The 57,671-nt window shown below is 57.7% G+C and carries 50 protein-coding genes and 1 pseudogene (1 of these 51 running past the window's edge); 7 read left to right on the plus strand and 44 right to left on the minus strand.

Annotation, left to right across the window (positions count from 1 at the left end):
• The 3 genes from ACR0IK_RS17985 to ACR0IK_RS17995 form a co-directional block, all read right to left on the minus strand.
• A partial coding sequence (locus ACR0IK_RS17985; RefSeq protein WP_480595140.1) for a sugar phosphate nucleotidyltransferase occupies window positions 1-91 on the minus strand: 91 nt, incomplete at its 3' end.
• 514 nt (window positions 92-605) lie between these two features.
• Entirely contained in the window at window positions 606-947 is a 342-nt protein-coding gene (locus ACR0IK_RS17990; RefSeq protein ID WP_480595128.1) for a Pepco domain-containing protein, read from the minus strand.
• 18 nt (window positions 948-965) lie between these two features.
• Window positions 966-4,157 (minus strand): CHAT domain-containing protein, encoded by a 3,192-nt coding sequence (locus ACR0IK_RS17995; RefSeq protein WP_480642575.1) that lies wholly within the window; start codon window positions 4,155-4,157, stop codon window positions 966-968.
• Window positions 4,158-4,484: 327 nt separating this feature from the next.
• On the opposite strand from ACR0IK_RS17995, the gene ACR0IK_RS18000 reads away from it, so the two are divergent.
• From ACR0IK_RS18000 to ACR0IK_RS18010, 3 genes are read left to right on the plus strand one after another with little or no spacing between them, the layout of a single operon-like run.
• On the plus strand, window positions 4,485-4,727 hold the full coding sequence (locus tag ACR0IK_RS18000; RefSeq protein ID WP_480642576.1) for a hypothetical protein: 243 nt from the start codon (window positions 4,485-4,487) through the stop codon (window positions 4,725-4,727).
• A gap of 45 nt (window positions 4,728-4,772) precedes the next feature.
• A complete protein-coding gene (locus ACR0IK_RS18005) occupies window positions 4,773-6,050 on the plus strand; it encodes a hypothetical protein (protein ID WP_480642577.1) in 1,278 nt (425 codons plus the stop codon).
• A gap of 35 nt (window positions 6,051-6,085) precedes the next feature.
• Window positions 6,086-6,301, plus strand: a complete 216-nt coding sequence (locus ACR0IK_RS18010; protein ID WP_480595116.1) for a hypothetical protein — start codon at window positions 6,086-6,088, stop codon at window positions 6,299-6,301.
• 186 nt (window positions 6,302-6,487) lie between these two features.
• On the opposite strand, the gene ACR0IK_RS18015 is transcribed toward ACR0IK_RS18010, so the two are convergent.
• From ACR0IK_RS18015 to ACR0IK_RS18170, 32 genes and pseudogenes are all read right to left on the minus strand, one after another.
• A complete protein-coding gene (locus tag ACR0IK_RS18015) occupies window positions 6,488-8,434 on the minus strand; it encodes a DUF6519 domain-containing protein (RefSeq protein ID WP_480642578.1) in 1,947 nt (648 codons plus the stop codon).
• Window positions 8,435-8,446: 12 nt separating this feature from the next.
• Window positions 8,447-11,023 carry a hypothetical protein gene (locus ACR0IK_RS18020; protein WP_480642579.1) on the minus strand — a complete coding sequence of 859 codons (2,577 nt, stop codon included), beginning with the start codon at window positions 11,021-11,023 and terminating at the stop codon, window positions 8,447-8,449.
• Window positions 11,020-14,430 (minus strand): putative baseplate assembly protein, encoded by a 3,411-nt coding sequence (locus ACR0IK_RS18025; RefSeq protein ID WP_480642580.1) that lies wholly within the window; start codon window positions 14,428-14,430, stop codon window positions 11,020-11,022. The genes ACR0IK_RS18020 and ACR0IK_RS18025 overlap by 4 nt, the downstream gene beginning before the upstream one ends.
• Window positions 14,427-17,060, minus strand: coding sequence for a putative baseplate assembly protein (locus tag ACR0IK_RS18030; RefSeq protein WP_480642581.1), 2,634 nt, complete (start codon window positions 17,058-17,060; stop codon window positions 14,427-14,429). The genes ACR0IK_RS18025 and ACR0IK_RS18030 overlap by 4 nt, the downstream gene beginning before the upstream one ends.
• Window positions 17,057-17,419 carry a GPW/gp25 family protein gene (locus ACR0IK_RS18035; RefSeq protein ID WP_480642582.1) on the minus strand — a complete coding sequence of 121 codons (363 nt, stop codon included), beginning with the start codon at window positions 17,417-17,419 and terminating at the stop codon, window positions 17,057-17,059. The genes ACR0IK_RS18030 and ACR0IK_RS18035 overlap by 4 nt, the downstream gene beginning before the upstream one ends.
• Entirely contained in the window at window positions 17,416-17,739 is a 324-nt protein-coding gene (locus ACR0IK_RS18040; RefSeq protein ID WP_480642583.1) for a hypothetical protein, read from the minus strand. Before ACR0IK_RS18040 ends, ACR0IK_RS18035 begins: the two co-directional genes overlap by 4 nt.
• Complete coding sequence (locus ACR0IK_RS18045; RefSeq protein WP_480595098.1) at window positions 17,739-18,236, minus strand: phage baseplate assembly protein V; 498 nt, start codon at window positions 18,234-18,236, stop codon at window positions 17,739-17,741. The genes ACR0IK_RS18040 and ACR0IK_RS18045 overlap by 1 nt, the downstream gene beginning before the upstream one ends.
• Entirely contained in the window at window positions 18,233-19,369 is a 1,137-nt protein-coding gene (locus ACR0IK_RS18050) for a hypothetical protein (protein WP_480642584.1), read from the minus strand. Before ACR0IK_RS18050 ends, ACR0IK_RS18045 begins: the two co-directional genes overlap by 4 nt.
• Window positions 19,366-19,665 carry a hypothetical protein gene (locus ACR0IK_RS18055; RefSeq protein WP_480595094.1) on the minus strand — a complete coding sequence of 100 codons (300 nt, stop codon included), beginning with the start codon at window positions 19,663-19,665 and terminating at the stop codon, window positions 19,366-19,368. Before ACR0IK_RS18055 ends, ACR0IK_RS18050 begins: the two co-directional genes overlap by 4 nt.
• Window positions 19,666-19,674: 9 nt before the next feature.
• Window positions 19,675-20,292, minus strand: coding sequence for a hypothetical protein (locus ACR0IK_RS18060; RefSeq protein WP_480595092.1), 618 nt, complete (start codon window positions 20,290-20,292; stop codon window positions 19,675-19,677).
• A 59-nt stretch (window positions 20,293-20,351) separates the two neighbouring features.
• Window positions 20,352-20,594, minus strand: a complete 243-nt coding sequence (locus ACR0IK_RS18065) for a hypothetical protein (protein ID WP_480642586.1) — start codon at window positions 20,592-20,594, stop codon at window positions 20,352-20,354.
• Window positions 20,584-22,230, minus strand: a complete 1,647-nt coding sequence (locus ACR0IK_RS18070; RefSeq protein ID WP_480642588.1) for an eCIS core domain-containing protein — start codon at window positions 22,228-22,230, stop codon at window positions 20,584-20,586. Before ACR0IK_RS18070 ends, ACR0IK_RS18065 begins: the two co-directional genes overlap by 11 nt.
• 217 nt (window positions 22,231-22,447) lie before the next feature.
• The gene (locus ACR0IK_RS18075; RefSeq protein ID WP_480642589.1) at window positions 22,448-24,556 is read right to left on the minus strand and encodes an ATP-binding protein; all 2,109 of its coding nucleotides are present in this window, start codon (window positions 24,554-24,556) and stop codon (window positions 22,448-22,450) included.
• Window positions 24,553-25,854, minus strand: coding sequence for a Pvc16 family protein (locus ACR0IK_RS18080; RefSeq protein WP_480642590.1), 1,302 nt, complete (start codon window positions 25,852-25,854; stop codon window positions 24,553-24,555). Before ACR0IK_RS18080 ends, ACR0IK_RS18075 begins: the two co-directional genes overlap by 4 nt.
• Window positions 25,851-26,903 (minus strand): hypothetical protein, encoded by a 1,053-nt coding sequence (locus ACR0IK_RS18085; protein ID WP_480595067.1) that lies wholly within the window; start codon window positions 26,901-26,903, stop codon window positions 25,851-25,853. Before ACR0IK_RS18085 ends, ACR0IK_RS18080 begins: the two co-directional genes overlap by 4 nt.
• Window positions 26,900-27,622, minus strand: a complete 723-nt coding sequence (locus ACR0IK_RS18090; RefSeq protein ID WP_480642591.1) for a T4 family baseplate hub assembly chaperone — start codon at window positions 27,620-27,622, stop codon at window positions 26,900-26,902. Before ACR0IK_RS18090 ends, ACR0IK_RS18085 begins: the two co-directional genes overlap by 4 nt.
• Before the next feature lie 6 nt (window positions 27,623-27,628).
• The gene (locus ACR0IK_RS18095) at window positions 27,629-28,156 is read right to left on the minus strand and encodes a phage tail protein (protein WP_480595058.1); all 528 of its coding nucleotides are present in this window, start codon (window positions 28,154-28,156) and stop codon (window positions 27,629-27,631) included.
• A 26-nt stretch (window positions 28,157-28,182) separates the two neighbouring features.
• Window positions 28,183-29,781, minus strand: coding sequence for a phage tail sheath family protein (locus tag ACR0IK_RS18100; RefSeq protein WP_480642592.1), 1,599 nt, complete (start codon window positions 29,779-29,781; stop codon window positions 28,183-28,185).
• A gap of 401 nt (window positions 29,782-30,182) precedes the next feature.
• Window positions 30,183-31,079: an AfsR/SARP family transcriptional regulator gene (locus tag ACR0IK_RS18105; protein ID WP_480642593.1), complete on the minus strand. Its 897-nt coding sequence runs from the start codon at window positions 31,077-31,079 to the stop codon at window positions 30,183-30,185.
• A gap of 1,332 nt (window positions 31,080-32,411) precedes the next feature.
• Window positions 32,412-33,962: a polyamine aminopropyltransferase gene (locus tag ACR0IK_RS18110; RefSeq protein WP_480642594.1), complete on the minus strand. Its 1,551-nt coding sequence runs from the start codon at window positions 33,960-33,962 to the stop codon at window positions 32,412-32,414.
• A gap of 433 nt (window positions 33,963-34,395) precedes the next feature.
• Window positions 34,396-34,626 (minus strand): hypothetical protein, encoded by a 231-nt coding sequence (locus ACR0IK_RS18115; protein ID WP_480642595.1) that lies wholly within the window; start codon window positions 34,624-34,626, stop codon window positions 34,396-34,398.
• Between the two features lie 18 nt (window positions 34,627-34,644).
• Entirely contained in the window at window positions 34,645-35,997 is a 1,353-nt protein-coding gene (locus ACR0IK_RS18120) for a rhomboid family intramembrane serine protease (RefSeq protein WP_480642596.1), read from the minus strand.
• Window positions 35,957-36,346: an adenosylmethionine decarboxylase gene (gene speD, locus ACR0IK_RS18125; RefSeq protein WP_480595026.1), complete on the minus strand. Its 390-nt coding sequence runs from the start codon at window positions 36,344-36,346 to the stop codon at window positions 35,957-35,959. Before speD ends, ACR0IK_RS18120 begins: the two co-directional genes overlap by 41 nt.
• A gap of 283 nt (window positions 36,347-36,629) precedes the next feature.
• Window positions 36,630-38,201: a GMC family oxidoreductase gene (locus ACR0IK_RS18130; RefSeq protein WP_480642598.1), complete on the minus strand. Its 1,572-nt coding sequence runs from the start codon at window positions 38,199-38,201 to the stop codon at window positions 36,630-36,632.
• 15 nt (window positions 38,202-38,216) lie between these two features.
• A pseudogene (locus tag ACR0IK_RS18135) lies at window positions 38,217-38,738 on the minus strand (Twin-arginine translocation pathway signal).
• A gap of 26 nt (window positions 38,739-38,764) precedes the next feature.
• A complete protein-coding gene (locus ACR0IK_RS18140; protein ID WP_480642600.1) occupies window positions 38,765-39,160 on the minus strand; it encodes a VOC family protein in 396 nt (131 codons plus the stop codon).
• A gap of 104 nt (window positions 39,161-39,264) precedes the next feature.
• The gene (locus ACR0IK_RS18145) at window positions 39,265-39,558 is read right to left on the minus strand and encodes a ribbon-helix-helix domain-containing protein (RefSeq protein WP_480642602.1); all 294 of its coding nucleotides are present in this window, start codon (window positions 39,556-39,558) and stop codon (window positions 39,265-39,267) included.
• A gap of 235 nt (window positions 39,559-39,793) precedes the next feature.
• Window positions 39,794-40,258 (minus strand): preQ(1) synthase, encoded by a 465-nt coding sequence (queF, locus tag ACR0IK_RS18150; RefSeq protein WP_480642604.1) that lies wholly within the window; start codon window positions 40,256-40,258, stop codon window positions 39,794-39,796.
• 15 nt (window positions 40,259-40,273) lie between these two features.
• Window positions 40,274-40,984 carry a 7-carboxy-7-deazaguanine synthase QueE gene (queE, locus tag ACR0IK_RS18155; RefSeq protein WP_480642606.1) on the minus strand — a complete coding sequence of 237 codons (711 nt, stop codon included), beginning with the start codon at window positions 40,982-40,984 and terminating at the stop codon, window positions 40,274-40,276.
• Window positions 40,981-41,334: a 6-carboxytetrahydropterin synthase QueD gene (queD, locus tag ACR0IK_RS18160; RefSeq protein ID WP_480642607.1), complete on the minus strand. Its 354-nt coding sequence runs from the start codon at window positions 41,332-41,334 to the stop codon at window positions 40,981-40,983. Before queD ends, queE begins: the two co-directional genes overlap by 4 nt.
• The gene (queC, locus tag ACR0IK_RS18165; protein ID WP_480642608.1) at window positions 41,334-42,035 is read right to left on the minus strand and encodes a 7-cyano-7-deazaguanine synthase QueC; all 702 of its coding nucleotides are present in this window, start codon (window positions 42,033-42,035) and stop codon (window positions 41,334-41,336) included. Before queC ends, queD begins: the two co-directional genes overlap by 1 nt.
• Before the next feature lie 696 nt (window positions 42,036-42,731).
• Complete coding sequence (locus ACR0IK_RS18170) at window positions 42,732-43,424, minus strand: winged helix-turn-helix transcriptional regulator (RefSeq protein WP_480642609.1); 693 nt, start codon at window positions 43,422-43,424, stop codon at window positions 42,732-42,734.
• 98 nt (window positions 43,425-43,522) lie between these two features.
• On the opposite strand from ACR0IK_RS18170, the gene ACR0IK_RS18175 reads away from it, so the two are divergent.
• Window positions 43,523-44,329 carry a class I SAM-dependent methyltransferase gene (locus tag ACR0IK_RS18175; protein WP_480642611.1) on the plus strand — a complete coding sequence of 269 codons (807 nt, stop codon included), beginning with the start codon at window positions 43,523-43,525 and terminating at the stop codon, window positions 44,327-44,329.
• A 79-nt stretch (window positions 44,330-44,408) separates the two neighbouring features.
• Here ACR0IK_RS18175 and ACR0IK_RS18180 read toward each other — a convergent pair whose 3' ends face one another.
• The gene (locus tag ACR0IK_RS18180) at window positions 44,409-45,113 is read right to left on the minus strand and encodes a DUF1868 domain-containing protein (RefSeq protein ID WP_480642612.1); all 705 of its coding nucleotides are present in this window, start codon (window positions 45,111-45,113) and stop codon (window positions 44,409-44,411) included.
• 347 nt (window positions 45,114-45,460) lie between these two features.
• On the opposite strand from ACR0IK_RS18180, the gene ACR0IK_RS18185 reads away from it, so the two are divergent.
• Together ACR0IK_RS18185 and ACR0IK_RS18190 are read left to right on the plus strand one after the other, a co-directional pair.
• Window positions 45,461-45,631 carry a hypothetical protein gene (locus ACR0IK_RS18185; RefSeq protein ID WP_480595000.1) on the plus strand — a complete coding sequence of 57 codons (171 nt, stop codon included), beginning with the start codon at window positions 45,461-45,463 and terminating at the stop codon, window positions 45,629-45,631.
• A complete protein-coding gene (locus ACR0IK_RS18190) occupies window positions 45,628-46,506 on the plus strand; it encodes a DMT family transporter (RefSeq protein WP_480642613.1) in 879 nt (292 codons plus the stop codon). The genes ACR0IK_RS18185 and ACR0IK_RS18190 overlap by 4 nt, the downstream gene beginning before the upstream one ends.
• Before the next feature lie 90 nt (window positions 46,507-46,596).
• Here the strand turns inward: ACR0IK_RS18190 and ACR0IK_RS18195 are convergent, their stop codons facing one another.
• Genes ACR0IK_RS18195 through ACR0IK_RS18215 form a run of 5 tightly spaced genes read right to left on the minus strand, consistent with a single transcriptional unit; the run spans window position 46,597 to window position 52,412 of the window.
• The gene (locus tag ACR0IK_RS18195; RefSeq protein WP_480642614.1) at window positions 46,597-47,607 is read right to left on the minus strand and encodes an Ldh family oxidoreductase; all 1,011 of its coding nucleotides are present in this window, start codon (window positions 47,605-47,607) and stop codon (window positions 46,597-46,599) included.
• 12 nt (window positions 47,608-47,619) lie between these two features.
• A complete protein-coding gene (locus ACR0IK_RS18200; RefSeq protein ID WP_480642615.1) occupies window positions 47,620-48,249 on the minus strand; it encodes a DUF3726 domain-containing protein in 630 nt (209 codons plus the stop codon).
• Window positions 48,246-49,934: a hypothetical protein gene (locus tag ACR0IK_RS18205; protein ID WP_480642616.1), complete on the minus strand. Its 1,689-nt coding sequence runs from the start codon at window positions 49,932-49,934 to the stop codon at window positions 48,246-48,248. Before ACR0IK_RS18205 ends, ACR0IK_RS18200 begins: the two co-directional genes overlap by 4 nt.
• A gap of 4 nt (window positions 49,935-49,938) precedes the next feature.
• Entirely contained in the window at window positions 49,939-50,913 is a 975-nt protein-coding gene (locus tag ACR0IK_RS18210; protein WP_480642690.1) for a membrane dipeptidase, read from the minus strand.
• The gene (locus ACR0IK_RS18215) at window positions 50,913-52,412 is read right to left on the minus strand and encodes an aldehyde dehydrogenase family protein (protein ID WP_480642617.1); all 1,500 of its coding nucleotides are present in this window, start codon (window positions 52,410-52,412) and stop codon (window positions 50,913-50,915) included. Before ACR0IK_RS18215 ends, ACR0IK_RS18210 begins: the two co-directional genes overlap by 1 nt.
• Before the next feature lie 45 nt (window positions 52,413-52,457).
• On the opposite strand from ACR0IK_RS18215, the gene ACR0IK_RS18220 reads away from it, so the two are divergent.
• Window positions 52,458-53,330, plus strand: coding sequence for a LysR family transcriptional regulator (locus tag ACR0IK_RS18220; protein WP_480642619.1), 873 nt, complete (start codon window positions 52,458-52,460; stop codon window positions 53,328-53,330).
• Between the two features lie 137 nt (window positions 53,331-53,467).
• Here ACR0IK_RS18220 and ACR0IK_RS18225 read toward each other — a convergent pair whose 3' ends face one another.
• From ACR0IK_RS18225 to ACR0IK_RS18235, 3 genes are all read right to left on the minus strand, one after another.
• Complete coding sequence (locus ACR0IK_RS18225; RefSeq protein ID WP_480642620.1) at window positions 53,468-54,466, minus strand: isopenicillin N synthase family dioxygenase; 999 nt, start codon at window positions 54,464-54,466, stop codon at window positions 53,468-53,470.
• A gap of 492 nt (window positions 54,467-54,958) precedes the next feature.
• A complete protein-coding gene (locus tag ACR0IK_RS18230; RefSeq protein ID WP_480642622.1) occupies window positions 54,959-56,773 on the minus strand; it encodes an ATP-binding protein in 1,815 nt (604 codons plus the stop codon).
• A 326-nt stretch (window positions 56,774-57,099) separates the two neighbouring features.
• Window positions 57,100-57,671 carry the 3' portion of a response regulator transcription factor gene (locus tag ACR0IK_RS18235; protein ID WP_480642624.1) on the minus strand. 136 nt of this gene lie beyond the right edge of the window, so the window shows 572 of its 708 coding nt (coding positions 137-708); the start codon falls outside the window, past its right edge; it ends in the stop codon at window positions 57,100-57,102.

The raw sequence follows: 57,671 nt of genomic DNA on the forward strand, positions 1-57,671 counted from the left end.
GAGACACAAATTGTTTAGGATAGCTCTTACGCGACAAGGGCCACAAACGGGTTCCAGAACCTCCGCAAAGGAGGATGGGCGTAATCAACATAACTGAACCATTCGATTAGAGGTAATTCGCGCTCGGTCCTAGAGAATGGCCATTCCTTTGACAAGCCTCGGGGCTTTTTTTTGATGGAGTTTTCGCAAAACTGCAAAAAATGGGGCGTAGCGTGCATTTTTGCCCGGAAAAACTCTTAACGGATTGGTCTATGGCTCCGGTGCAACTTCATCCAAGTGGTCCAGTTCGATTGCTCAGGCATGACTTGTCTTAGGTCCATCGCGACGACGGTTTCCGTGGCTGGCGGATGATAGCCCATAGCAGTATGCGGTCATTTAGTTTTGCAGTGTTCCTTCCATTTCCCGATCAGGATTTGTGTCTCACGCATGCTGCGGAAAAGCCCTTTTAGCTGGCGTCTTTTCAACTGGAAACGGTTGGTATGTCTGCGCCTTTATCCCAAAGATTGCCTGTCCGGTGAACCATAACGATCTCGGCTCGCGAACATTCAAGTCAGCGTCGGAGGCGATCGATCAGAACATCAATCGATCTCGTGGTGACCCGAATCCTAGTTTGCCCTGGTTCTTCTTTTGAACACGATTTTCATGCTGGAGGTTGCATTGGCGCCCAGGCCTATGCCCATGAACCCCACTTTTCCGTCTGTGCCGACCTGAACGGATATCTCAACGGTATCAAGGTTCACTTCGCCAACCACCGCTTTTTCAGCGGCATCGATCATCGTCGAGACACTTTCAACGAAAGATGTAACGTTCTGCTCCATCACATCCACACCAACTTCTACAGCGTTCGCCAGCTGTGTGCTCCGGGTTTCGCCACGCGCTGAGGTGGGCCGTCCCAGCGTTGAACTCTGCGGTTCAGGAGCGAATATAACAACTTTGTCGAATTTCATTGGTTTACTCCCTTTGTTTCAGGACAATGCAGGCGGAAAACCAAAATGCTGGAATCCAGCCCAGTAGAGCGGTGCGTCAAAGGGTTTCTCGGGCCCTGCAAAATTCTCCGTCAGCCACTGCTCCTGTTCTGTCAGAGCGTTAAGCACCGCATCAGTGTCACCAGAAGCGCCTGTCCCCGCCCCCGATTTTAGCCCGGAAAGACAATCAAGCGTTTCATGGACCGAGAGCTGTCTGAGCCAGTGGCTGGCCAATCCTACCGCACGCGCCTGAGCGCATCCGTTACCCAGCTCGTGCAGTATTCGTGACACCAACAGGCATGTTGCCAGGTCGTCTACGCGCCAGGTCGGCGCAATAACGCAGGAAACACCGGCGGCCTGAAGAATGCTTGGAAAACCGAACGGCTCGTCCGAATTGCTGGATTGCGACAGGCCCGCTTCGCAACATGATAGGATCATAAGACGGGTCGCCAGCCGACGTTCGGACACAAGATCGGACAGCGCCATACGACCATCTGAAAACGCTATTTGAGAGGACCACGGATCGTTCGGGCAGAATTCGCCATGTGCTGAAACCAATACACGCGCGTCTTCTGAAATGGCGTTCAAAAACTCTTGCCTTGTCGCCTGTTTACCCATTGCTACCCGTTCGGCAGGGACGTCGCATGCCTCGAGCCGCGCAAAGGGCAGATCGCCGCACGGATCAAGTATCAGACGTGGACCAACACCCGCTTTTGAACTGCGGGGATCGGTGTCGGTGTCGGTATTCAGGAACTCGGCAAGCGAATGCGCGACGGAAACCTCATCAAACAGTTGGGATAGAAACCTGCCATCCGGCAATCGTGCATTGCACAGCGGCATAGACCGAAGGACCCGATGAGGCACAATGACGAGCTGGCTGCCGCCATGTCTCAGCTGTGGCGCCAGTTCGTCGATCAGACTGCCAAGCTTATCCAGAACCATACCGCTCATGGATTCTGCAGCGTCCAAAAGCAGGTCCGGCGGGGCGCGTTGCGATGCAAGCGCCTGCTGAATCCGGCGATCGAGTGACCAATCTGTTACTTTCTGCCACGGAGAAAAAACATGATCGCGAAACTCGTCATAGATACAACCATCCATCCAGCGAAACGTAACGTCGGCCTCTGCGCCTTGAACAGTGAACAATGCCAGAACGTTGGTGCTGCAAAAGAACGAGAGAATCTGGCGTCCGGATTCCGCGCGAACCCAATCTCTGGCGGCCTCGACTGCGGGCATCATGCCTATAGGTGCTAGCAACTTCTTTTCGTCATCGCCCCCACCGCGGGCGAGCAGCCGCATGAGCCGACCCTTCGCCGCTTCGGCAAATCCCAATGTTTCGTCGGGCGGGCGTTCTGCTTTGACCTTTGTCAGCATCCCAAGCCCGTCAAATCTGCTCCATTCCTGAAGCATCGAGGTCCAAACGATGGGGTCTGCACCCCCATGCGTCAGGCGCTCGAACAATTGGTCGATTGCGTGTTCACATGTGTCGTGTGCTTTGGTGTATTCACCTTTCTGCAGCAGAACCTGTGTGCGCAGCCCGGCTGATCGAATTTTCTCATCACCGATTGGTGCATTTGCCGCCATCAGACGTGCGGCTTCGTCGATCTCATGTTCGGCTTCTTCTGGGCGCGATAGCTCCAGCAGAATGCGACCGCGGTTCGTATGAAGCATCGGCCCCAGTTGATCGATGTATTCTCCGGGGTCTGGTTTCACCGCGATCGCTTTGTCAATTGAAACAAGCGCCCGGTCAAACAGCTTTAATTCGCGTAGCGCGTTGGAAAATGAGTTCCAGAATATGCAGCGCGTCCGTGCATCGGTCATTTTTATCAGCGGCTCAAGGTCTTCGTGCAGCAGTAGCGCCTCCCGCTTTCTGCGTGCCTCGGAAAGCCGCATCGCTTTTTCCAGCAGAACATCGACGCGTCGTTCCCCTTCAAGATCGGGCAGCATCTCATCCAGCACCTTGAGGGCAAAATCCGGTTGCGCGATGGCGCTCAAAAGGTTGTTGTATTGAAGCCCGATCAGAAAAACCTGATCCTTGTCGCCAATTTCCCTTGCAGCAGTATATGAAGCTTCCAGCGCCGCCCGCGCTTCGCCCAGGCCCGAGATGCCAGTATCCGCCGCAATGCCAAGCTGTACTGCATAGTCGAGCATTCTCTTCAAGAGGTCGACTAACCTGTTTTCATCGACCGTGTTAGAAGCCGCGCGTTTGAGGCGGAGTGCGGTTGTATAGGCCGCAAATGTCTGGGCAACGTCCAGATTTCCGGGACGGCCGGTTCCTTGGCCAAGCGCCAGCCACAAATCCGCGTGAAGGTCCGGATCGAGCGGAACTTGCGTCGCCTCGACAATATCCAAACCGCGACGCGCCAGCCTGACGGCTTTGCGCAAACTGTGACCAGACGGTTGGCCTTCGGATTCATGAAACGAGAAATCCCGTAGATAGCTGGCCAGCTCGGACAACGCCTGACGGGCTGCATTTTCGTCGCTGCCTGCTTCGGTCGCGCGAAAAACAAACTCAAGCCCGTAATCGAGCGCGTCGGCGGTGACGAGTCGTGCCGAAGACAGTTGCTCAAACCCATCGAAAAGAGGTTTCGTGTCCGCCCCTTCCTTGGCCAGATTCCTGGCGTGCGCCAGGTAGTCGTCGAAGTTGACCGGCAGGTTGTGACCTGATGTAGGTCCGATCACGCCTCCGAAGTCGCCGTCTGCTGTGGCGTGAATCAAACGGAATAACAATCTGAGCAATGCTCTGGTGGGCGTGGCGTCGGGCTTGGCTGATCCATCCGCATCGTGAATTAAAGATTGGAGGCGAGGTAACAATGGATGGGACATTCCGTGCACTAGCGCCAGATCAAGCGATATCTGTGCTGCTTCGAAATCGCTCAAGAAACGGCCCTGTATGACTGCTTTGTCCCAATACAGGTCAGGAATTGTTGGATAAGTTTCCACCGCATAATCGAGCTGTGTCAGAAGGTTTTCGGAAATATCAGGAGGCGGGGTGACCTGCAAAGCCTCAGCGACTTTCAGGCGATATTCAACAGCGGCACCGATCGCAAAGGCTTCGGCCCAGCGTAACGCGTCACTATCACGTTCGGATCGCGCGCTGGCTATCAGCTTTGCAGCACGAAAATAACGCCGAGTTCGCTTCTCGAATTCCGCTTGTTCAATAGTTTCAGTCTCGAAATCGTTTAGCTGGCTCATCCGACGCCCCGCTCAAAAACACGAGAAGTCTAGCATATTTTCCGGCCTTGATCGAAGTTGCGAAGGCCGAGAGCTTGATCTGCGTCTGAAAACCAATACTTACTTGTTAGACCGCGCGAATAATCAGTGTTCAAAAAATCTCGATCGTTTTTTGTGTCTGAGCCCCGGGACTCGTTCGCGTCGCTTGATCAAGGCACGGATTCCAGCGGAACAGCCGATCCATTCAATTGAAAAATTGCGCGAAATATTTTAAAATCGGCGCATTCAAGATGATCTGAGATTAATCAGTTCGGATGCATATGGTGCCCGAACGAACAGGAGGCTTGAATGGCAAACCAAGCAAAAAGAAAACTCAGTACCCGCAAGGGCAAGGTTCAGGTCAGATCGCAGCCCTCGGCAATGTCCGCTCTGGGAGAGCGGGCCGAAGCGTCAGGCCTGATGACCCCTCAAATGCTGAGCGAGCGTGACGAAAAAGTTTCAAGTAAGCGTCGCACGGGTGGCCCGGCTCTTGAGGAGGACAACTCCGAGAGCAGTGGCAGTGACGTAAGCCCAACCGATTTGGACTACTGATCAGATGATCGCATTTTTTACGGCAATACATCCACGGAGGTCGCTATGCCCTCGACTCATCAACCAAGGATTTTCAATACAGTAAACCTTACCGATTTTGACACCAACGGCCAAACCTCGACGGTTGGCGAACCTACGGTTTCCCAGAACGGAAACCAGCTTCTGGCAACTGGAAACTGGTATGCAAGCCGCTCTTTGGATGGCGGCCAAAGCTGGTCCCATATGAGTCCGTTCACGCTTTTCCCTCCGGTCGACAACGGGTTCTGCTGCGACCAGACTACCGTATATGACCCAAGCCGTGATTTGCTGATCTGGCTGCTGCAATATGTTGAGAGGGACGGAAGCAACACGCTCAGGCTTGCCGCCAAACAGGGACGGACCCTGGGAAACGATGCGTGGAACCTGTGGGATTTTACACCGTCCGGTGTTGATCCGGACTGGGACGAAGAATGGTTCGATTATAACCACGTTTTGCTGTCCGAGAATTATCTCTACGCTGGTACCAACGTGTTTTCAGTTGGTACCAACATCTTTACACGATCCATTATCTTGCGGATTTCATTGGATGAAATTGCTGCTGCGTCCGGACTTTCTTTCGACATTTTCGAGACGCAGGACAATTTTTCCCTGAGATGTGTTCAGGGCGCACGCGGCGCTATGTACTTTGCCAGCCATAATTCGAACTCGCAAATACGTGTATTCAGGTGGCCCGAAACGTCGCCAGATGTTGAAGAGTTTGATATCGACGTCACGCCATGGTTTGCAGGAAGCTATTCCTCGCTGACGGCAGGTGGTGGTGACTGGATGTCGCGGACCGATCCGCGTATTACCGCCGGATGGCTGGGGCGGGGAACGTTAGGCTTTATGTGGACAGCCAACCGTCAGGCCAACAGGCAGCGCCCCTTTGTCCGAACCGTCCGTATCGATGAGGCGACGATGACCCTGATTGATGAGCCGGATATCTGGAACAGTCAAATCGCGTTTGCCTATCCATCCACCGCGGTCAATCGGTTCGGAGATGTCGGGCTGTCGCTCTTTGCTGGCGGAGGTAATCTGCATCCAAGCCATGTCGTCGGAACCTATGACGATATCGACGGGCTATGGCGGTTGCTTCTTGCACGGCGGGGAACGGACACGCCCACCTTGATGAAATGGGGCGATTATACCAATTGCTCCGAGGTTGCCCATGACGGATTCACATGGTTGGCGGCAGGGTACACGTTACAGGGCGGGGGCAATCAGAGCGATATTGAACCGACAATGACCTGGTTCGGACAACAGCGATACGACACACCAAGCCGTCGACCGCCTGTGATCGTCTGATCCTGCATCTTTTATTTAATTCAGGGACCGAAATCATGCACAGAGCCATTAAATCACAAGGTGTTTCAGCGTTTGTACGTCAGGAAGGGCCTTGGCTGCTTATTGCCTTCGTAATTGCCGATCTGTTCTACAAATGGGGATCTTTCGCGCTGGAATGTGTCGGTTTTCTGGCAACTTGGTACGGGTTGAGCCTGATAGCCAGCCTGGTCCTGCGCCTTTTGGGAGGGCAAAAGTCCGCCCTGGAAGACTGAGCCGGCGATCACAGGTTATCCTTAGGAAGACCCGGACCGTGGCGATTGTCTGGGGCGGGTGTTGGATCTGTCTTTCATCTGCAAATCAATACTCAAATCAGGGCTATCAAGGTCGGACGGACCTGAAAACGCATCCGTGCAACATTGCCTGAACGGGTAGTAACCAGGCTCGGGTCGCAACTGCCGTCAGTCAAAGCGTTTTGCTTCCCGAAGGATTTCACTGGCCCTGCTGCGGGGAAAGGCGCGACCACTTGCCGGGCTCAGAATTTCAACCAGCTTGTCAAGACTCAGCTGGGCCAACGCTGCCGCATCTTCGATACCGGCGGCAATTAGCCGTTCAGCAGAGATGTCGCCGACCCCCGGAACGTCATTCACCGGTGTGATGGAGGTGTTTGATGAGCCTGAAGGGGCGGGTGACGACTGTCTCACACGCCGGATCAGATCACTTTCAACCCGTGGGTCACCATCGTCTGCTATCCGAACTGCCGTCCTGACAATACCTGCCGCTGGAACTCCGGCTTCGAGATAGGATTCCGCGACCAATTCAGCCCGGCGCGCGCCCAGTGCCAATCCGACCGGTTCGGGCTCGATTGAGATTGAGCGGATCTCGACCTGATGAAACGTGCCGGTTTCGATAGAACTGCGCAGGTGAGAAATGTTTGCTGAAAGCGTCTCGATCGAGGCGTCGAGTGGTGTCGCGGTTTCGGCTTCGAATTCGATAATGCCCAACGTCTGACGCGAGAATTCGGGTTCCGGTTCCGGAGGCTCGGATTCACTTGGCGACGTCAGAGCGCAAAGTGACGGGAAAACACAGCGGCACTCGTCTTCCGCACAGGTTACGCGCCCGTTTTCGTCCAGATCGATTCGGCGCAGCGGCGCCAGATGGTGCCGGATGCCGCGCGGCGACAGGGCTTTTGGCCAGGGCGAACCATCCGGGCCGGTTTCCTGCGGCCACAACACATCCGCAGTCGCGGTGCGGGCCGGGATTTGCCAGTAGTCGCCGGTTTTGTAGTCGCCGCCCTGTTCGAACCAGATCTGCACACCGTCCTCAAGCTCGATCCATTTGGCTTCCTGTACCGGGATTGCAGCCGATCCCTGATCCCAGCGCCGTAGTATCGGGTGGGTGTTCGCGGTTTCAGTGAAAACCGGCAGCACTGTGCCTTCAGGTACCAACAAGGTTATCTCGGCGTTTACACGATCGACTGTTGCCACTTCGAACAAGGGCCAAGGGGTCGACGTAAGCTCGGATACGTCATCGAGGATTTCGACCCAGTCGCCTTCTTTCAACCCCCGCGCCTGATCCGGTCCGAGGCTTTCTAGTGTTGCGGTAGCGCCCTCAAGGCTGCGTATTCCAAACACAACCGAACCGTTGTCGCGCGACCATTTGAAAGTTGCTTGTCCCTTTGCACCTCCCACAGCGCCCGCGTCATGTATCTCGACCCGGTACAGCTGGTTTTCGGGTCCCCGGTACTGAGCTGTCGGCGGCACCAAACAGGGGTCTTCGGATGGCATGTCGACCTTTGCTCGTGCCCGAAGGCAGCGCGGCAAGGTCATCGGGTCGCGGACCAGGGCATCCAGTAGTTCTTCGCACCCCAGGTCTTCGTCGCCCTCTTTGCCCAAAGCCGCAACTTTGACCTGGCAAACGATCTTGGCGCGTGTTGCGGTGTCCGGTCCGCCCAGGGCCAGTTCGCGGATGCCATCGGCCTGCAGGTGGTTCAGATGCCGTTCCCATACGTCGAGATATACAAGATACCGCCCACCTGGGCTGAGTTCTTCCTTACCGCCTTCGGTGACCGGGAAGTCGGGTTGCGTCGTATAGCGGATCGGCACCGCTTCACCCTGCGGTGGGCAATGCAGATCGGGCATCAGTTCGCAGGCTATGCCATCGACATAGTAGCGCCCCCAGCCGATTTCGAAATCGCACAACAGATCGTCGGAACAAGAGATCTTGAACCCGTCACCCGGCCCGCCGTGCGGCCCAATCAGGTCGGCGGCCAGATTTCGGGTCTGCTCGAGCAGGATGGAAACCTGTTCGTTCCAGTCGGCGTCCAGCAAAACGCGCCCTTGCTGCATGAGGACTCGGGCATATCCATGCTGTCGGTGGTAACTGTCGCGGCTGAGGTCGGCTTTCATGGTTCCACCCTCCTAATTGGCAAAAATGAGCCCGGCGGACATTCCGGCGGGAACGTAATCAGCAAGCCGCGCAGACAGCGCAGCCGTGCGTTGCGGTTGGAAAAGACTATGGAATGCACCCATCTCAGAAGCATCGCTCGCGCCGTCGCGAATGCCAGGCGAAGTGCACAAATCAAGCTGACAATATGCAGGTCTTCCATATCGCCGAGCGGTGAATATTGGTCGCATTTCGGAAGCCGCCGCACTGCGCAACCCTGCTATATAGTCGGCGGCGTCACCTTCAAATTCATATGCCGAGATATTTGCGCTCAAATGCGGTGGGTCGGCCGGAGCAGCGGCAACCAAATTAGCCGTCAGCACGGCACATTCACCAGGGCCCAGACTTGACAGCTCCCACACAGGCGGATCGCTGTCGGCGATCAGGGCACCTCGGCTGACGGTCACATCGGAGCCGCTTTCAAAGGCACTTCCGGTCGGATCATCTGCGTCTCGGGGTGGCAGGATTGTGACCACGAGGTTCTTGGCGGAGTTGGGCCCAAGATTGTCAATGCCGAGCGTTAGCGTGAAGGGTTGACCGATGCCAGGAGCTGCTTCGGTTGTATCGAGTCGAAGTCGCAGATTGGCTGTTTCGGGTGAAGCGCCGGATGGCCCGGTCGCCGTGCCACCAATTTCGACAGGCACTGAAACCGAGCCGCTTACAGGTATGTTGGGCAATGCGGACAGCGCCGCTTCGATCGCAAGATCCGGTTGGCACCGGTAACGGCGCGGTGTTCGTGAACCGGCCGGAACATGACAAAACCGGATACAGCCGATTTGCCGGCGGGCGACGCGTACATCGCCGGTGAAAATGCTGTCTTCGGCTAACAGGATCGCGTGGGTTTGAACCTTGCCGATCAGGGTCGAGCGGCGGATGTCCAGAGTCGCGTGCGCCAATGGCCAGGATGGCGCACCAATCACCTCGCGCGTGTCCGAAGAGGCATCGATGATGCTGTCATGAATTGAAACGGCGACCGGGTCCGCGCCCACTTCGTCCAGGCTGATCTGGATCGGACCGAGAATCGAGCGATCGATCACTAACGAGACAGGTCCGTCAACCAGATCGAGGCTCGGCTCGCCGGGTCGGTCCGGGATGCAATCCGAGGTTAGGCTCCAGCCGGGCACCAGCGTGACATGGCGTATCCGCAGTTCCGCGAGCGGTCCCCTGATTTGCAGACCGCGCCCGGCGACGACAAGGCCATCGATGCAAAAACGACTGCCTGCGCTACCTCTGATCACCAAAGCGTCGCCGCGGGCAGAGCGATAATCCAGTAGGCGCAACACAGCGCGGCTCTCTTCCCGGCTGCGCAATTGTAAACTTTGACCTTCGCGCAGATCGACAGTCAGCCGTTCGGTATAGACGCCGCCGTCGGTGATTTCGATGACCGCATCGTCGGGATCCTCTTCCCGCCATTTGGCAAGGGCGGCCGTGATTTCGCTGAACTCCGCCTCTTTGCCTACGAAGTACCGAGATGCCGCTGCAGGTTCGGTGGGGTTGCGCAGGTACGGCCCGCCGCCTGTTTCGTCCGAGAACCCGTAGTGAAATCGCACATGCACATCTCCGCCGGGAATCTGGCGTGTGTGAAAGGCTATGCGACCGAGCTCGGGATCAACGGCCACCTGATCGCGCGCCGGGCGATAATGCCATCCGCTGAGATTCGTCGAAACGATCCGTTCTGCAGGTACTAGACCGCTTTGCCCGGTCTCCGGCCAGTCGCTGACCCATATCGCAAGGCTTTTGCCCGGCCCATAGTAGGTTTCCGTGTTGTCCGCAAAAAGCCGCCGTTCGATCTGGATCGGTAGATTCCGAGGTTCGGCAATGGCGTACTCTCCTGTTTCGGGAACAGGCAATGCGAACAAAGGCGCGTCGTTTCCAAGAACGCTGAAGGTGTATAACCCTGATCCCTGATCCTCGCGCGCATAGGCGGGCTCGTATTCGATCGTGTAGGGTTTCAGGCGCCAGGCAAACAGGCCGACGCTGGGAATGTTGTGCCTGCCTGGCGTACGGGTCGAGGTGATCCGGCGGACATCGACACCGTGTGCAAGCTGCTCGAAAGGTCCGCCGAGATGGGCCAGCGCCATCCCATCGCGCAGATCGACCGTGCGTCCACGGCCAAGGCGTTGGTGATTGAGCGGCTGCATCCAGGCCAGCAATCTATAAAACTCGACCGCGCGGGACGGCCAGTCTGCCGTATCCGCCGCGATCAGTTCCAGCAGGGGCAGCGTCCCCTTGCGGCGGCGATCCCGGATGCTGTTGGCCACGGCCCGGCGCGGCGTCAGGACCGACGACAGCGCGGCACCGCGCGCTCCGTCGGTGTGAACCTGTGGGGGCGCTTCATAACCGATCAAAGCGCCAATGTAGGGAACAACCCAGTCTTCACAGGTTTCGATGAACCAATTGTCGTATTGCTGTTCAATGTCGGTCTCAAGCACATCAACCTGTTCGGTGATGACCTGGAGCAACGCGCGCAGCGGTTCACCCCGCTCGACGTCGCGCTTGCGGTGAACAGCGGGTAACAGCTTATACAGCCGGTCTGGATCGCGCAGTGTCATGTCGTCACCTCGGTCAGGATGAGAGTGTCGGGCAGGTTTGCATTCAGAAACACAAGCTGCGCTGCTCTGATCGTTCCGTTTTCCCGATGGGCAAGTCCCGCGCTCAGATACGAAGGCACGGGTTCGTGCGCCGAACGATTAGTAAACTCAGCGAGCCGCTCGGCCAGGGTTTCAGGCGAGGTTGCGTCGCTCTCGCGGAGGGCCTCGAACAGATCTACATCGACATAAGCGACGCCGGGAACCTGCTGCATGGTGGCGACAACCTCGCTCAAACGAACGGGTTGGCCGAGGTCGCGCCGGGTAAACCCGAATTGCTCAAGCAGCGTAGCACGCAAGGGCGGTTCGACATGTTCCCACAGGTGGTCCGGATGAACCGCAACTTTTGCGCTCAGGAAAAGATAGGCCGCCTGCCTCGGGGCCAGAACGACCGGGACCGAGGGATCGCCAAACTCGGCAAGCGCTGTCCTCAGGTTTCGGCACAGCTGTGATTGCAGGTCGATCGGCGCATCATCAGCCCCCGCCAGCGTCACATGCACAACATTGCGGCCGCCATCCGACAGCCGGACGGCATGGGCCTTGTCGATACCGGCATAGAGAACCGAGAAATCCGTGTAATCCTCGACCGAAACCAGACGATCCAGCGCGCGGGTGGCAAGCGGCACGCGCTTTCGGGCCTGATCGCGGGTTTCACGATTGGCGCCACCGCTGGCGGCCCGAGGATTGAACACCTCTTTGGCCCCGAGCGGCTTGGACCCAAGCGTGGAAATCTGGCCAGCGCTGACATTGCCCGGTGCGCCGATCCCGATGCGATAAGTCGCGCGGACGTTTTCGGACCCACTTGGCAATCTTGCGCCCGTCAGACCATCGCCGAAGGTGGCAAAGGTATTATCGTCATTGTCGGTGCTGGTCTGGTAACCCCGATCATCAGGCCCCAGTGTCAGAAGCGTTTCGCTCTGATGCCAGAGAATATCGTTTACCCGGACCGAAAGCGTGCTGTTCGTCCCTTTGGGCGTTGGCGCCGAGACATGCGTCACAGGGCCATGGGCCAGCGCAAAGGTTTGCAGGCGGGCTGCGCTGTCACCGCTGCCGATGGTTTCGGAAACGGTCTCGCCATGGGTAGCAAGCACGACATTGGCGTTCAGCAAAACGCTGTCGCGCCTGTACGTATAGGCGAGCGGTTCAGCCAAGGTTATCCGGGTGTGCAGCGTATCGCCGGGCAGGTCAATGACATTGCCGTTTGGTCCGATGATCTGTGCCGGGCGATGTGCAATGCCTGCAATCATGGCCAGTTCGGTAGCTTCCACTTCTGGAACGACCTGACCATCACTTGTCAGAACATCCGTGCGATGTCCGGCGATGGCGAGCCAACGACCGGCCTCCAGACCTTCGTACAATCCGTCGAGCTGGATCTCGGCCCCGGATACATCCGAGGTGATCGGCTCCTGAGCCAGGGGCAGGGGATCGTTTGCAGCCAGAACCTTCAGCCCGCGAATGTCGCCCAGCGTCGCCTCGCGCCCGGTCAGCCATGGTTCATCAAGCAGAACATGGGTCACAGTTTGAGAGATGCCATAGTCGGATCGAGCGGCGTTCCGGACTGCCAGCACATCGAATATGCGCCAGCCCTCGGCAGGGTGATCGATCAGAAGCAGGCCGCCGGGGACTATTCCGTCGTATTCCGCGTCAAGAGACAGAACGCTTGCAGCCGTTGGCGTGCCTGCGAAACCGGTGTCGTTGCGCTGAACGGTCAAAGTCGTTCCGGCTGCGTCCATCGTCAACGTTGCTTGCCGATCCCGAGAAACGTCAACTTGGACAGGAGGTTGTCCGGCGAAGATTCCCTCTGACACGCCGTCGATGCTTACGCTGATCCCCGAATTGGGCACAACTGCTGCGGCAAACACCGGCCCGTGAGTCGTCGCGGTAATTGCGATCGTACGCCCCGAGCCGACAGAGCCAGTATCCGCACCCCAGATGACGCGAATTGCGCTTAATCTGAATTCCGCTGTTGAATCGAGCGGGCCTATATACTGCGCCTCGATGCGGATGGGCACATCGTCGATGTCGGTATTCAGGCTTTGTTGACGACCGCCTGGCACCGCGTCTGCGTTGGAAAGTTCGGACAGGCGTATCGTAATCTGTGGCGACGAAACCATCGGGTCCCAGATGCGAAGGGAGAGAGTGATTGGCGCTGCTTGTCCGGCGTCCAGATCGACCTCTTGCAGAAATGCCGCCGCCAATAGGGGCGGGCCACCGGCCTCTACCCGCGCTTCGACCGAGAGACTACTGCGCATCTCGGCCAGCGGCCATTCGCGTCGCAGAACCTCGCCTTCATCGCGATAGATAAAATCCAGCGGCGCGGTGGCACCAAACGGTGTTGCCGAAACACGGAGCGCTTCGGCACCAAGCCGTTCCTGGGGTCTGCTGCCAGTCACCGATGCGTTTGCATAGGCTGCAAACAGCGGTTGGCGAATGCCGGGCATCAGTTCGGCCATGACCTGCGGCCCCAGATCGGCAGTGGCGTCATATACACGGGCGGAATCGCGGACGAGCCTGAACCGCGAGGCCGGTTGGTCAGATGGCGGTTCCCGCAGCGCGGTTAGCACGTCATCAAGCTGCTGCAGCGGGCTGGTTGGGTTTCGTACCTCGATGTCGGGCTCAGTGGGGACGTGCCGAACCTCTCTGTCCGCATATTTGATCAAGGTCCAGCCCGCGTCGGCATCGGTTTCCACCGCCCGCACGTCAAAGGGCAGGCGATGCCCCGGACCTGTAAGCAAAATGACCTGACCGGTTTCGATCCCGGTGGTGGTACCATCCAGATAGATTTCTCGGACACCCTCAAAACCCGTCGGGGGGAACAGCGTTTGTGGCTGAAACAATCTGGGCGTCAGGGTGCCCCATCTGTCTCGCGCCTCGAGATCATAGCTGGTTTCGAACGGCTCGGCGTTTTCGCCGGGCTCTGGCAGGCTGCGCGCCAGTGTACCTGCCGGAATTGTCACTTCGTAGCCGTCTTCCAACGTGAAGGCGAGATAAACGCTGGCAGCGACACCCGGACGCAACCGATACCCCACAAGCCGTCCCAATTCCAGGATCGAGCGCCGCTCGGTTGCGGTGGCCAGATAGCCCTCGTTGGCGATCCGTTCCTGATAGAAGGCCAGCACGTCCGATACCACAGCCCAGGCATCCAGCAGTGCAATTGACGGATCGTCCATGTCGCGCGTGGTCAGGCGGTGTAAGGGACGCGAACCGCCCGGCAATTCGTGACTCGTAAGCCGCGCGATCATTGTCGCAAAAAACTCGGGATGCGTACCGACCCTTGTTGCAACCTCGGTCAGGCCGGATCGGTTATGGATGGTTCGGGGTGTGATGGGGCCGACGCCTTCGCAGCACCCGCATGTCGGGTCGATACTCATCTGCCACCTCTCATGTCAAAGACAACGCGTCCGTTTTCGGGTGCATTGGGATCGCTGTCCGCCCGTGCAATTTCAAGCGGGCCTATCGGCAGCACCCCGGCCGCCAGCTCGCCATTGGGGCCTTCGTACCGGCGCTCGAGACGCGTAACCGTCACGCTCTCGACCCCTTCGATCGCTTGCGCTGCAGCCATAAGCGAACTGAGTGCTACATCCTCACCAAAACTCAGCCTGTCGGGATGAAACAGCCCCAGGCTGCCGTCCGGCAGGCATTCGGACCCGAAGTCAGCCTCCAGATTGCGCCTGACCGCAGCCCGCAAATGGGTTGGATCGACACAAATGACCATGCAGATATCAATCGGCACCTGCGTGGCTGGACGTACAGCCAGATCATGTCCGATACGGCGATACCGGTTCAGGTCCTTGAGAACCTCATCCAGCAAGCCCTCGTCTGCGATGGCCTGCCCTGTCGGGTCGACGGCAACACGTATCTCGTACCAGCTGCCGTTCCAGCGCTGTTCTGCCGCTGCACGATGAACTTTCGGGTGTCGCTCAGCAATTTCGGCGTAGTCGGCAGGAGTGACGGCACGTGCAAGATGCTGTCCAAATCCGTGCGGCGCGAAAAGCTTGGCCTCGTCGATGGGCTCCGGTGCAGAACCCCCGATGGCAGGCAGCGGATTTCTCGGAGTCAGGATCAGCCCGTCAATCAACGTATCATGCACAGGGATCGTCAACTTGTCGGCTCCGACATTGCCCTGCGGTCCGCTGCCAATACGACGCTTTGCGTGGATGCGGTGGAACGGGTCCGGGGTGCGGCCCGTTCGGTTGTCGCCAAACCGCAGGCTCGCCTGGTGCCGGGCGTCGATATCCGCAACCACATGTGCATCTCGTGCGCCGCTTTTCAGCAAGTCGCGGACCACCGTCCAGTTCCTCGAGACCTGGCCGGGCGGGATGCTGATCGGGGTGTCGGACGGTACACAGTCAGGGTCTGGTTCACTGACGATGATCAGACCAGGCAGGGCCTGACGGGGATCCTGACGCAGACTGTGGGTTGCTGGTGCGGCGTGATCAACGGGGGATGCAAAGGTCAGCGGGCCTTGAATTGGCACATGTGCGAAGCATCCGGCGCGCGGGGTGATCTCAGCCACGCGTCCCTCGGACAGACAGACCGGCGGATCAACTGCTAGGGGTATGCATCCCAGATCCTCGGATGGCCGCCAGCGTCCGTGATCTGCAAGAACGACATTGCCGCGCACGACCGAAACATTCTCGAGAAGTCTGCATTCCGGTGGAGGCCCGACGGTTGAGATGCAAAACGGCACGGGAAGCGCGTCTTCTTCGCCCCATTTCACACTCAGCACAGGTTGGCCGTTCAGGGGATCGATTGCCGGTTCAACGGCGGTCAGTCGTACTGCGTGACGGTGCGTTGGATCTGCGTCAGCACCGTTTCCAGTCTCTGGCCCAAGGCGCTCTTCGAAAATCAGAATATCACCGGGTTGCAGATCAAGAGCGCGTGTCCCTTTCCAATCCTGATCGTTTCCGGGGTCTGTCGGATCGCAATCGGAGTCATCAGGATTGGTCGTGTCCTGCTCACCGGGTTCTGGAACCGGCTCCGGTTCGGGCTGTGACCCATCCACCAACGTAGTTCCGGTGGCGCCCTTGGGCAGGCAGCACAACCGGTCGCCCCAAGTATAAACATGGATTTCGTTATGAGCCGCGCGTAGCTGCAACACAGTTTCAGGATCGGAGACAAGCGGCGCGAAAACCTCGTAAAGCGACTCGTCGATACCATCGAATGCGGCCCAGTTCGGAACCGAACCGCTGGTGTCCGGTGCGCCGGCAAAGCTGGTGGTGAAGGACAGGCTACCAGCACGGATGTCCCTGTCCTGACTGGTACCAATCGCCACCCAGGTTCGGGCATTACACCCTTCGTGAAGGTGGTAATCGACCAGTCGTGCATGGCGTTTCACCGAGACCCGCCGGCGCGCTGTGCCCAGATAGGCTTCGGTGGCAACGGCGTCCTGATAGTAGCTCAGATAGTCACCCGCATAGGCCAGAAGCTCGACCAGAGTGATGCCGATATCTGGTATGTGGCGCTCGGTCCAATCGGGCATGGTGACCGCAAGGCGATCAAGGATCAATGCGCGGAAACTGGCATAATCTTTGGCGAGATAATCGATTTCGGGCTGTGGCGGTGTGATCTCGGGGCAAGTGCGCTCGACCTTGCAGTCGATATCTGACGCGCAGTTGGCCTTGAAACTGAATTCAAGACATCGGTAGCGCGGGTCAAACGGGGCGTCCTCGGCCAGATTGGTCAGGCACAGGCAATATGTCGAGAAATCGCCGGGCCGATCCACCGTCATCACTACGCAGTTGTCGCGTTCGGGGTCTGTTTGAGGGCATAGCCGCAGATTGATGATAGTTATCCCGGTCTCTCGCACACCACCGCAAATCTCAAAGTTCTCCAACTGCAAATCTTCGGGCGCTGGACCCAGGAAATAGACCGTCAATTCACGCTGGTCGTCGCTGAGCTCAAGGTAGTCCAGTCCGTTCATGTCAGCAGCCCGCACCATGTCTCGGCGACCTTCGTCACGGCAGGTCAAACCTGTTTTGTTATGGCATCCACAACTCATGGCAGGCTCCGTTGGAAACTGTCTGTGCGTGTTTCACCTGTCCGTTTGACAAGATAACGAACCTCGACCTGCAGCACGGCGTCTTGCGCTGATGCAACCAGAACCTGCACGGTGATCAGATCGCCCAGGTATTGTTGCAACCCGGCTTGCGCATTGCGCTGCAAGGTCGAGGCCAGAGCGTCGCTGTTGGGCTCGAACACAACTTCGGCCAGCCCGGCGCCGAAATCGGGGCGGTTCACACGTTCCCCGGCGCGCGTGAACAGGAATTGCTCGATCATATCCCGGATATGATCGTCTCCGTCTGTCAATGCGGTGCGTCCGCGGGCGTCGAAGTCAAAGGGGTAATCGATCTGTATCATGTCGCCTTCACCCTTGTCTGTGTCTGCACGATGATCACGCCTGTCCCTGTGGGCGCGCAGATTGCCTGCGAGCTTTGAATCAAGAGCGGTTGGCCACTTGCCATGACCCGGGTGGCTCCGCTGGTCCATTGGGCCGTCACACAGGGCCCGTTGCCGGCGGTTGGCGGTGGCAAAGTGCATCCCGCAATCGTATAAGGCACCAGCTGCACGGTGACCTTAGTGCCGCTTACACTGACCCGAAGATCCGGCTTGGTCGGTTGCGCCTGACCACCATGCAGGCAAGTCACGGTTGCTCCCTGGTGCAGAACAAATCCCGGCATCACGTCACCTCCAATGCGGTGCCATTGACCGAAGTCTTGGGACCCTGCAGGGCCACGGTCGCTCCCTGTCCGGTTGTGATCTCGATGCCTTGCGGCCCCATAGTGATCTTGAGCCCACCCTGGGCTTCGATGGTGATCGACGCGGGACCCGGACCATCAGCGATGGTGACGGTTGCCGTGTCGGTCTTCAGTACTTTCATCTCGGCGATCTGCGGGCTGGCGGGCACATCGCCGGAACTGTCCCAGAACCCTCCCATCCAGACCGGATGTTCTGGATCGCCACGCTCGAATAGAATCCAGAGTTTGGCACCTACCGGCGGAATGAAAAAGAAACCGACCCCTGGCCCGGCATAAGGTGCGCAGGGCATGGCCCATGTCAGCGTGTTGCTTCCGAATACGCTTGGCAGGCTGAATTGCACACGCCCCTGCCGCTGCGGGTCGATATTGTTGGTGACTTCGCCGCGAAAGAGGCCATTGAGCTGAACAGTGTTACTCATGGCATCACCAGTGGCGTGGTCGTCCCAAGCCCTTCACGCGACAGGTTGAATTTCTGTTTGTATTGCCCTTTTTTGATGTCGATTGAATGGGTAACAGACTTGACGTAGAAGCGGCCGTCAAAACTGTCTCCGGCGCCGCGGACATCGACAAGGCTGCGGGGTTTCAGAATGCGGCCATAGCGCAGCGCATCAAGTGTCCCCTCGGCGGTGACGACACTGTCATAGGAGGTGTTGACCTTGCCCTGCGCCCGCACGCGTTTCTGCGCATCGCTTTCCCCGTCTGGCCCATCGCCAAGAAAGTCTTTCTTTCGCGGGCTTGGGATGCGTGCAGCCAGAGGCACGCCGCGGTTGTAGCTGTCGATGGTTTCGGTGCCGCCCGAAGTCTTGGTGTAGGTCATCGAAGTCGGTGACAACTCGCCATAGGAAAACGTCATCGTCTCGACATTACTTCCCGGTCCCATATTCACTGACAGCGCAGGCTGCGGTACGCTCAGGCGCTGTGGCGGTCCCCAATAAGCGATGTTCGAAAGCGGCAGTAGGCCTGGTTCCACATAAAAGACGAACCCGTGTTTTCCCGCGAGCTTTTTGATGTACTCCAGATCCGTTTCCCTGGTGGTCTGACTCCGCGTCTGTTCCGTAACCGGAGTTGTCAGCGCGTTGTCTGGCGGCATCACCTGCGGGACGATCCCGTAGTCGATGATATAGGGAAGCAGGATAAACGGGACGATCAGGTTGTCGCCCAGCTGCGGGTAAGGACGTTCTTCTTTCTTCAGGTCCATCATGACGCTGACATCTTCACCAGTCACCGTCAGTTTCGACTGGCCGGGTTCATCACTGGGTGCCAGCTGACGAGTGGTAATGATCCCGTCCATGATAGGCTGTGGTTTGACGCCGAAGAGAACCGACAGCACAACCCGTGTGAAGGGTTTCAGCTTGGCCTCTTTCAGCAGGGCAAAATCCTTGCGATCAGCAAGCCCGCGGCCGACTTGGAACACCATTTGAAAGCCCGAGCGTTCACTGTCCTTGGCCGTCACTTCCACACTCTGCAGCGCTTCATTGACCTTGAGAGGGGCCGGTGTGGGCAGGGTCTCGCCCAGCAGAAGCTGAAGATGAAGGCCGAAGAAGTTGATCATGGCGATGCTCCGGGCAGCAGGGCTACGATCAGGCGTGTGCCGGTCCGTTCAACCAATGCCTCGGCGCGCATGGCATTGTTAACATCCGCGATCTGCCAGAACAGTTCCGGATCGCCGAGGTAGAGAGCTGAAAGATGATCCAGCCGATCGCCTTCTTTCACCACGTGCTCGCGGATCACGGTGCCTGCTCCGGCCCGTGGCAGAAATCTGCGCGCAACAAATCGTATCTTGGTACCGTCCGGCCTGATGTGGGTCAGGACGTCAAGGTCGGCGTATCGACTGCCGGGTTCGAACATGTCTAAACCTCACTCAAATAACTCATCCAGATTGTCGATGTTGGCGACGCTGCCGATTGTGGCGAACACCTCCTTGGCGATCTGATGAAGAAGAAATATCCAGTAACCCGGATGGGTCAGGGACAAGTCGTTGTAACTCAGGACCCGCAGGCCAAGGGTGGCCTTGGCCTCTATCGGGTTGAGGTTGCCATCGAATTTCTGCTCTTCAATCGAGAATTCCTTGATCTGCACCGGGAGAATCCGCTGCGGCCCCCAGACAAAGAGCGTCAGCGGGCCGGTGGGCGGAATGACCTCGATGGTTCCAGTAGCCAGAAGAACGGTATTGGTGATCACCAGCGCGCTCTTGGGGTAGACCAGCATCTCTAGCGCCGAGAGCTGGGGATAGAGCCCCAAGGCTTCGGTGATGCTGTCGCCGATATCAAGGTCGTCGGCGGCATCGAATTTCAGGTCGAACTTGATCACCTCTTCGGGCGGCCCTTTCAGACGCTCGGTCTCGAAGATCGAACCCTTCGTACCTGCGGTCTGCGGTGTCAGCGTCCGGGTTATTTTTTCCGGATTGAACTGGAACACCGTGATCGAAGCCACCGGGTTGAACGGGTCAAGACCTATGAGAGCGCCTTTACGCATTCGCTATGCTCCTTCCCCCGGATATGGGCGAGTGCCCGTCGGATGGCGCGCGGCGGGGGTCACTGTTCGAACCGCGCTGAAAGAACCTCGCCCGATGTTGCAGAAATCGTGTAGTGCAGCCCACCGCCCTGTGCTTGCGGATCCTGCGGTTCGAAATCGATCTGCCACTGGACGTCCTGCAGAACGATCTGGATGCGATATTGCGTCAGATTGGCAATGCTCTGGCTTGCATCGTCAATCGCGATCCGAAGCGCGGCATCTGCCAAGACATTCACGTCATCTGATCTGGGTTCATTGGTCATCGTGAGTTCCGTCCGCTTTAGCTTGGGGTGCAACGCCGCCTCCGGCGCCGGGCAGGCCCTGATTACCTGCAAGGTGCAGCCGTCGGTTCGGACCGCTGGAGAATATGTCGAAGGTTGTTGTCACCGTGTCGTTCGACCCGACGACGATGTCCGGGACACCGTGTGCCGCGTCCACCGTGGTGTCTCGGGCGCTTGGCCCTGCAGTCCACCTTGCCCCCAGGTTAGGGTGGGTATGGAACTTGGCCACGACGATGTTGTCGGCGATGATCGGTGGTGATGCGAGGTTGATGCCGGCAGTGACTCCGGCGGCCTGGCGACGCACGGACAGGCGATTTGTAATCAGGTTCAAATAGACCCATCCACCCTCTTCGTGCTGGTTGACCAGCGGTGGGTTCACGCCGACATCGGAATCTGTCCAAGCTGCCGCCAGGGCGGCAGCGACCGTGGCATTGGCGACAAGGCGATTGTGGGTCGGCGCACGTCGCCCGAGAAGTTCGACGCAACGGGCGAAATCGTTCCACGTGGACAGGTGCGACCGCATCCGGGTCAGGAAGGATGGTTCGGCCAGGATCACGTCCTGCTGCAACCTCGTTGCGGCAACTATGGTTGCACGCCAATCTGCATAGGTGGTGTTGCCGGCCGACATCAAGCCGTCCAGGTCGCTGCGAAGCTGTACGCCAGCGGCAAGGCCGCCCAGTCCGGTAAAGCCAAGAAAATCGGCCTCGCCGAGGATTTCGAGACTGAGCCGCCTGCGTGTGAACCCGTCGATCTTGCCCGTGGCAGTAAGGCCATAAAGGATCTGATAGTCGGCGACTGCCTGTACGAAATCGGCGTCTATATTCGCAGGAGACGCGGAAATTCCGAGTATATCGCGAAGAAGCCCGATTTCGGTCGCTTCGGTGATCGTCAATTGATTGAACGTGATCGCGTCGGCGATCTCGGCGGGGCTAAGGATCTTGCGGGTTCCACCAGGGGTGGTTGGCGGTACTGCCAGATCCCGCTGAACAAGCCCCGTGCGACTGTCCGATTGCTGTACGACATGTGTCAATTCATGGGCCATCAGGCTGCGGCCCGTGGCTGTTTCACTTGAAAATTGTCCGCGCCCGAAGACGATATGGTTGTCCACCGTATAGGCGCGCGCACCGATCTGATCGGCGGACGCCGCCGCGCGGTCGTCGGAATGCACGCGCACGCCGCTGAAATCCGCTCCAAAACGTGACTCATACAGGGCGCGATCTGCGGCACCAAGCGGTTGTCCGGGCGTCGCAACCACGCTTTGGACAGTTGCCAGCGCCTTGGTCGCTACGTGTTCCGGCCTTTCGTTTCCGCGCGCGCGCAGACGCACCGTCGCGTCGGCAGCAGGACTGCTTTTCCCGTCAGGTACTTGGTGCGTACCGGTTTTTGGCGATTGATTGAAGGTTCGGGCGACGCCGTCTGCCTCGCGCTCGAGCGGGCTGGAACCAGACGCGACCCGAAGCTTGGTCTGAAGTGTAGGTTGATGTGTCGGCACCGCGCTGATGTCCCAGCCGTGCCCCGAGAAGTGCGCGCGTCTTGGCAGCGGCTTGGATGGTGCCAGACGGGTACGGTGTGCTCCTCCGATCCCGGAAAAGACCGTTCGCAAAATGGGGGAAGCCACCTGTCGTCTCATCATCTCAGCCTCGTACTGGCGGCGGATGCAATTCGGGCCACTAGGTCGTCCACCGTCTGCGCCAGAGCTCCCGGATCGTGGATGAGACGCGGACTCGAGGATTGTATCCCGGCGATCAGTGCATCACCGAGCGCGGCGCGCAATGCCGGGTCGCTGAAATTCGCGTGGCAGTCCAAGACCAAATGATCAATCGTTATCTCGGCCCTCATGCCTGCACCTCCCTGATCTTCGGTGCTTCACGCCAGGTGAAGTCCGTGTCATTCACCGGTCGTTCGAGTTTCTCGTATTCGGCGCGTGCAGCAGTCAGGACCAGCGGCATTGTGACCGGTTCTTCAGTCTCAGCCGCCATGAAGGCGGCGTTCATCGCGACAGTCGCGATGTTGCCGCCCGAGAGATTCAGGCGAGCCAACCGGTCATAATCGAGGTCGCTGAGCGGCACGTTCGACGGCCAGGCGCGCCGCCAGATTTCGCGGCGCTGCAAGGGGCCGGGATAGGGGAAATTGACCACGAAACGCAGCCTGCGCAGAAACGCGGCATCCAGCGCCCGGCGCATGTTTGTCGACAGGATCGCCAAGCCGCTGAAACTCTCGATCCGCTGGAGCAGATAGCTGGTTTCGATATTTGCATAGCGATCATGGCTGTCACGCACTTCGGATCGTTTGCCAAACAGCGCGTCGGCTTCGTCGAAGAAGAGGATCGCACCGCCGCCTTCCGCCGCATCGAACAGTGTACGCAGGTTCTTCTCAGTCTCGCCGATGTACTTGGACACAACCGCAGACAGATCGATCCGATAGAGCCGCAGGTCGAGCGCATTGGCGATCACTTCGGCAGCCATCGTCTTGCCGGTACCGCTGTCACCTGCAAAAAGCGCACTTATGCCCAAGCCGCGGTTCGTGCGTTCCCGGAAACCCCAGTCGTCGTAAACCTTGGCCCGTCGCGCGACCTGTGCCGACAGCTGTCGCAGCAGAGACATTCCTGCGTCCGGCAATACAATATCATTCCAATGCGCGACCGGTCGGATGCGTTCGGCCAGGCGATCCAGGCCAGGGACCGTATCCTCGATGCAAGCCTTCCAAAGCGTATCGGATGCCCCGTTGCCCGCTTGCGCAGACCGGGCAATGCGCCGGATTGTGGGAGCATTGAGATCAAACTGGGCCGTGATCCGTGTGATCACTTCGGGGTCCGCATCCGGCATTGCGTCGGACCAAAGCGCGACTTGTTCCGTTGCGGTGGGACGCTCGACTTCGACCATCGGGCCGAGGTCACCTTGGCCTTCGCGAACCCCGATCGCCAGAACGCCCCCACTGCGCGAAATGAACTGTGCAATCGGTGGGTTTGACGCTGGGGACTCACCGCTATCGACATGGGTGTCCAGATAGAGCGAAATCGGCATCAGAAGGCTTTCGCGATGCCAGAGCCGGGCAAGCCGTTCCAGCTCATCGGGTTTGCGCGGCAGAAGCCCTGCGGGCATTCTGCAGGGTGTCAGCCCCTGCGCGCGCGCCGCGCGCTGCGCGACCATTTGCTGACTGGCGGGATCGGAACCAACAAGTTGAACCGAGGATGGGCGGCCTTCGCCATTCGGGCGCATCAGATTAACGGCCCTTGTCACAGCGACTTCCTGCGACGCTGGTAAGGCCCCGCGCGTTATATCATCAAACGGCAGCAGCAGGGGCGACAAACGATCGTCGAGATATGTCAGTCCCTTGAGGAAATTGGTTACTTTCTCGTCGGCGCGCAACGGGCTGATCGTCAATGGTCTGTTGTCGGATTGCGAGATTTCCAGCAACCGCCAATAGCGCAGTGGTCGGAGCGGAGACAGGACGTCCCATGCGGGATCGTCAAACAACGCTAAAGCCAAAGCAAAAGTCGGGTAATCGCGCGCCGCATCTCCTTGCGCTGCTGCACAAAGCCCGGCCATTCGGGTGTCGAGCTCGACAGCTGCGCATAACAGAAGGATTTCACGCTCGAACTCGGTCAGATCGAACCGATCACCCAACAGGTGCAGCGCAGGCTCGCCATTGATGTCCGCTTCGGCCTTGGCGCGGGTGCTCGCGGCGCGATCGATATCGCTTTGGCTTGGCGCTGGCGGAGGTTTTGGGGCGGTCTCGGAGCGGTCGCCGAAAATGGCAGTCCAACGGTTGCTGCCGCGTGGCGCTTCGGCGACCTTATGCTGTTTTGCCGCAAAGGCCGTCAGCATCAGCCGCAGATGAGCAATTGCGGCCGACAGATAAGCGTCGTTAGCCAAATGCCAGTCTTCGGTCGTCGGGGCGACGGCAGTTGGCTTTGTGGCGGTATTGTCGGTGGTGTTGCTCATGGCGCTATCGTCAATATCTGAGCGGCATCAAACGCGGGTGGTAGGGCCAACGATTCAACCGGTAGGCTGTCAATCCCGTCGACCCGCAGCCGGGCCACGTGGTCGCCCGGCGTCAGATTGTCGACAGTCACGGTTACGGAACTGGGTGCGTCCGGATCGGCCGGTGTCACGATGGACCCGGGAGAAGGGGTCAGCGCGCGGTCGCCCAGAAGAACCACAACACGCTGGTCCGATTGCAGTTGAGGCGTGCAGGTGATTGTCAGCGCGAAAGGTTGGGCAGCTTCAGGCTGACTGGCCGGCACCAGACTGCTGACTTGCGGGGCAAGCGCAAAAGTCAGGCGGTTGGTCGTCCACGAGGGCGCATCGGAATGCGTGACCTCAAACTCGAGCCGATAGAACCCTGCGGGCCAATCCCGCGATACTTCGGTTTCGGTAATTTGAGGCAGTGAAACCCGCACCGTGCTGTCTTCGCGTTCGGGCATCAGAGGCCGACTATGAGTAACGCCGTTGTCGCCGGTAAGCCGTGCCGTCATCGTGGCGCCGGAAAAATTGCTGCCCCTGACCACGATCACATCGCCCAGTTCTGCGGACGGTTTTGCCAATACTGGTGGTGTCGGCAAAGCGGGGTTCAGAAAGGCGTCGATCCGGCTTAGGCTGGGTGCACCACCCGAGACAACGGCCGGACCACGATCCGCATCGCCGCGACGCAGAACAGGGAGCGCGGCCGAAGGCTGAAGGGCGCTTTCGATCAGCAAAACGCCAACCTTGTACCCGGCAGATAGTCGAAATTCCGACTGGAACCCCGACCAAATTGTTGTCAACTCGTCAGGCGTATAGGTCAACGCGGTCACGCGGACACGCTCGATTTGCTCGTCCAGTTCGGCATCCTCCAGGGCGGATTCGATTTCGGCCCGTCCCAGCACCGGGTGATCGTGCAGGATACGCATGGCATTGCCGAGCAGAACCTGTGCGATCAGCTCATTGTCATTCTCGGCATAGATCGTGAGCAGATAGTACAGGTTTAGCGGCAGCACCGGCGGGAGCCTCTCGCCCGGACGACCCTGACGTGGCAGATCGGTATTGCGCCAGGCCGCGTTGTATTCCGTGTGGTAGAGAAAAAGATTGATGCGGTTGCGGGTGGCATCAGGCCGGACCTGATCGGGCGGTTGCGTTGTGATGTCGATTTGGTTGAGCGGTCGCGCATCTATCGGCAGTGCACTGTAGTCCGCTGTTGCAACAGGGTTGAGAAGATTGCGCAGAGTCAATGTTGTTGCAGCAATGGCAAGGGGCGTACTCATGATCCGCCTCCTGAACTGCGGGTTTCAAGATATTCATCGAGACTCATCAGCTTGGGCGCCGGGCGTTTTGGTCGGGTGTCGGTGGCTGGCTGTTCCGGTACTTCGGTCTTGACCTCAATACGCCCGATACTGATCCGGATCGTTGTTTCAGCGGCTTTTGGCTCGAGCGGCGCACGAAGATCCGGCACGGGCGCCAGCGGCGATGTCCGGTTTTCGACAACCCTGCGCGGGCGAAGCGGTGCAATGTCTCGTGCATCGCCTTCTGGCTCAGGGATCGGCTGAGTTGACTTTGGCACAGGTTCAATAGGTTCTTCGGACAGATCGCTTTTCGAATTCCGGTCGGGGTAAACGTTGTGTTTCGACCGGGCTTCGAGTTCGTCCGTGTTTCGCGTCTCACGCCTCGGGGTAAGAACCATCTGCCTGACGATCCGTTCGAGCGGTGCATCCACGCGTCGAACCGGCTTCGAAGGTTTCATCGGCGCAGGCTCGGTTGCGATTTGCGGCGCAGCGCGATCATGTTCAGGAGGCTTTGGCGGCTCCGGTGCTGCAGGTTTGAGTTTCGATGTAACTTCGGTGTTTTCGGCCGCTGTGCTTTGCGTTGCCTCAGGTGTTGTTGCGACGGTGGGCAGGGGGGCTTCCGTGGCCTTGGGTTGCAGGATGGGTTTTTCTGTGTCCGGGCGCGGTTCTGGAAGCTGCGCTATCGGCGTTTCAGGGGCAACTATCTGCGGCTCGGCAGATGGATCCGGTGCGACCGTCGGCGATATCGGGGTTTCCTCCGGGAGGTCTGAGCGATCGGCGATATTGGCATATGTCGGCTCTGGCTGGGCGGGCCGTTCGGGTGCGACCGGGGTTGGAGAGACAACCAGATTCTCGGTCCGAACCGGGGTGGCTATGTCCTCGTGCTGATCCAAAGGTTCCGGCGGAACACCGGCGCCTTCGGCCTCAAAGGCCGCCGCCGGGCGTGGACGAACGCTGCCACCTTCTGCTGCGGGTGTTTCGGATGGCGGACCCAGATTGCGAGCCGCAAGGGAGGCGAGGAAATCACTCATGATCTTGCCAGCGCCAGATATTGCTTTCGTCGCCAGGGGCTGAGATCGAGGATATCGCTCTCAAACCAGCCATAGGCCCGGGCTAGTACGTGAACTTCGCACAGAAAACGGCGTACCCATGCCCCTATTTCTTCCCAGAAAAACGCGAGGATGTCGAACTGCGCCGACCATTGGTGCGCACAGTGGGGGCAAATCATCCCGGCTTTCATGTCTGCGCGGGGGTCTGCCCCGCCGATTGCCTCGATCAGTGCAACCCGCTGCCCGTGATCAAGCGCGTCAATCGAAGCGCGGGCACCGTCAATCGTCACGTCGCGAACGCAAGCCGCCAGCAGCGCCTTGCTCGGATCGACGCCCGGTATCAGAGATTCAAGGTCATGAGTATCTGGTAGTTTAAACTTGACCGCCAAAGCACCGTCCTCAAACGTCCAGGGGCCGCTGGTTTCGGGGGGCGGTAATGCCACGTCATCAACCGTGAAGCTCAGTTCCAGCTGTTCACCGCATCCGGGGCAGTCTGCAAGGCTGTTCAGCGCGTTGCCAAATACCGCCTGCCGAAGCCGCAGAAGCCGGGCGTCGCGTTCACCAATGGGCAGCCGGGTTAAATCCTGTCGGGTCAGGTCTGGTTCGGCGGCTTCGAGTAACAGCATAGCGCGCGCGTAAGGGGCGGCGGTTTGTCCATCCTCCCAAATCTGCAAAATCTTACGGGGCGTCAGCGGCAACATTGCGCATTAGTCCTCAGGGTCTGTGAAGCTTTCTTCTGTCGGCTCTGTTACGGCCTGATCACGTTCCCACCCTTCGTTTTCCAGTTTCAGGGTCTGGATCGCGACTGCGTTGGCCGTTGCATCAAGCTCGGGTAGGGACTGATATTCCGAAGGCCAGCAGCGCAACACGTTGTAGCTGATCGCAAGCTGCCCGGCTTCGTTGTAGAGCTCGATGATGATGTCCTTGCGAAAATCTCTGAGGGACACTTCGGCGCCCAGCCCCGAGCCCAGGTTCCAGACTTTGTTCGCCCATTTCTCGAACTCGGTATCGTGGGTCACCCCACGTTCCAGAGTGATGGCCTCGAACTTAGTCTGGCCCGGTGATTTTCGCACGGTAGACGGATCACCGCCTTCACGGTGTTCGACGACCTCGGTGGTTCTGCCAAGCGCGCTGATCTTGCTGACGCCTGCAACATATCGACCGTCCCATTTCACGCGGAACTTGAAATTCTTGTAGGGGTCGAAACGTTCGGTATTGACGGAAAACTGTGCCATTGCCCTGCAATTTCCTTTCTGCCGGATCAGGTTTCGATATCGCCGGCCATTTGCTGGATCTTAAGGACGACGAATTCAGCCGGACGCAGAGGCGCAAAGCCCACGACGATGTTTACAATGCCGAGATTGATGTCGTTTTGCGTGGTGGTCTCGCTGTCGACCTTGACGAAATATGCGTCGCGGGGTGAACTGCCCTGGAAAGCGCCCTGCCGAAACAGGTTACGCATGAAGGCGCCGACGTTCAGACGTATCTGAGCCCAAAGCGGTTCGTCGTTGGGTTCAAAGACGACCCATTGTGTGCCACGGTAAAGGCTCTCTTCGATGAACAGTGCAAGTCGCCGTATCGGAACATATTTGTATTCGTCGCCCAGTTGATCGGCGCCGCGCAACGTGCGGGCGCCCCAGACTACCCGCCCGGTAATCGGGAATGCACGGAGCGAGTTGATACCCAGCGGATTGATCTGCCCGTTTTCGTCGTCGGTGAGCTTGACCGAGAGACGCTGGACCCCGCGCGTTGCTGCGTCGACACCGGCGGGGGCTTTCCACACACCACGAGAGACATCGGTGCGCGACCAGACCCCTGCGATGATACCGCAGGCGGCAAAGGTGTCCTGCTGACCCTGTCTTAACGGATCGGACATGACTACACGGGGAAAATAAAGCGCTGCATTGCGGGCCCGAACCCCGGTGAGATTCAGCGCCGCCAGCCCGCCAGATGCCGCCGACGCGTTGGTCCAGGCCGCAGGGGAATCGACGATCATCATGGCGCGCCGCTCGACGCAGTAATTCAATGCCTCATCGTAGACAGGCTGCGGTGTATCCCCGCCACGCGTATCGGGCGGTATGCAGAGGATATTGAACAGGTCCGCGTCTTCCAAAGCGTAGAGCCGGGTTTTCCCGGCCCGGCTTCCGGTGAAATCGGTTGTCGATGTCAGAAACGCGCTGTCCTCGCCATCTGTCGAAACCGGGCTGGATAATGAGTCGTCTGTCCAGACGGTAGCGGGGTCCACGATGGGGTCATCCGCCGTCGGGATTGCTCCGGCAAGCGGGCTGGGTGCCCGGATGAGCGCCGATTGTGCGGCAAGAACACGGTCGACGCGACGCTGGCTCTCGGCAACCGTCAGGTTCACAAAAACCTCCTGCGCACCCGTGACCGTGTCGCGCACCGTCAGATTGAACAGATCAGCGCTGGTCAGGCCTTCGGCATCCACCCATGGCAGCGGGTGCGGGGAGGCCTGTGTCGGCACGTCGTGGTCGATCCGCACCCGCAGATTGTTCGCCCAGGCGCCGGGGCTTGCAGCTGCAAGTGTTAATCCATTGGCGTCGATCTGAGCAGTATCGGAGCCACCCCCGGCAGCGGTAGTGTAGGCCCGGACTATGATGGCTTGACCGCCGCCATTGGCAAAGAAATCGCGCACGGCGTAACTCATCGGGTAAGCGATGCCCAAGCCGCCGAAATTGCGCTCAAAGTCGCCGAAATTGTTAATGATAAATGGCGTATCGATGGGCCCTTTCGACGCTCGCCCAAGAAAGGCGGTTATCGACGTGGCCACTCCTGCAATTGTGCGGACACCGCTGGGAATTTCCTCGATATAGACGCCGGGATACGTCAGGACTGCGGGCATGGCTGAGCTTCCTTACGATTGGGGAAATCAAGTTTGATGGGAGTTTTGACATTGCGGTTTGACAGGGGAGGCATACCGCGCGAAGCCGATCGAAAGCGGGCCGATAAACGGCCACGATCAATCTCGTCGTTGGGGGGTCGGATCTGTCGCATGACGTCGAACGCTCCGCTTCCGGATGAAATTCCACCCATGATAGCGCGACGCTATAACGACCGGATTATTCGATAATCCAACGTGGGCCACGTTGCTGTTTGCCAGCTCTTGCCTGACTCTCACACAGCCATCACACAACTCTCAAACGCTGAGTTTTGGTCTATGTGATCTCCGCCAGCGAAAACGCTGCTTCACAAGCTTCTGATAACGGATGGATAGGAAGCGTTCGGTTCGATAACCCTATCGGTTCAAAGCTCACCGAGATCGGGTTCAAGAATGGTGCCGAGAACTGCGTTGCGCTGCGCGCCTACTTCTCGCAGCCGCTGATTGATGCTGGACGCGGCGGTAGTCGAGCGTGCGTCCCTGCAGAAGTCTGGTCCAGTCGATCTGTCTTTGCCGAGGATGTAGCGATAGAGCATGGTCGTTTCTGCCATCGGGTCCACGTCTATTTCTTCGCGCAGTCTGCGCCTGAGTGTCAGGTATTGCTCAATCGCCTTGCCGCGCTGACCGTTCATCACATAAAGCCACATGACGGCGCGTTGCGTAGTTTCTTTCAGAGCGTCGCTTTCCAAAATGATCGATCCACAAGCCAGTGCCTCGTCCAGACGCCCCGATAATGCGTTGTCCCGCATGAGAATGGTCATGCCCCGTTCAAAGAGACAGCGGTACCGCTCCCGTTCCCGCATGACCCAGTCACTTGCCGCACCTTCCATAAACCCGTCGCAATACTGGGTTAGCGCGCACTGCAACTCGTTTCGCATCTCACGCACAAGCGGTCCTTTAGCAGCCGCAATCGTGCAGATTTCGACCTGTCGTGCAAGGTTTGCACAATCCAGAGCTACCTCAGACCCCATGTTCATAACCACCGCTGCTTCGCTGGCCCGAACGATGGAGACCTGATCGTCTATGTTGGAAGATTTCAGCGAACTGTTGATCCGCCACAACGCAGTATTGAGTGATGCTCGGGACCGTGAGCGCGTTTTCTCCGGCCAGAAGATTTCGGCGATACGCTCCCGGCGCTGGGACGCATCCGAATGGACCGCCAGATAGCTGAACAACTCGCGCGTAATTGGGCCTAAATTCTTACAGACCAAGCGCGGCCCGTCATAAATTGATAAACCGCCAAATGTACGGATATGAATCATTTTGGTAGTCCCGACGTCCAGAAATTGACTAGTCGAGCCGATGACCCGTTATTGCTAGAATCCACAGGCGGCAATTCTACCACAAAGTCTCTTCCTTGTAATGCCCTTGGGTTGAATTCACGGCCCGGGTCACACCCAAATTCTGCGCATCTTTGAAATTCTGCGAAATGTTCGTGACTTGGCGGTGTTGCGCTTTTTTACGGGGTCGCAGGCGGTGCGAGATAGCCAGAGAGATCGGCGAAAATTCGCCGGGGGTGGTGTTGAAAAGCATCCCGGGCCGCAGTTTGGGGCGTGACTAACCCTTGCGGACAATCCTGATGATGCTTTCGTCGTTAAAGTCCAGGCGCTCATTCAACACCTGTTCATCCATTATGTCGCGTTGGAAAAAGTAGGATCCGGTAACCCGGTGAGTCAGGTAGTAGTCGTTCGATTGCAGCGATGGTGATATTCAACCGGGTCCGTCAATATCCGAGGGACACCCGAACGCCTTTCATCCCGTGTGCTGATAGAAAAGGGAGGCATCATGTCATTCATCATGAAATACACCGAACAGAAGGTGATAACCCTTCGTAACCTGCTACTTGCATCTGCCTATGGGGTAGGGTGTGTTGCGGTCTTGACCCTGCTGGGAGGCATGGCGCGTGGCGCATGGGCTATTGATCTCGTCAGGGATTGATGGATTGTAGTCTCAGTTCAAGGCGCGACCTGACTTCGCCTGGGTGGAACTGGCGCTTCGAATAACCGGTTTTTGTCGGAGACACAATCCGCACTGAACTACACGTGATTGGAAAGCGCAAAACCTCATCCCGTCGGAGCAGGATCGCAGCTTCCAGATTCTTTGCTTTCGACCTGGAGGGGCAAAGGGTGTAAAGCAGAATGATTGAGTTGATCTTCGACCTGTGATCGAAACCGAACCAAACTGAGATCAAGGGAAATACCCGTAGCGGGCCGTTGACAAAGCCGGAAAGACGCTTGGTTTCATGCTGTCCAAGCGTCGGAACAAGGCTGCGGCGTCTAAATTGGCAGGGATCGAACTGGTCAACAGAATCCGCAAAGGTCAACTCACCCCCAGGCTCTGTCCATTTCAGCAGTTTAATAAGTTAGCCGGTTAATCAACTTTGGCGGAAACACTGCCGTCCAGTTTAACTCTTGGGACAAAACCCATCCTGTGTGCCGAAGCCGGGTTGCGGGCAATTGGCCAGATGGGTGATGTATAGGGCGCATCGCAAGCAATCAGCGCCGAATACGCTGATCGCGGAAACTGGGCAATACTCTGTTCTACGTTGTTAACCGTAGAATACGGTGCCCGAAGTACTCAATTGCCAGTGTACCTCAATAGCCGGATACATCGCGCGAATATTCGTGGTAGATGCCGGGGTCAAAAATCGAGTTGACGGCAAGTTCACGCTTGGGCCGAAGATCATCGGAAAACACCTGGGCGGCCGCGAATACTTTAGGAGTAATGAACTTAAGGGTATCGGGCAGGTCACCCAGCGTTGATGCTGGATCATTGGTAGCAAGATTGTATCCCCAGATTCCGAAAGAGGGGATCGACATCTGATAGTTCACGACCTTCGGAAAAATCTCGGACAAGGTTTCTGAAACGGTCCAGTAGGTATGGGGCGAAAAGAAGGGCGAGCTGCTTTGCGTGACCAGCACACCGTCCGCTGTCAGAATGCTCTGAACCATGGCATAAAACTCGACCGAGTAGAGTTTCGACAGAGCCTCGTTATGGGGATCGGGGAAATCGATGATGATCCGATCATAGGTCTGATCCGTGGATTTGACATAGTTGAACGCGTCGGTGTTGTGGATGTTCAGTGACGACGCATCCATGCTGTTTTCGTTCAGACGGGCGATGGGGGCCAGATTACGCCCCAGATCGGTCATCGCGGGATCAAGGTCGACCAGATCGATGCGCGTCACGCTTGGGTATTTCAGGATCTCGCGCACTGCGAGCCCGTCACCCCCGCCCAGCAACAAGACGGATTTGGGGTTTTTTTCGCCCCAGGACAGGACGGGATGAACCAGCGCTTCGTGATACCGATACTCATCCGCTTCGGCGAATTGCAGATGGCCGTCGATAAAAAGGCGAACGTCGTTCTTTTGCCAGGTGTTGGTGACAACAAGTGACTGGTATTGCGACTGTTTGCGCCAGACGATGCGGTCAAAATACAGGTGGTCTTGCGCAAATGCGGTGATACGTCCGGCCAGCAAGGTCAGAGCAAACAACAGAACAATGGTGCCGATCGCGCAGGCCAGCATCCGTTTGGGTGCGTCCAACTGGTCGCGCAGGCACAGCACGCTAAGCAGCGCGACCATGGCGTTGGTCAGGCCGATGGCGAACGAGGATGAGATCAGCCCAAGGGACGGCAGCAGCAGAATGGGGAACAGAACCGACCCGCCAAGCGCACCGATATAGTCCAGCGATAGCACATCGGCGATGGACTCCCGCGCAGTGCTGCTCTCCGACAAAACCCGCATCAGCAGGGGAATCTCCAGCCCGACCAGAAATCCGATGGCCGAGATAAAGGTGAACATGCCGACCGTGTAGAACCAAGGTGCATATGGAAAGAGCATGAACAGCGACACGCTGCACAGACCACCGATCAGCGCCAGGATCAGCTCAACCCAGATGAATGTCTGGATCAGGTTGCCGTGGAAAAAGCGGGACACGTAAGACCCGACGCCCATGGCGAACATGAAAAACCCGATAGTCAGCGAGAATTGATAGACCGAATTGCCCAGCAGGTAGCTGGACACCGTCCCGATGATCAGTTCGTAGACAATGCCACACAGGGCAACAACCAGGATTGCGCCAAGCAGAACCATTGCCTGCCGGCGGGGCAGATCCGTGTAGCGTGGTGTCATAGTGTCGGTCATAAAAAAATCCGAGAAACTGGAAAGCCCGGCGTGATCGATGCGCCGGGCCTTGATGGGTGTTGTGTTGGCGCAGTTCTTACTTACCTGCGCGCAGACCGCCGGAGCGGGCGCTGCGCGGGGCCGAGTAGCTGGTGCGCGGGGTAACGGTGCGGTTGTTGAAACTGGAGGCGCTGATGCCGGCCGAACGCTGACGGCTGATCAGGTTGCCGATCAGCGCGCCCGCCAGGAACCCTGCGCCCGAATACCGCAGGCCAGCGGATTGACCGGTCGTGTCGGTAGCGATCAGGCGGTTATTCGCCTCGTCGATCTCGATGGTGAAAACCTCACCTTCACCCGTATCACGGATGCCGTTGGCATTTGGATCGGCGTAGCCCGAGAACTTGGCGTCGGACAGAATTTCCAGACCCAGCGGTTTGTCGTAAAACCGCGGCTCCTAGTTCATCACCTGCGTCAGATAGCCGGTGAATTCATCTACCTGCTCGTCAGAGGCTTCGGCGATGCTGTTGGCGTCCAAATACTCTTGGTATTGGATGATGGTGAATTCGGTGCGGTCCAGAACCTGCCCGAGATCAGCAGTCTGTTCCGATTTCGGTGCCAGGAAATACGAATAGGCCGCAAAGCCCAGAACGCCAATTATGACGATCGTTTTCAGTTTACCAAACATTGAATACTCCTATGAACTTCAGTCTGTCTTTTTGGTTGTTTCAAGATCGCGGCTCCACCAGACCTGATGCAGGTCTTTGCCGTAGAACTCTTTGAGCTCACCGCATTTTGTCAGGCCCTGCGCCTGCAGATCCGCCGCGTTGACGTCGGACAGGTCAGATGGAACGGCCAGAACGGCCATGCGGTATTTCTGACTGCGTGCCAGCGAAAGCTGTTGATCCAGCCCGCTCAGCCCGGCGTTGGTTTCGCGCCAACGCAGGCCCGCCACGTCGTCAGTTTCGGGTGCCTTGTGAATCTCAAAGATCGATAAGCCGGTATTCGCAGAGGGATCCGCGCGTAGTGCCTCGGGAGCTTCGGGATTATCCAGCCCGTAGATGATCTTGACTTCGTTCGGGCCATGATATCCGGGCACGGTCAATTCGATGGAGGCGCCGAACTCTTCATAGAGTTTATGTGCAGCGGCATAGAGTTTTTTGCCAAACTCTTCATAGTCGCTGGTTTCGATGAATATCTTGCGTACCTGCAGTTGCGCCAGCTTTCCCAGCAGATCGTTCAGCATCAGGGCACCCAACCCCTTTCCGGTGTGGGCCTGATCCAGATAGGTCCAGGACAGCCATGCGACGTCTGGCACGTCTTCGTCCAGGCTGTAGCCGATCAGCCCAACCACGTTGCCCTTTTCCTGAAGGACGAACATGTTGTCCGTCCCGCGGTCCACGAACGTGCTTTCAGCCTCGGCCGCGTCATCCTCATCGGTCTGAGCGATGATCTGGATGGCGGACGACACGTGTCGCCACTCCATGGGTTTGAGCTTGGGCCCACTCGAGCCGAAAAGGGCGTTAAACATGGCCAATCCTCCGCCGATCAAGGCGCTTGTGATATGGGTGAAAACAGCGATCTGAGAATGCAGGAACAGCCACTCGGCCCCGAGAACGATACAGATCAGGGCCAGCGTCCAGCCGCGCCGTTCCGGTCGGCTGACGACAATCAAGCCATAGGAAACCAGACCGTATGCAACACCGGACAGGCCGATAAACCCCGGCCCGACCAACAGCATCTCTACCGTTGTTCCGGCGAGGGCGAACAGGGCGACCAGACCCAGTGTTCGAATCCTGCCCAGGATGGGTTCGGTAAAGCTCCCGCCGACAAGGATGAGAAGACAATTGAGCGTCAGGTGACTCAGATCGCCGTGTCGAAACATGAACAGCAGATGATCGGAAAAACTCACGATAGGCCCGGAATACCGGACCGGACCCAGCAACGCATAACCCGCAATCGCGCTTAGTATGAGGCCTATGGTAACCGGGAAACTGCGCAGCTCTTCCGTTCGCCTTTCAGTGGCCCACCGCCACAAGCCGATGAGTCGCGTGGCCAATCAGGCCTCGACGAATGGACTGCACATTCACGCGTTGCGGTCGGAAATAGGATTTCAGAACGTCCAGGCTGAGTTGCGGTTTTGCGTCGCCACACATGAAAATATCGATGGCGGCATATCCATGTTCGGGCCAGGTGTGGACCGAGATATGCGACTCGGCCAGCAACGCGACCCCGGTGAACCCTGCCCGTCGCCCGAAATCATGGGTATTCACCCCTAGAACATGCGCTTTGGCGGCAATCGCCGCGCGTGTCAGAGCGTCTTCGGCGGGAACGGGATCGTAAAGTGCGCTTGAGTCGAAGAAATCTGCTATAAGGTGTGTACCCAGCGAAGACGACGTGCCGTCCATAAAAACCAATATCCCAAAACTCAAACTATTGGGTCATGTCTAATATACTGTTCCGTATCGTCAATATCAGTTCGTGTTGATCTGAGGCCAAGTATCATCTTGTGACAAAAAGACACAACTAAAAGGAGATGTGTGACTCAGTCAGTTGCTGGTTTTGACCCGGTCTCTCGGTGTTTCCTGCATCCGTTTGGAGTTGATTTGCGGCGGATAAACTTGGCTATGACAGATCCCGTATGGCCCATCTACTGCACGACAGGTCATACAGGTTTCACATGCCTCAACCCTAAAGGTCGCCTGCATTCAATGCATTGGCCAAATGGTCGGCCTGGCGGATTTCCAGTGCCACAATGGTCAATGTCGGATTTTCCGCCGCGCCGGTTGCGAACTGCGAACCGTCCGAGATGAACAGGTTCGGGATGTCATGGGTTTGGCCCCACTTGTTGACGACACCATCGCGTGGGTTATCGGACATACGGTTGGTGCCCAGGTTGTGGGTAGACGGATATGGCGGCGTGGGGAATGTCCGGGTCGCACCCGCGGCCTCGTAAACGGCCTGACCTTGTTTGTAGGCGTGGTTGCGCATGGCGATGTCATTTTGGTGATCGTCAAAATGCACATTCGCGACCGGCAACCCGTATTGATCCTTCACCTCCATGTTCAGCGTCCCACGGTTTGTCTCCTGTGGCATGTCTTCGCCGACAATCCACATACCGGCCATGTTTTCATACCCGTCCAGTGCGGTGGTGAATTCACGCCCCCACGCACCGGGATCAAGGAACGCTGCCATGAACGGAAGGCCGAGTGACAGGGTTTCAAGTTCGTAACCTCCGACAAACCCGCGGCTCGGGTCGTGTCGCGATTCATCCTGAATGATGCCAGCCATGGTTGTACCGCGCCACATCCGTACGGGCTTGTCGAAAACTGCGTAGACGGATCCAGTCATTTGCCGCATATAGTTGCGCCCGACCTGACCAGAGCTGTTGGCCAATCCGTCCGGAAACATGGACGACGCGGAATTCAGCAGCAATCGAGGGCTTTCGAATGAATTGCCCGCCACGCAGACAACCCGCGCCATTTGCATCTGAAGGTTCCCGTCGGCGTCAAAATACTCGACGCCGGTAACTTTTCCGGTTTCGTCATGCAGAATGTGGGCAACATGCGCCTTCTCTCGGACTTCCAGATTGCCCGTGGCTTCGCCCTCAGGGATGTCGGTATAGGCCGCCGACCATTTGGCACCCCACTTGCACCCCTGAAAGCAGAAACCTGTCTGCTGGCACATCTGACGATCGCGGTTTTCGTCTGAGTTTATTGCCATGCGACCCGTGTGAACCTGCTCGTAACCCAGTGCCTTGGCGCCCGCCTCGAACACTTTGTAGTTGTTGTTGCCGGGCAGCCCAGGGCGATCGCCGGTCCTTGTCACGCCCAGCTTGTCCTCGGCCTTGATGTACCAGGGCTCCATTTCCGCAGCATCAATGGGCCAGTCCAGTAGGCTTGCACCCTGAACGTCGCCATAGGTGGTTGCCGCCTTCCATTCGTGATCCTGGAACCGCAGCGATGCGCCCGCCCAGTGGGTCGTCGTGCCGTCAACAGCTTTTACGATCCAGGCTGGCAAGCCCGAGAAGTCCTTGGCCTCCCGCCAGTCCCCGGACGTGGTGCGGGCATCCAGCCACGCGAGCTGACCATAGCTTTCCCATTCGTCGTTGATGTAGTCATCCGGCAGGTATCGGCCGCCTGCTTCCAAAGCTACGACACTAATCCCTTTCTGCGCCAGTTCGTTTGCCAGAACGCCGCCACCGGAGCCGGTTCCAATTACGACAACAACGCTTTCGTCGGTTCGGTCAAAAGGTGCCGTCATGGTGCCTACTTCCGCTTATAGCCAGTTTATGTCGTCGAAGCCGCGGTTGATGTATCCGCCGAATTCGAATGAAGAGCCCTCGTAACTAATGATCGGTCAGACCGCTTTCTGGTTATAAAGCCCGGTAACAAGCCCGCCCCGGATTTGCTGAAAGAACGGGCCGTTCTCGATCCCTCGCAGAATGTCGACCCGATCGCGTTCCCAGCCGACATCCAGATAGCTGGCATATCCCTTTCCCTGAGCCGCCGCATCCAGCGCGGCAATACCGGCCTCGATGCCTTCGGCTGCTTCGGTCGTGTCATAGCCTTTGACCGCAATGACATAAAACTCGTCGCCGACCTTGTCGTGCGGATAGATGTCCCGGGCCATCTGGACGAGGGTTGCAAAGGTCTCCGGCTTCAAGACTTGGGTCTGGGTCGCCCAGGCCGCGGTACTTGAGGCAAGAAAGCCTGCGCCGACAACAAAGGATGCCCCCGTCGCCGTTGCGCGGGACAACAGCTGACGCCGTGTGAGTCTCTTCAGGTCCAAGTTGTTCATTTTTGTTTCTCCTCCCATTTTTCTTGTCACTTGAAACGCCCGCTCCGTTCGAGAACCTCGATCTGGTATCCGTCCGGATCTGCGACGAAGAAGAAGCGCGCGATAAGTTCACCTGCCGGGGCGAATTCAACGATCTTGCGGGGTTGCAGGCCTTCGGCCTCGAACCGAGTGTGTTCGGAAACCAGATCATCAACGGACACGGCCAGATGGCCATAGCCGTCGCCAATGTCATAAGGTTCCCTCCGATCCTTGTTGATCGTCAGTTCAAGTTCGAAATCGCTTTCGTCATTGTTGAGATACACGATGGTGAAGTCTGGAAAACCAAACCGGTCGGCAACTTGCATGCCGAAGCCGTTCCTGTAAAACCCGATGGATCGCGCTTCATCCAGAACGCAGATCATGGAATGAATGTTCTTGGCCAAGCCGTTTCTCCCGTCACGTGTTTTTTGACAGGTTACAGGGGCGATGGCCGGGTTGGGGTAGTATTGACCTACTACCTGTCGATCATGACCTTTGTCAGCAGGCGCTACTCGGCAGCGATGTCTGCGGCGTTGTCCGCGCTCTGCATTTCTAGAAACTTGAGACGGGCACAGCGCAGAAGCGAGGTAAAGTTCTCGGGCTCGCCCTGTAGCTCCAGAACCTCGGAATGCAGTTTGGAAATGAAAATCGGCGTGGTCGTCCCTTCGCCTTTCGAGATGTCACCAATGACTGTCCAAAAGGCGTTCTCCAGCCGGATGCTGGTGCTTTGACCGTTCAACCTTAAACTGCGGGTCGCACTTGCGTACCGTTCCGGGTCCTGCCCGGCAAAAATCTGGCACATGTTCTCCGCCCCTTTCCGCAAAGCCGGGTGGCTTTGTCGTTTCGCGGCATTATCTCGATACTGCGCGACGCCATGCCGTGCATTCAAACAACACTTGGCTCAAAGTCAAATCAAAGTCCGGAGAAGGGGCGTCAGATGGTCGGACAGCGGCAAATCCTGCGGGAAATGAGGTCGCAGCAGAGCCGCGCGGTGATACACCTTTGGCGCGGTTCCGCTCTGTAGTTATTGTGATTGTCTAGCCGCGACCTCGATAGGGTGGTACGTCCTGATCGGGAATCCAGACGTGATCGGGTGTGGTTCCGGTTTGCCAGAACACGTCGATGGGAATGCCGCCGCGCGGATACCAGTACCCGCCGATCCGCAGCCACCGCGGTTTCAGGAATTCGACCAGACGGCGAGCTATGGACACGGTGCAATCCTCGTGAAACGCGCCGTGGTTGCGAAACGATCCCAGAAACAGTTTCAGGGATTTCGATTCAACCAGCCAATCGTCCGGCACATAGTCGATCACCAGATGGGCAAAATCCGGCTGCCCGGTCATCGGGCAGAGCGAGGTGAACTCGGGCGCGGTGAAGCGCACGCAATAGTCGATATCGGCCTGAGGGTTCTGCACTCGCTCAAGCTTTGCCAGCTCGGGCGATGCGGGCAGTTCGGTTTTCCCGCCCAACTGGGTCAGGTCGCTGTAAATGGTTTCCATCATGTGCTCCTTTCAGGGTCAGACCCCGCGTTTGTTGCCCCATAGCAGGACATGCAGTTGCGGCAGAACCCGTGGGGCGAACCAGCCATCGGCGGTCACCTTTTCCACCAGCCACAGCAACCGGTCCGACAGGGATTGCGGATCGATGGGCATGTCGGGCTCAACTTCCGAATTGCCCGGTTGCAGATAAAGAGGCAGCGCCGGATAGCGGTCGGCCACGGCGCGGGCCCAATCATAATCAGCTTCATCGAAGATCACGATTTTCATCACCACCTTCGGGCCATCTTTCGCTGCCTCGATACAGGCCGCGAAGGCGTTCCAATCCACGACTTCACCGCTAGACGGCGGCTTTGGGCTGAGAACCAGCGTATCCAAATCACCAAACCATGGCTTTGCAATCGAGCCCTGAGTTTCGCAGGCGAACCGATACCCCTCGGCCCGGCCCCGCGCGATAATCGGGCCGAAATCCTGAATGGCCGGATTGCCGCCCGAGAGCGACACGGTCAGAGGCCGCCCGCCCGACAAGGTGCGCACCCGGTCCCAGACCGCATCCGCGCCCATCGCCGCCCAATCGTGACGATAGGCGGTGTCGACCGCGTGCAGGCTGTCGCACCAGCTGCAGCGATAGTCACAGCCGCCAGTGCGCACGAACACGGTGGGTTCCCCGATCAGCGCGCCTTCGCCCTGGATCGTGGGGCCGAATATCTCGGCAATGCGCAGGGGGGTCATGGGCGGTACTCGGCCCAGGTCTTTGGTGTTTCGCTGACCCGCACGGCGGCAGTTTCCGGCCAGCGCGCGGCGCACCAGTCATAGAAATGACGCGCCATGTTCTCGGCCGTGGTCAGTATGTTCATCACGTCGTTCAGGTGGCGATGATCGAAGGTCTCGTCGATATAGGTCTTGAGCGGATTCAACTCGCCATAGTCGCGCACGAACCCGTCGGCGTTCAGTTCGGGCGCGGCCAGTTCGACCTCGACAATATAGTTGTGCCCATGCATCCGCGCGCATTGGTGATCATCGGGCAAATGGGTCAACTGGTGCGAGGCGGAGAAGTGGAACTCTTTGGTGATCCGGTACATCAGGCGGTTTCCTTCTGCGCCGTTGCTGCGACCCAGAATTCGGGATCTTCATAGGTGGTCGGATCTGCAACACCGGCCAGATGGAATGCCTCACGCCGTTCAACGCAGGTGCCGCAGCGCCCGCAGTGATGTTCGCCGCCCTTGTAGCAGGACCATGTCTGCGCAAAGGGTGTGTCCACACGCGCGCCCTCGGTCACGATGTCGGCCTTGCTTCGATGGACAAACGGGGTGAACAGCAACACGTCGGCATAGCCGTCCAGCGCGTGTTTCTGCATCGTCTCGAAGGCTTGCGTGAAGGTTGGGCGGCAGTCGGGATAGATAAAGTGATCTCCGCCATGCACCGCTGTTGCCACTGCATCGGCCCCGCGTGCTGCGGCGGCCCCAAAGGCCACGGTCAGCATGATCGCGTTGCGGTTGGGCACCACGGTCACGCGCATACTGTCCTCGGCATAATGCCCGTCGGGCACGTCCACATCGTCGGTCAGCGCCGACCCGGTCAGAACTGCCCCGACCGAGCGCAGGTCGATGATGTCATGTGACACACCCAGCCGCTGTGCGCAGAGTGCGGCATAGTCCAGCTCTTTGCGATGACGCTGGCCATAGTCAAAGGAAATCAAGCCCGCCAGCTGGTGGTCGCGTGCAACCATATGTGCCAGCGACACCGAATCCAGTCCGCCTGAGCAGATTACAATCGTCTTCATGTTTTGAACCCTTGTTTTGTTACCCGGGTAGGCTGCGACCGGGATGCGTCCTGTTATACCCGGGAACCGGGCGTGCCAAGACAGATTTGCGCAATGATTGCCCCTCCGGCATCCGAACTGCGGCTAATGGTTCATGTTGCAATTGAAAGTGCGGCGGTATCACAGGCCAATGTAACTGCAGGCGCGCATGAACTTGCCCATGAACTCATCTAAGCCGGGGCCAGGGTGATTGCGGGCCACGGGACCCATTCAGCAAGCTGTTGGAATGGGTTGACGGCAAACCAGTTGTGTATGGGCTTGGCAGCTTCTTCTGGAATACGCCTGACACCTGCGCGAAAACTGTACTCCAGGTTACAGCAAGCCAGCGTTACTTGTTTTCCATGACACTGGTAGGGACGCGGGTTGTACGATCAAGATTCACCCTCTTGTTCCGGGTAGCATGGCCACCAAGCTCCTGACACGCCCAACCTTTCCAGCTGAATTTGCGGAGGCGACAAGCCATTTGGCAGCCTCTCTTGGTGTTCCGCTGGCGTTGGGTTTTGATGCTTGTAGCGCACATGTGTATTTGCAAATGGACTGACGACTCTACTTACCCGCCGAGCGTCATTCTAGTCGGCGTGTTTTTCTATCTGTGGCCCAGTGTGCCGTGAACCGTAGGAGAGGTTGCTGCATTTCCGACAACGACAGCTTGGAGCCTCAACAATCAGTCTGACGGCATGACTTGATGGTCGTCAGCGGGCTGAGATTAAGCCATTTTATGAAAGCCTGCTTAGCCCAACCATCACCAAGAATTTCCAGCCTCTGGGTTTCTGTTGCCTTGGATGGGGTGATATCTCCCCTAACGATGTAGATGGCGTCCGGAAGTGTACAGGCCAAGTATAAGTTGACGCCGCCACCAGGGTCCTCGACGCAAAGCTCACACCGCCCATTCCTGTTCAGAAACCACCAATACCGTTTAGCTTTCGTTTGATCGGTCAGTTCCAGCCGAATGAGGCAGCGTTTCGTGCCGAATGCGTTGGCGTCGGTTGTGCTTTCAAGGCTCCAAACAAGCAATCCCAGGTCGATCTCATGTTCTTTGAGTTGGCGCCTTGTCCATCGTTGCCCCCAGATACCAAGAGCCTCGACCAGGGGAATAAACTCAAGTCCAGCGTCGGTCAGCGCATAGCCCGGGCGCTTTTCGCCAATTTCCTGGCGCGCAACGACCCCCTCTTCGATGAGCCATTTCAACCGGGAAGACAAAAGGGACGGCGACATCAACGGCACGCCGCGCTTCAATTCGGAATACTTGCGGGGGCCAGCCGCAAGATCACGGATGATCAGAGCATTCCAGCGCTCGCAAAAGAGCTCAGCCGCCTTGGCGACCGGGCAGAATTGACCATAGGATTTCATCCCGCGCCACCTGTCCCGTTACTACAGATTTTGGACTATATCCTTGGAACCACAGCGTGTCACTATTGGCCAGAATGCAGAAAAGAAGCGGGTGGATCATGATAAAAGATGCTGCATCTGCGGGTCAGGTATCGAAAACCGCAGCTGAGATTTACGATGAGTTTTTTGTTCCGGCACTGTTTGGCGAATGGGCAGGGCGGTTATGTGAACGTGCCATAATCACACCGGAAAATGCCGTTCTGGATGTTGCCTGCGGTACCGGTGCCACAACACGTGACGCCGTTGCTCGGGTTGGTCCGGCAGGCCGCGTCGTTGGTCTGGACCGAAATGCGGATATGCTTGACGTGGCGCGCAGGCGTGCCCCAGAAGTCGACTGGATCGAGGGCCGTGCCGAGGCTCTGCCGTTTTCGAGCCGTTCATTTGATGTCGTTCTCTGCCAGTTCGGGCTGATGTTCTTTGACGACAGACGCCAAGCCCTTGAGGAAATGCGGCGCGTGCTGCGGCCCGGTGGAAGGATTGCGGTATCTGTCTGGGATAAAGCCGAAAACTCACTCGGATATGCCCGCATGATCGAGCTGATAGACGAGATGTTCGGTGCCACCGCCGCAAATGCGCTGCGAGCACCTTTTATCCTTGGACGCAAGCAGTCTTTTGCCAACGTTCTTGGCGAAGGGGGATTGCAGGACGCTACCGTGACCACCATCACCGGCGCCGCGCGATTTGCATCAATCCGCGAATGGGTTCGGATGGATGTCCGCGGGTGGACATTGGCTGAGTTCATCGACGATGCCGGATACGAGGCATTGGTCGCGGAAGCGGAAAAACGGCTCGGACAATTTGCTGGCCAGGACGGATCGGTGGAATTTCCTGCGCCCGCGCATCTGGCTGTGTGGACAGCTGAATGACGCAAGACGCAGGAATCAGGTGCATACGTTGGCGGCCCAAACCGACCGCTTTTTATGCGCGTGCCGTTGAATTGGCTGCTCAGGTATTCAACACTTGGATTTCTTCGAACCGCGTCATGTCAGCAAACTGACAAAAGGCAGGGGCCGTGAGTGGAATGACAGGCGCGGCATCTGCAAGATCTGCAAGGATTGCACTAAGTTCAGTTTCCCAGATGGGCAGCACAGAATCCGGCAGCCACTTGATTGGGTAGGCAAAGGTCATGTGGTGTCGGTAAGCGTCGTGGTTCTCGTGACGATACGCGAATGGTTCGGTCAGTGCCTCGCGCCAGGCCCGCATCTTCGCCTCGTCTTCATCTGTGGCACCTTTGAGTGCAAGGCCCGTGGGGCTTAAGCCTGCCACACGCACATCAAAATCCGGGGGTGCTGTAAAACCGGCGAGGCGATCGGCCATGGCGTCGGTAATGCTGCTTACAGATGCATCCCGGTCTAGATCACGGGGCCATGTGTCGGGTGTGCGGCGGGTTTCTACAACCCCTTCGAATACGGTCATGTGCAAGCTTTCGACAGGCGTGAAAAGAAAGCACTCGGCTTCTGGCAACGCCATCACTCTTTCGCGGGCGTCCAGTACTGCCTTGTGAGCCGGGACATCGAAATCAAGATGACAGACAACGGTGTTGCCCGCCTCGGGAAGGAATTCTTCGGTGTTGTATCGCTGGCCAAGCCGCTGTGGAGGGTCCGAGTTTCTGCTGGCTGCGAATGGTGCCACGTCAATGCTGAAAGACAAGGTAAAGCTCCGTTTTTTCAACACTCTATCCGAGGTCTGTTGCAAGGTCATGACCGGATCGAGTTTTTGGCACTAGAAAACTCCTTTCGTCGATTGGACTTTGAGCGCGCTCTAACTGGTAAAAAAGCGTCTTGGCGGAAAACTCTCTGCAATGAAAACTCGTGAAATCTTCAAGCGTCAGCTCGCTGTTGTACACGTCGAGGGGGATCACACCGGTCCGCCGCGTCAGGCAATGCTGGAAACCCATCGAGATACGGTGCAAGACCGGATCTCGACTTTGCAGGATTGTCTTCACGACCTGGACACCAAGATCGTCGACTGCGATGCGCAAGAAGAAGGAAGGCAAAATGACGAACCAGAAACAGGTGGCCGAAGCACGACGTACATTCGACACGCGTATCTCTGCCGGGTTTAGCCGAGGTATCGATCAGAAGGTGGTAGTCGAGCGGGCGGACATAGCCTTTGCGCGAGGCGTGGCAAAGCAACTCTCGTGGTATTCAGAGGCGCATCAACTATGACATCGCCAATTCTTGTTAAACTTGCCTTGCTTGTCTTCACCGCGGTGACCTTTGTCGTGATCGGTGACACCGCGGGAAAGCTTCTGACCAGCAGCGGTGTCGATCCGGTCATCGTTGCTTGGTCGCGCTTTGCCCTGGGCGCAATTCTGTTGTCGCCATTCGGTGGGCTCTCGGCAAAGGACTTCCCAAGTTTCCGAGACTGGCGTGTTCTGTTGCGGGCGTGTTTTATCACCGGCGGAATATGCTGCATCCTGACGGCGTTACGAACCGAACCGATTGCTAATGTCTTTGGTGCATTTTTCATCGGGCCGGTGGTTTCCTATGTTCTCGCCATCCTGTTTCTCGGGGAAAAGCCATCGCGCCGCCGCACTATTCTGCTGGCAATTGGATTCGCAGGGGTAATGCTGGTTGTGAAGCCGGGCTTTGGCGTATCTTCCGGCATGATCTTCGCGCTTGCGGCTGGTGGATTTTATGGGGCCTATCTGGTGATGACGCGAACACTTGCAGGTGCCTACCGGCCCCGGTTCCTGCTGATGTCCCAACTTCTGATCGGTTCGGTGCTATTGACGCCGCTCGGCCTGACAGCGACGTTTCACACGCCCGACCTCTCGGTCGCTGCGTTGGTCCTGTTAAGCGCAATTGGTTCTGCCGCGGGCAATTACCTGTTGGTGATCGCAAACAAATCCGCCGAGGCCAGTCTCATCGCGCCATTGGTCTACAGCCAATTGGTCTCTGCAACGGTGCTTGGTATTTTCGTTTTCGGAGATTGGCCGGATGCCTATTCTTTGTTTGGCCTCGCGCTGATCGCATTTTCCGGGCTTGGGTCTCTGATCCTGCATCAATCGGACAAATGGGCTTCAGTCGCCAAGGGATGAACACTTGGCGGTAGGTCCATGGTTCCTTAAGTCCTCGCGGGCCATGTGGGCTCGAAAAGTGGCAGATGAAAGCCTCACTGTGCCGATCACCTAGCGCAAAAGTGCCTCAATCCTGGACAGAGTTGCCGTGTTCACTGCGACACCCTTTTTTTGGGCTGCCAGGCGTTTAGCCCCGCGACCGTCACCGGGCAGATGCGCCCCGTCCTGAGACCGGATGGATTCGACCAGACCGGCGACACCTGTCTCGAACGATCCTCCGGCTGTCGCGCCCGGATCTATCGCTATGAAGAATTGGCCGGTTTTCGGCGGGCCACCTGCAGTTCCTGAAAACGGCGAGGCATTGATACCCAAGGTGGCTCCGGTCAAAGCCGCAGCCAATACCTCGACCATCAGCGCGACGCCAACGCCTTTGTATCCGCCCGATGGTGCCATTGATCCCTTGAGGCCAACCTCGGGATCGGTGGTCGGGTTGCCTTCGGCGTCCAGCGCCCAGCCAACCGGGATCGGCTTGCCTTCGCGCGCATGTTTCATGACCTCGCTTTTGGCAATCGTGCTGGCGCTCTGGTCGATCAGCAACGCTGGTTGCCCGTCGGTCCCCGGGACAGCAACAGAAAACGGATTGGTGCCCACGACAGGTTTCGAGCCACCAGACGGGGCAATCGAGGCCGGCGCGTTGGTAAACCCCAGCGCGACCAGTCCGGCCTGTGCAAGCCTGTAGGTGTGATAGCCCAGAACACCGCAGTTGTAGCTGTTCTTGATGGCCAGAACCGCAACGCCTTGTTCCCGCGCGGCGTCGATCAGAGCGTCAAACCCCAGATCAATGGCGGAATGGGCAAAGCCGGTTGCCGCATCAACGGTCAAAACGCCCGGTCGGGGGTGCGACAGTACAGGCTTTGCCAGCCCATCGACCTTGCCGCACTGCACATGCTCACAATAGATCGGGATATATGCCAGACCGTGACTTGCGACGCCGTCCGCCTCGGTCGCGGCGGTTGCTTGCGCCAGCGGGCGGGCATTGGCCTCGGATGTGCCAGCCGCGACCAGCGCGCGGAAGGAAAGATCTTCTATTTCGGCGAGGGTTAGGGTTCGGGTGTCGGTCACTTGGATTTCTCTTCAGTCGTTGTCAGAAAGCCCGGCCCCTGCGCCCAGCAGGCGGGATTCTTCGGTTGCGGGGGCGTATGTGCGGTGGGCAATTCGGTTCAGAGCATCCCAATCATCCAGCGCGGGTTGCGCGCGCGTTTGCCGTTTGCGCAGAAGCTCAGGTGCAACACCTGGTGAAACGGTGACCCGTCGGGCTGCGGTGGGCAAAACATCGTGGACGGCAAGGTGATCTCCGTCTGTGACTGCAAGTGTGCCGTCGATTTCGACGCTTACCCAGCATTTCAGAACACGCGCCGCATTGGCGGCAAAGGGCAGCAGCATCTCAGGTGCAACAACGTCCCGCATCTCAACCGGGTCGGCCTTCAGCAGATATGCGCTGTCGGACAAGAGAGGCCCCGCCGACAACGGACACAGGTCACTGTCGCCTTGCCACAGGCCATCAACCTGTTGGGGGCGGTGCGCGGCAAGGTCCGAAGCCAGCCCGAGCGACAACAACCGGGCAAGAGCCCCGGCGCCATCCAGACCTTGCGCACAAAGCCAACGTGCTGCTTTTGACGCCTCTTCGGCCTGTCCCCAGGAATAGCCCGCCCCGCGGGTTGCGCGTTTGGCCGTTGCCTCCATCTCGTTCAGTGAGAAACTCATGCTGGCACCTCTGGATAGACCCAAAGATCGGCGTTTTCGATGGTCAGTTCTTCGGGGTAGGGTGCACCGGCATACATGCAAATGCGAACCCAGCGATCCGAACGCGGATCGAAATGAGTAGCCCCGAAGAACGACAGCTTTGCCCGCAACATATCGAGAGGCACAACCGATGCGCCGATCGTGTTGTCCCGGATTTCGCCATAGGGCGCGGTGCGGGTCATCTGGGCTCGCCGGACGGTGTGGCGATGTTCAGGATGACGCAGCAGGAACTCTGCAACTGGCACGGCGCCGTCCCATTCGATCAACTCCGCATGGGCCGCCGCTGCGTCCCGGGCCGGGGCCAGTGGCTGTTCGTAGTCCTCGATGGGTTCCTCGAACCGTTCACCCATGCGAGGCTCCAGCTTTTCTTCGGATACGTACCAAGCGCGGGCGCAGTTTTCACGGGATGCCCAATCCAGATCCAGCGCCCAACCAAACGCGCCTCGGATCAAGTCACGTACTTCGCTGATCGGCATAGCCCCATTGATCACAAATGCCTCGGCATTACCGTCAGCCATGCACGAGGCCAAGCCGTCCACAAGATCTGCGTAGGGTTCAAGGATCAGCGAGGCGAGATACTCCTGTCCTTCTACGCTGAGCGTGGTTTGCGACCACATCACCAGACGGTTCCAGGGGTGATTGCCGGTCAAACCACCTTGGTCAAGGTAATCCGAGATCGCTTGCAGATCAGCTTTCAACGCCGCCAGTTTATTGATTTGTATGGGATGGTCAGACCGCCACCACGTAATCGAAAGCTGGCTGCGTTCGAATATTTGACGAAAGTGATCGATCTCGTCCGCAGTCGCGGATTCCACGGATCGGACGCGCGCAATTGCCTCTTCCCGTGCCATGACCCAGTTGTTGAACAGGATGGGGTGATTGACAATGTACGGTGCCATGCCAAGGCCGGTGGAATTGCCGATACCCAACCAATGGGCAATGTTCGGGTCCAGTGTCGCGGCCTGACTGCCGCCCTTGGCGTTGGCCATGTGTTGCACCAGATCCCGCACGAAGGCTCGGGTCAAAAAAACCGATAGCATCTCGGCCTGAAAGGGTGCGCTCGTTTCCGGGCGGCTTGCGATGTTTTCGCGATCTGCAGCACCGAATTTGCCCGAGCCATAGACGGCCGTCGTTCGCATCAGATAACCGACCTGATAGATTTGCTGCACATCCGGCTGCCGCCCTGCGGCCAGAGCATCAACGACATGCTCCCAAAGCCGGACCGAGCGGTTGGCGCGAGATAAGGACAGCTCGGTCTCACTGACGCGCCCCGCTTCCTGCAGGGGGACGTTTTTCGAAAGACGCTCAATATCGGCCTCGGTCGGGATGCCATCAAACAAAGCGAAGGTAGCGTCCCAGGCGTCGGCGATCACACGGTCCGAGCGTTTCTCGGACGGCAGGTCATGGGCGAAGGCAACCAACGAATACGCTCTTTCCGGACCGTGGGCGGTGTAGACTGCCGTCCCGACGCCATTGGCATCAAGGGCGAAAACGGGGCGTGAAAACGACCAGTTCTCCCGCGCCATGCGGCGGGTCAGCTGCCGCATGAAGCTCAGCCGACACTGGTGTAGCGATCCCAGTCGCGACAACCGCATGACGGTGGCGGGGTCTCGTCGGTCAATGTGAATTTGCGCCTGTGTTTCCATTCGGCTACCCCCGGGCAACGAAGTTCTCGGCAAAGAACCTGTACCAGTTTCCTCCCATTATCCCGACCACTTCGTCATCGTTCAGGCCGGTCGCGCGCAACCCTTGTTCGATATTTCCAAAGTCGCGGTTGTCCCGAAACCAGGCTGGCATCGCAGGGAAGCCCGGATTACTTGCCGAGCCTTCGCCATAGTCGATCTGTTTGGACCAACGCCCAACCCGCATCCATTCGACCACGCTGTCGGGCTGATCCTGACACAAATCCGTGCCGATCCCGAGGTGCTCTGCGCCGTATTTATCCGCTGTGCGGGCGATCATCTCGCAAAAGCTGTCCAATGTGCAGTCCGACTTGTCTTTCAGGTGATGAGGGTAGACCGAAAATCCCAACATCCCACCGTTTTCCGTCACCGCCCGGATCACATCGTCACGCTTGTTGCGCAGGGCGGGCGACCATTCGTGCGGGTTTGCGTGGGTTATGGCGATCGGACGCTCGGAAAGCTCGGCTGCTTCAATAGTGGACCGATCGGCCGAGTGGCTCATGTCCACCACAAGCCCGACCCGGTTCATTTCTCTGATGACCTGACGGCCCATGCGGGTGATGCCGGTATCTTCGGCCTCATAACAGCCCGTGGCCAGCAGGGACTGGTTGTTGTAGGTCAGTTGCATGAACCGTGCGCCCAGAGTGTGCACGATTTCGACCAACCCGATATCGTCCTCGATGGGAGACGGGTTCTGGAAGCCAAAGAACACGGCCGTACGCCCGGCTTCCCGAGCCTTGTCTATGTCGCTGGCCCACAACCCTTTCATGATCAGATCGGGGTATTGCTCGAACCATCGGTTCCATTTTTCAAAGTTCAGGACGGTTTCGCGGAAATTCTCATGATAGGCGATGGTGACGTGGATTGCGTCCACGCCGCCTTCGCGCAATTGCCGAAAGATCTTCTCGGACCAATTGGTGTATTGCAGCCCGTCGATCCGCATCAAATCGGCTTTCCAGCGCTGATATAGGCGGTTTTGACCGTCGTGTAGAACTCGGCTGCGGCCTTACCCTGTTCACGCGGGCCGTACGAGCTGTCCCCGCGTCCGCCAAAGGGCACGTGATAATCAGTACCTGCGGTGGGCAGGTTCACGGTCACGACACCGGTGCGCGCGTTGCGGCGGAAATGCGTGGCGCGGGCCAGGCTCTGTGTGACGATGCCTGAGGTCAGGCCGAAATTGGTGTCGTTGACGGTGGCCAGAGCCTCGTCATAGCTGCCGACCTTGATGACCGAGGTCAGCGGTGCGAACATCTCTTCGCGGTTGATGCGCATGTCATTGGTGGTGTTCAGGAACACACCTGGGCTCATGTAATAGCCATCCTGAGGCATCTCCAATCGCTGGCCGCCGCAGGCCAGTTCGGCCCCTTCGGACTTGCCGAGATCGACATAAGCCAGGTTTTCGTCCAGCTGCTGTGCGCTGACCACCGGCCCCATCTGCGTGCCCTCTGCCAGCGCGTGGCCGACTTTCATCGCCTGCGCACCGGCCACCAGTTTTTCGACAAAGGCATCGTGCACGGCGGCATGAACCACCAGTCGAGATGACGCGGTACATTTCTGACCGGTCCCCCCGAACGCACCCCCCAACGCCAGAGAGACAGCAAGGTCGAGATCGGCATCGTCCATGACAGCCAGCGCATTTTTCGATCCCATTTCCATCTGCACCTTGGTCACGTTCTGAATGGCAGCCGCAGCAATGCCCTTGCCAACCGGGACGGACCCGGTGAACGAGATGGCATTGACCTTGGGGCTTTCGACCAGCCGCTGTCCGATCGACCGACCCGATCCCATGACAAGGCTGAACAGACCCTTGGGGATGTCCTGACGGCTGATGATCTCGGTCAGGGCGACGGCCGACGCCGGCGTGATGTTGGCGGGTTTCCAGACCACCGCATTGCCGTAGCACAGCGCCGGAGCGATTTTCCACGATGCTGTGGCTGTGGGAAAATTCCATGGGCTGATGACGGCAACAACACCGACCGCCTCGCGGCGCACGTCGATTTCGATATCCGGGCGCACTGAATCCGCGTTCTCGCCGATTTGGCGCAAACACTCGGCAGCATAGTAGGTGAAGAACTGCCCGGCGCGGTAAACTTCGCCTTTGCCTTCTGCAAGAGGTTTACCCTCTTCCCGGCTAAGCAGGGTGCCAAGCTCCTCGGCGCGGGTCATCAGTTCGGTGCCTATGTTCATCAGCACCGTCTGTTTGCGCTCGAGTCCATAGGCGGCCCACTCTGCCTGCGCGACACGGGCCTGATCCAACGTCGCCTCAAGCTGATCCGCACTGGCCTGGGCGAAATGACCGATCAGGTCGCTCAGATCAGAAGGATTGCGGTTTTCGATCTCGCTTTCGCCGGCCAGCCACTCGCCGGCGATCAGGTTCAGTTTAGTCACAACAGGCCCCACGTCATAATTGGTCGGGCCGAGAATGGACTCCGCAATCCACATCAGTCAAACTCAAACAATTGAATGAAAATTCAGGAAACTTGAAGTATGGCCATCAAGATCGAAATGCTGCGCTGCTTTTGTACTGTTGCGCAAACGGGCAACCTGACCGAGGCGGCAGACCGTCTGGGTCGCACTCAATCGGCCGTGTCGATGACACTAAAGCAACTCGAGAGCCATTTGGGCAAAAAGCTGTTTGAAGGAGAACGAAAGACCCATCTGTCCGCACTGGGAGAGCAGGTGTTCGAATTGTCCTTGAAGCAGGTTCGCCAGTTTGATCAGACGGTGCAGTCGATCGAGGCGGCTGCGGATGCCACCCACGGCCTGATGCGCATCGTGTCGGTTCCATCGGTCGCCGCGTTGGTCTTTCCTTCGGTGCTTGAACATATGACCCACCGCTTTCCCGGGCTGAGGGTCGAATTGCGCGATACGGATACGCAACAGGTGCTGGATTCGCTTGTGGACGGCAAGGCAGACATCGGAATTGCTTCGGGCTTTCATCCGTTGAAAGGGATCAAGGCCATTCCCCTGTTCGAGGATCAATTCGGGCTAGTTTGCGCGTCTGACCATCCGCTTATCACTAGCGCTACGCCGCCGACCCTGGATGATGTGATGGCGGCTGCGTTTGTTCGGAATGCCCTGTGTGATCTTATCCAGACGCCGAAATTTGTCGATGCGATCACGGATGCCGATGTCACCATTCACAACACGCATTCGCTTATTACCATGGTCAGAACCGGGAAGTGGGTGACCGTGCTCCCCCAGACTGTCGCGCGTTTTATTCCCGAAACCACCGCTTTTCGCGCCCTGCCGGACCTTCCCGACAAACGGCAGGTCTATTTGTACGTTAAGGAGAAACCCCGGTTCCAGGAACTGACGGATGAGTGCAGCGCTTTCATTTTGAGCAGAAATCTGGTCTGAGGCGATTAATGAAATATCGGAATTCTGTGGTTTGCCAGATTCGCGGTCGATTATGTCGCAGGAACTGAAATAAGGTGAAGGCCGGAACATCGGGTAATTATTTAAGCTTCTGAACCCCGCCTATTCCGGCCATCTGCTTAAACAGCTTCTTTCAGATGGGCGTAGCTGGCCGCGAAACGTCCGAACTTATGTGCTCCGCACGTGACGCTTTCATAGCGGCGCGGGTTGTCCTCAGAGATGCACGAGTCCAGGGGCGTGAACACCGCTTCATAGTCGGCATCAATGAAGAATGGGATCGAATAACGTTCACGACCCGAGGTGTTGATGACGCGGTGCATGTTGGCCAGATAGACATCATTGGTCAGACGCTGGATCAGGTCTCCGATATTGATCACGAAGGTCCCGGAGATCGGAGACCCTTCGACCCAATTGCCTTCGCGGTTCATCACCTGAAGACCGCCAACATCATCCTGCGCCAGAATGGTCAAGTTGCCATAATCGGTATGCGCGCCGATGCCGATGATCTTTTCATCTATCATGCCGTTTTGCGGTGGGTAGTGCAGCAGACGCTGAATACTGATCGGGCTTTTCATCAGGTTTTCGAAGTGGGTTTCAGGCAGGCACAAACTCAGCGCGACGCCACCCAGTAGCTGTTTGGACAGTGTGACCATTTTCTGGTGATAGCTGTAAACCAAGTCCTGAAATTCGGGCAGCCGGTCCGTCCATTGATTGGGTCCGAAAAACGGGCCCTCCAAAGCTTCACACTCGGGCCCGATATCAAAACACTCTTTCAGGTCTTTGGTCTTGGTCGGATCGGTGTTTTCTCCATAGGGTTCGATATAGCCGCGCAGCGCCACGTCAGAGTTGCTGACATGCAGCTTCATCTTGTCTTTCATCGGCAGATTGAAGAAACGGCGGGTGACGTCGAAGACCTGATCGACGAAATCCTGCGCGACGCCGTGGTTCTTTACATACATGAAGCCGGTGTTCGACAGTGCCCAGCGAATTTCCTTTGCCACTTTCAGTTTGTCGCTGCCGTCCAGCAGCGGAGCTACGTCGATTATGGGAAGTTTGTCGAAGGATTCACGCTTTGCGCGCAACTTGTCATCCAGTTGCGCAACGAGGTCTTGTGCCATTGGGGTTTTCCGTCCTGAGAAAGGCCTGATTGCAAGCGCAACCTGACAGGGCTTGCCCCTTTTTCAATATTTCAAAATTTCAGAGACGAATGAACTGAGATCAACTGATGGCTTTGTGTTTGGTCGCTTTCATGGGTCCAAAGGTGCATTCGAAAGCTCAAAATGACCTGAAATCATGGTAATTATTGCGAGGATTGTCAGGATTGTATGCCTGGGAAGGAGTCGAATATTTTTTAACGCTTTAGTATGGAGCATCCGAATCTCCGGCCTAAAGCCTGATTTTTCTTGTTGGGTTCGTTGTGCTCCCCATTTATCGGGCTTGCGGAGCGTCTCCTTTGACGACAGTTTTGGTGAAGGCCCTGTAGAACCACCGTGACGCTGACCCGACCCCTGTTCGTCGGTCTGGACGCGTTCAAGCGATGCTTCGCAAAACTGATGTAGGGCGGGGCTCTATGCCCGAACGGAAGAAGGTTGGCTGTCTGTGCGCAACAGTCAAGCTGTTCGCTTTTTAAGGCTCTTTAGCACGGCCCCACATGAATCGATCAGTTCCTTCAACTCGACGCCATAGTTTTCAGTTCCGCTTTGCAAAAGCGTCTCGACAGATTTTGCCATGTTCGCAAGTTCAGTTTCACCAAAGCTCGACACACTGCCGTAAACTCGGTGAACCAGAAACTCAATCCGATCCCGATCACCCTGTTTCTGCGCTTTCTCGAGTTGCGAGTGGCACTCTTCCAATGACTCACTGAACGCCAGAAAGACTTGCTCCATTTCTTCACCGCTCAAGAACTTGCTGAGGCGCGCCTTGGTGACTTCTGACTGAGAGGACACGTATGGCGCGTCCGAGGGGTGTTTCTCGATCGACGCCCGGATCGCGCCGTACAGAACACGTTCATCCAACGGCTTGGAGACGACCGCGTCGAAGCCTGCTGCCGTATATTCATCAAGATCTTCGGGCATTACGTTTGCAGTGACTGCTATGGTCGCGATCGTCTTGTCGGGCCGCTTGACCTTTGCAATTCCTTTAAGGTCGCGCGCCAATTGAACGCCTGTCGTATCTGGAAGACGGATATCTGTCAGGATGCAATCAACCTTGTCTGGTCTGAACACCTCTTTCGCGTCACGGCCATTTGCCGCTGCAGTGACTTCATGTCCGTCTCGCTCCAGCAGACTCTTGAGGATTTCCATACTGGTGGGGTCGTCCTCGACAATCAGCACGTTCTGCTGTGAACCCACCGTAACGGCCATCCCCGCTGCCTCGGATTGAGGCGATGGGGCTGGTGCGGCCTGAAACGGCACTTCCACCCGGAAAACTGTTCCTTCGCCGAGGCTGCTTTTCACGGTGACCTGTCCTTCCAGTGAGGACACAAGTCCGCGCACGATCGAAAGCCCCAGCCCGGTTCCTCCAATTTTGCGGGAATCAATGTTTGACGCTTGCGTGAACGGTTCAAAAATACTGGCAACCTGATCCTCGGGCACACCGATCCCGGTGTCGCTGACGGTGAAGGCCACGGACTGTTTTGATTGCTCAAACGACAAGGTCACCGAACCCTCTTGGGTGAATTTCACCGCATTTCCAAGCAGGTTCAGCAAGATGTGTCTCAGGTGACCACTATTTCCGCTAAGATAAACGCCATCGTCGAACTGAGGGATGATCAGTTGCAGGTTTTTGGAACGGGCCAGGGGGCGAAGTACGGCCTCCAGATCCTGAAGGATTTCAGACAGGTTGAAAGTTTGATATTCGAGGTCTTCGGCTTTTTCTTCCAGCCTTGCGATGTTCAGAACGTCATCGATGAGGTTTCTCATCGCAAGGCTGGAGCGTTCGATTTCATCCAGTCTCTGATCCAGCGATGCGCGGTCTTGCGGCATCAGTTTGATCAGCCGGATATTCCCGACGATGCCGTTCAGCGGTGTGCGCAGCTCGTGGCTTGCGGTTGCGAGAAACTGCGATTTTGCTTCATTCGCTTTCTCCGCGTCGTTGCGCGCTTTTTCAAGATAGACGCTTTGAACAAAGTTTGCCCGTAACGTCCTTTCCGAAAAAAACTTTGCATACAGGCCGATCAGAACCACTGAGCAAAGAACAAAGGAAGGACCGATCCAGGTGTCGATGCCATTGCTGGCGCCGGAATTATCAAACACCAGATAATAGGATACCGGGACAAAAAGCAGAAGCTGCAGCGCTGCCGAATGGGAAAACACAAAAGGCAGGAAAACAGTGCCGGCCAAGCTGATCAGCGCAAAGCGATACAGGAAATCTTTCGATTCATGGTCGCCCGAAAACGCAAAGGCAGCCCAGATAACGAGGTACATCAAAGACCATCCCGTTGAAATTATGACGGGTAATGTGCGCGCGGGAAGTTTGTGGGAGAAAAAGAAAAGCCCAAAGATGAAAGAGATGATGAAAAGCCTGGCGCCCCAGACCGCCAGATCCTGTCCAGAGAATGCGCGCGTATGTAGGACAAAGACCTCCAGAAAGGCGAAAACGACATAGAAAGACGCCCCGAACAACAAGGCCGTCCTGAATTGACCGCGCGTGGATTCGAAATACCACTCGCGGTATTTGCCCTCGACAGTCTTATCAACGAAGTTCTGGGTAAGCGCGTTGATAGGCTCGTCATATATGTAGGCGCGCGGGATCAACTTCGCACCAGCCCCAGCCGATAGCCGACACCATGGACAGTTGAGATGATTTTGGGTCCATCACGCCCGCTCGACAGCTTTTTCCGAATTTTCGCCACCAATGCGTCGATTGTGCGCTCACCGGCATCATGATCCGGCGACAGAGCAACAGCGTCCAGTAGGACCGCGCGGGACAACACGCGACCGTTTGCATTGACAATAGCCATCAGCACATCAAATTCAGCGCGGGTGAACGGGGTCGTTTCCAGCTGTTCGTTCCATACTTGTCGGGTATCGAGGTCAATTTCCACTTCGCCAAGGCGCACCCGGGTTTCCCGGCGAGGAGTCGACGCATGGGCGTTCGTCCGGCGAAGAACCGCGTTGATGCGCGACAAAAGCTCATCAGGATCAAAAGGCTTGGTGAGGTAATCGTCGCCCCCGATGTCCAGCCCGCTGATCTTGTCACTGGCGCTGTCTCTGGAGGAGACAAAAATGATGGGCGGCAGCGCCGATTTCGCCCGCATCGAACGCGCCAGCACCAAGCCGTCTTCGTCCGGCAGCCCCAGATCAAGCAGCGCAATATCCACGG

It is taken from the genome of Ruegeria sp. BF7 (assembly GCF_056538605.1).

Bases quoted from the DNA above. Each gene is read 5' to 3' on its own strand.
- ACR0IK_RS17990 (WP_480595128.1), bottom strand. From the start codon at position 947: ATGAAATTCGACAAAGTTGTTATATTCGCTCCTGAACCGCAGAGTTCA.
- ACR0IK_RS17995 (WP_480642575.1), bottom strand. From the start codon at position 4,157: ATGAGCCAGCTAAACGATTTCGAGACTGAAACTATTGAACAAGCGGAA.
- ACR0IK_RS18000 (WP_480642576.1), top strand. From the start codon at position 4,485: ATGGCAAACCAAGCAAAAAGAAAACTCAGTACCCGCAAGGGCAAGGTT.
- ACR0IK_RS18005 (WP_480642577.1), top strand. From the start codon at position 4,773: ATGCCCTCGACTCATCAACCAAGGATTTTCAATACAGTAAACCTTACC.
- ACR0IK_RS18010 (WP_480595116.1), top strand. From the start codon at position 6,086: ATGCACAGAGCCATTAAATCACAAGGTGTTTCAGCGTTTGTACGTCAG.
- ACR0IK_RS18015 (WP_480642578.1), bottom strand. From the start codon at position 8,434: ATGAAAGCCGACCTCAGCCGCGACAGTTACCACCGACAGCATGGATAT.
- ACR0IK_RS18020 (WP_480642579.1), bottom strand. From the start codon at position 11,023: ATGACACTGCGCGATCCAGACCGGCTGTATAAGCTGTTACCCGCTGTT.
- ACR0IK_RS18025 (WP_480642580.1), bottom strand. From the start codon at position 14,430: ATGAGTATCGACCCGACATGCGGGTGCTGCGAAGGCGTCGGCCCCATC.
- ACR0IK_RS18030 (WP_480642581.1), bottom strand. From the start codon at position 17,060: ATGAGTTGTGGATGCCATAACAAAACAGGTTTGACCTGCCGTGACGAA.
- ACR0IK_RS18035 (WP_480642582.1), bottom strand. From the start codon at position 17,419: ATGATACAGATCGATTACCCCTTTGACTTCGACGCCCGCGGACGCACC.
- ACR0IK_RS18040 (WP_480642583.1), bottom strand. From the start codon at position 17,739: ATGCCGGGATTTGTTCTGCACCAGGGAGCAACCGTGACTTGCCTGCAT.
- ACR0IK_RS18045 (WP_480595098.1), bottom strand. From the start codon at position 18,236: ATGAGTAACACTGTTCAGCTCAATGGCCTCTTTCGCGGCGAAGTCACC.
- ACR0IK_RS18050 (WP_480642584.1), bottom strand. From the start codon at position 19,369: ATGATCAACTTCTTCGGCCTTCATCTTCAGCTTCTGCTGGGCGAGACC.
- ACR0IK_RS18055 (WP_480595094.1), bottom strand. From the start codon at position 19,665: ATGTTCGAACCCGGCAGTCGATACGCCGACCTTGACGTCCTGACCCAC.
- ACR0IK_RS18060 (WP_480595092.1), bottom strand. From the start codon at position 20,292: ATGCGTAAAGGCGCTCTCATAGGTCTTGACCCGTTCAACCCGGTGGCT.
- ACR0IK_RS18065 (WP_480642586.1), bottom strand. From the start codon at position 20,594: ATGACCAATGAACCCAGATCAGATGACGTGAATGTCTTGGCAGATGCC.
- ACR0IK_RS18075 (WP_480642589.1), bottom strand. From the start codon at position 24,556: ATGAGCAACACCACCGACAATACCGCCACAAAGCCAACTGCCGTCGCC.
- ACR0IK_RS18080 (WP_480642590.1), bottom strand. From the start codon at position 25,854: ATGAGTACGCCCCTTGCCATTGCTGCAACAACATTGACTCTGCGCAAT.
- ACR0IK_RS18085 (WP_480595067.1), bottom strand. From the start codon at position 26,903: ATGAGTGATTTCCTCGCCTCCCTTGCGGCTCGCAATCTGGGTCCGCCA.
- ACR0IK_RS18090 (WP_480642591.1), bottom strand. From the start codon at position 27,622: ATGTTGCCGCTGACGCCCCGTAAGATTTTGCAGATTTGGGAGGATGGA.
- ACR0IK_RS18095 (WP_480595058.1), bottom strand. From the start codon at position 28,156: ATGGCACAGTTTTCCGTCAATACCGAACGTTTCGACCCCTACAAGAAT.
- ACR0IK_RS18100 (WP_480642592.1), bottom strand. From the start codon at position 29,781: ATGCCCGCAGTCCTGACGTATCCCGGCGTCTATATCGAGGAAATTCCC.
- ACR0IK_RS18105 (WP_480642593.1), bottom strand. From the start codon at position 31,079: ATGATTCATATCCGTACATTTGGCGGTTTATCAATTTATGACGGGCCG.
- ACR0IK_RS18110 (WP_480642594.1), bottom strand. From the start codon at position 33,962: ATGACCGACACTATGACACCACGCTACACGGATCTGCCCCGCCGGCAG.
- ACR0IK_RS18115 (WP_480642595.1), bottom strand. From the start codon at position 34,626: ATGTTTGGTAAACTGAAAACGATCGTCATAATTGGCGTTCTGGGCTTT.
- speD (WP_480595026.1), bottom strand. From the start codon at position 36,346: ATGGACGGCACGTCGTCTTCGCTGGGTACACACCTTATAGCAGATTTC.
- ACR0IK_RS18130 (WP_480642598.1), bottom strand. From the start codon at position 38,201: ATGACGGCACCTTTTGACCGAACCGACGAAAGCGTTGTTGTCGTAATT.
- ACR0IK_RS18145 (WP_480642602.1), bottom strand. From the start codon at position 39,558: ATGTGCCAGATTTTTGCCGGGCAGGACCCGGAACGGTACGCAAGTGCG.
- queF (WP_480642604.1), bottom strand. From the start codon at position 40,258: ATGATGGAAACCATTTACAGCGACCTGACCCAGTTGGGCGGGAAAACC.
- queE (WP_480642606.1), bottom strand. From the start codon at position 40,984: ATGACCCCCCTGCGCATTGCCGAGATATTCGGCCCCACGATCCAGGGC.
- queD (WP_480642607.1), bottom strand. From the start codon at position 41,334: ATGTACCGGATCACCAAAGAGTTCCACTTCTCCGCCTCGCACCAGTTG.
- queC (WP_480642608.1), bottom strand. From the start codon at position 42,035: ATGAAGACGATTGTAATCTGCTCAGGCGGACTGGATTCGGTGTCGCTG.
- ACR0IK_RS18170 (WP_480642609.1), bottom strand. From the start codon at position 43,424: ATGAAATCCTATGGTCAATTCTGCCCGGTCGCCAAGGCGGCTGAGCTC.
- ACR0IK_RS18175 (WP_480642611.1), top strand. From the start codon at position 43,523: ATGATAAAAGATGCTGCATCTGCGGGTCAGGTATCGAAAACCGCAGCT.
- ACR0IK_RS18185 (WP_480595000.1), top strand. From the start codon at position 45,461: ATGACGAACCAGAAACAGGTGGCCGAAGCACGACGTACATTCGACACG.
- ACR0IK_RS18190 (WP_480642613.1), top strand. From the start codon at position 45,628: ATGACATCGCCAATTCTTGTTAAACTTGCCTTGCTTGTCTTCACCGCG.
- ACR0IK_RS18200 (WP_480642615.1), bottom strand. From the start codon at position 48,249: ATGAGTTTCTCACTGAACGAGATGGAGGCAACGGCCAAACGCGCAACC.
- ACR0IK_RS18205 (WP_480642616.1), bottom strand. From the start codon at position 49,934: ATGGAAACACAGGCGCAAATTCACATTGACCGACGAGACCCCGCCACC.
- ACR0IK_RS18210 (WP_480642690.1), bottom strand. From the start codon at position 50,913: ATGCGGATCGACGGGCTGCAATACACCAATTGGTCCGAGAAGATCTTT.
- ACR0IK_RS18215 (WP_480642617.1), bottom strand. From the start codon at position 52,412: ATGTGGATTGCGGAGTCCATTCTCGGCCCGACCAATTATGACGTGGGG.
- ACR0IK_RS18220 (WP_480642619.1), top strand. From the start codon at position 52,458: ATGGCCATCAAGATCGAAATGCTGCGCTGCTTTTGTACTGTTGCGCAA.
- ACR0IK_RS18225 (WP_480642620.1), bottom strand. From the start codon at position 54,466: ATGGCACAAGACCTCGTTGCGCAACTGGATGACAAGTTGCGCGCAAAG.
- ACR0IK_RS18230 (WP_480642622.1), bottom strand. From the start codon at position 56,773: ATGTACCTCGTTATCTGGGCTGCCTTTGCGTTTTCGGGCGACCATGAA.